Origin of the sequence: Mycoplasmopsis adleri (assembly GCF_045276205.1) — a bacterium.
Classification (GTDB): domain Bacteria; phylum Bacillota_I; class Bacilli_A; order Mycoplasmatales; family Metamycoplasmataceae; genus Mycoplasmopsis; species Mycoplasmopsis adleri.
Map to the genome: position 1 here is coordinate 980,414 of NZ_CP174162.1, position 57,671 is coordinate 1,038,084.

51 protein-coding genes and 1 tRNA gene (2 of these 52 running past the window's edge) are annotated in these 57,671 nt (G+C 25.7%); 28 read left to right on the plus strand and 24 right to left on the minus strand.

What is annotated here, in order from left to right:
• From proS to def, 5 genes are all read right to left on the minus strand, one after another.
• Positions 1 to 980 carry the 5' portion of a proline--tRNA ligase gene (proS, locus tag ACJA22_RS04135; protein WP_406616994.1) on the minus strand. It extends 457 nt beyond the left edge of the window, so 980 of the gene's 1,437 nt are visible here — the first part of the coding sequence; the start codon lies at positions 978 to 980; the stop codon falls past the left edge of the window.
• A 505-nt stretch (positions 981 to 1,485) separates the two neighbouring features.
• Positions 1,486 to 4,071 carry a DNA topoisomerase IV subunit A gene (gene parC / locus ACJA22_RS04140; protein ID WP_406616995.1) on the minus strand — a complete coding sequence of 862 codons (2,586 nt, stop codon included), beginning with the start codon at positions 4,069 to 4,071 and terminating at the stop codon, positions 1,486 to 1,488.
• Positions 4,072 to 4,083: 12 nt separating this feature from the next.
• Positions 4,084 to 6,006, minus strand: coding sequence for a DNA topoisomerase IV subunit B (parE, locus tag ACJA22_RS04145; protein ID WP_406616996.1), 1,923 nt, complete (start codon positions 6,004 to 6,006; stop codon positions 4,084 to 4,086).
• Positions 6,007 to 6,129: 123 nt separating this feature from the next.
• A complete protein-coding gene (locus ACJA22_RS04150) occupies positions 6,130 to 7,362 on the minus strand; it encodes a hypothetical protein (RefSeq protein ID WP_406616998.1) in 1,233 nt (410 codons plus the stop codon).
• Between the two features lie 27 nt (positions 7,363 to 7,389).
• Positions 7,390 to 7,941 (minus strand): peptide deformylase, encoded by a 552-nt coding sequence (gene def / locus ACJA22_RS04155; RefSeq protein ID WP_406616999.1) that lies wholly within the window; start codon positions 7,939 to 7,941, stop codon positions 7,390 to 7,392.
• A gap of 46 nt (positions 7,942 to 7,987) precedes the next feature.
• Between def and rsmD the strand changes: the two genes are divergently transcribed.
• Positions 7,988 to 8,536, plus strand: a complete 549-nt coding sequence (gene rsmD / locus ACJA22_RS04160) for a 16S rRNA (guanine(966)-N(2))-methyltransferase RsmD (protein WP_406617576.1) — start codon at positions 7,988 to 7,990, stop codon at positions 8,534 to 8,536.
• A 126-nt stretch (positions 8,537 to 8,662) separates the two neighbouring features.
• On the opposite strand, the gene ACJA22_RS04165 is transcribed toward rsmD, so the two are convergent.
• The 12 genes from ACJA22_RS04165 to dnaX form a co-directional block, all read right to left on the minus strand.
• A complete protein-coding gene (locus tag ACJA22_RS04165; protein ID WP_406617000.1) occupies positions 8,663 to 9,649 on the minus strand; it encodes a hypothetical protein in 987 nt (328 codons plus the stop codon).
• A gap of 596 nt (positions 9,650 to 10,245) precedes the next feature.
• Positions 10,246 to 10,893 (minus strand): hypothetical protein, encoded by a 648-nt coding sequence (locus tag ACJA22_RS04170; protein WP_406617001.1) that lies wholly within the window; start codon positions 10,891 to 10,893, stop codon positions 10,246 to 10,248.
• A gap of 25 nt (positions 10,894 to 10,918) precedes the next feature.
• The gene (locus ACJA22_RS04175; RefSeq protein WP_406617002.1) at positions 10,919 to 11,242 is read right to left on the minus strand and encodes a hypothetical protein; all 324 of its coding nucleotides are present in this window, start codon (positions 11,240 to 11,242) and stop codon (positions 10,919 to 10,921) included.
• Positions 11,243 to 11,244: 2 nt separating this feature from the next.
• Positions 11,245 to 11,703: a hypothetical protein gene (locus ACJA22_RS04180; RefSeq protein ID WP_406617003.1), complete on the minus strand. Its 459-nt coding sequence runs from the start codon at positions 11,701 to 11,703 to the stop codon at positions 11,245 to 11,247.
• Entirely contained in the window at positions 11,693 to 12,229 is a 537-nt protein-coding gene (locus ACJA22_RS04185; protein WP_406617005.1) for an Eco57I restriction-modification methylase domain-containing protein, read from the minus strand. Before ACJA22_RS04185 ends, ACJA22_RS04180 begins: the two co-directional genes overlap by 11 nt.
• A gap of 843 nt (positions 12,230 to 13,072) precedes the next feature.
• Complete coding sequence (locus ACJA22_RS04190; protein ID WP_406617006.1) at positions 13,073 to 14,725, minus strand: ribonuclease J; 1,653 nt, start codon at positions 14,723 to 14,725, stop codon at positions 13,073 to 13,075.
• A gap of 63 nt (positions 14,726 to 14,788) precedes the next feature.
• A complete protein-coding gene (rsmI, locus tag ACJA22_RS04195) occupies positions 14,789 to 15,502 on the minus strand; it encodes a 16S rRNA (cytidine(1402)-2'-O)-methyltransferase (protein WP_406617007.1) in 714 nt (237 codons plus the stop codon).
• Positions 15,495 to 16,400 (minus strand): DNA polymerase III subunit delta', encoded by a 906-nt coding sequence (locus tag ACJA22_RS04200; RefSeq protein ID WP_406617008.1) that lies wholly within the window; start codon positions 16,398 to 16,400, stop codon positions 15,495 to 15,497. The genes rsmI and ACJA22_RS04200 overlap by 8 nt, the downstream gene beginning before the upstream one ends.
• Before the next feature lie 3 nt (positions 16,401 to 16,403).
• Positions 16,404 to 17,051: a dTMP kinase gene (tmk, locus tag ACJA22_RS04205; RefSeq protein ID WP_406617009.1), complete on the minus strand. Its 648-nt coding sequence runs from the start codon at positions 17,049 to 17,051 to the stop codon at positions 16,404 to 16,406.
• Positions 17,052 to 17,066: 15 nt separating this feature from the next.
• Positions 17,067 to 17,645, minus strand: a complete 579-nt coding sequence (locus ACJA22_RS04210) for a toprim domain-containing protein (protein ID WP_406617010.1) — start codon at positions 17,643 to 17,645, stop codon at positions 17,067 to 17,069.
• 1 nt (position 17,646) lies between these two features.
• Entirely contained in the window at positions 17,647 to 17,934 is a 288-nt protein-coding gene (locus tag ACJA22_RS04215) for a YbaB/EbfC family nucleoid-associated protein (RefSeq protein WP_406617011.1), read from the minus strand.
• A gap of 14 nt (positions 17,935 to 17,948) precedes the next feature.
• Complete coding sequence (dnaX, locus tag ACJA22_RS04220; RefSeq protein WP_406617012.1) at positions 17,949 to 19,820, minus strand: DNA polymerase III subunit gamma/tau; 1,872 nt, start codon at positions 19,818 to 19,820, stop codon at positions 17,949 to 17,951.
• A gap of 657 nt (positions 19,821 to 20,477) precedes the next feature.
• On the opposite strand from dnaX, the gene ACJA22_RS04225 reads away from it, so the two are divergent.
• From ACJA22_RS04225 to ACJA22_RS04235, 3 genes are all read left to right on the plus strand, one after another.
• Positions 20,478 to 20,939 carry an MAG0920 family protein gene (locus tag ACJA22_RS04225; protein ID WP_406617013.1) on the plus strand — a complete coding sequence of 154 codons (462 nt, stop codon included), beginning with the start codon at positions 20,478 to 20,480 and terminating at the stop codon, positions 20,937 to 20,939.
• 365 nt (positions 20,940 to 21,304) lie between these two features.
• Positions 21,305 to 21,577 (plus strand): 30S ribosomal protein S20, encoded by a 273-nt coding sequence (rpsT, locus tag ACJA22_RS04230; RefSeq protein WP_406617014.1) that lies wholly within the window; start codon positions 21,305 to 21,307, stop codon positions 21,575 to 21,577.
• Positions 21,578 to 21,656: 79 nt separating this feature from the next.
• Positions 21,657 to 22,070: a hypothetical protein gene (locus ACJA22_RS04235; RefSeq protein ID WP_406617015.1), complete on the plus strand. Its 414-nt coding sequence runs from the start codon at positions 21,657 to 21,659 to the stop codon at positions 22,068 to 22,070.
• A gap of 462 nt (positions 22,071 to 22,532) precedes the next feature.
• Here ACJA22_RS04235 and ACJA22_RS04240 read toward each other — a convergent pair whose 3' ends face one another.
• A complete protein-coding gene (locus tag ACJA22_RS04240; protein ID WP_406617016.1) occupies positions 22,533 to 23,141 on the minus strand; it encodes a hypothetical protein in 609 nt (202 codons plus the stop codon).
• 83 nt (positions 23,142 to 23,224) lie between these two features.
• Here ACJA22_RS04240 and ACJA22_RS04245 point away from each other — a divergent pair, with 83 nt between their 5' ends.
• The 3 genes from ACJA22_RS04245 to hinT are packed head-to-tail and all read left to right on the plus strand — an operon-like array spanning position 23,225 to position 27,050.
• Positions 23,225 to 25,303, plus strand: a complete 2,079-nt coding sequence (locus tag ACJA22_RS04245; protein ID WP_406617017.1) for a HinT-interacting membrane complex protein P80 — start codon at positions 23,225 to 23,227, stop codon at positions 25,301 to 25,303.
• 8 nt (positions 25,304 to 25,311) lie between these two features.
• Positions 25,312 to 26,715: a HinT-interacting membrane complex lipoprotein P60 gene (locus ACJA22_RS04250; RefSeq protein ID WP_406617018.1), complete on the plus strand. Its 1,404-nt coding sequence runs from the start codon at positions 25,312 to 25,314 to the stop codon at positions 26,713 to 26,715.
• Positions 26,715 to 27,050: a histidine triad protein HinT gene (gene hinT / locus ACJA22_RS04255; RefSeq protein WP_406617019.1), complete on the plus strand. Its 336-nt coding sequence runs from the start codon at positions 26,715 to 26,717 to the stop codon at positions 27,048 to 27,050. The genes ACJA22_RS04250 and hinT overlap by 1 nt, the downstream gene beginning before the upstream one ends.
• A 519-nt stretch (positions 27,051 to 27,569) precedes the next feature.
• Here the strand turns inward: hinT and ACJA22_RS04260 are convergent.
• Entirely contained in the window at positions 27,570 to 27,767 is a 198-nt protein-coding gene (locus ACJA22_RS04260) for a hypothetical protein (protein WP_406617020.1), read from the minus strand.
• Positions 27,768 to 28,384: 617 nt separating this feature from the next.
• Here ACJA22_RS04260 and ACJA22_RS04265 point away from each other — a divergent pair.
• Positions 28,385 to 29,308 carry a hypothetical protein gene (locus tag ACJA22_RS04265; protein WP_406617021.1) on the plus strand — a complete coding sequence of 308 codons (924 nt, stop codon included), beginning with the start codon at positions 28,385 to 28,387 and terminating at the stop codon, positions 29,306 to 29,308.
• Positions 29,309 to 29,510: 202 nt separating this feature from the next.
• Here ACJA22_RS04265 and ACJA22_RS04270 read toward each other — a convergent pair whose 3' ends face one another.
• Positions 29,511 to 30,284, minus strand: a complete 774-nt coding sequence (locus tag ACJA22_RS04270) for an IS30 family transposase (RefSeq protein ID WP_406617577.1) — start codon at positions 30,282 to 30,284, stop codon at positions 29,511 to 29,513.
• A 239-nt stretch (positions 30,285 to 30,523) separates the two neighbouring features.
• Here ACJA22_RS04270 and ACJA22_RS04275 point away from each other — a divergent pair, with 239 nt between their 5' ends.
• The 19 genes from ACJA22_RS04275 to ACJA22_RS04365 all read left to right on the plus strand — a co-directional run bounded on the left by ACJA22_RS04275 (position 30,524) and on the right by ACJA22_RS04365 (position 50,904).
• Complete coding sequence (locus tag ACJA22_RS04275; protein WP_406617022.1) at positions 30,524 to 31,318, plus strand: MAGa4850 family ICE element protein; 795 nt, start codon at positions 30,524 to 30,526, stop codon at positions 31,316 to 31,318.
• Between the two features lie 34 nt (positions 31,319 to 31,352).
• Positions 31,353 to 31,428 (plus strand) — tRNA-Asp (locus ACJA22_RS04280).
• Positions 31,429 to 31,648: 220 nt separating this feature from the next.
• Positions 31,649 to 32,890 (plus strand): hypothetical protein, encoded by a 1,242-nt coding sequence (locus ACJA22_RS04285; RefSeq protein ID WP_406617023.1) that lies wholly within the window; start codon positions 31,649 to 31,651, stop codon positions 32,888 to 32,890.
• Between the two features lie 8 nt (positions 32,891 to 32,898).
• Positions 32,899 to 35,181, plus strand: coding sequence for a type IV secretory system conjugative DNA transfer family protein (locus tag ACJA22_RS04290; protein WP_406617024.1), 2,283 nt, complete (start codon positions 32,899 to 32,901; stop codon positions 35,179 to 35,181).
• Between the two features lie 21 nt (positions 35,182 to 35,202).
• Positions 35,203 to 35,421 (plus strand): nuclease PIN, encoded by a 219-nt coding sequence (locus tag ACJA22_RS04295; RefSeq protein ID WP_406617025.1) that lies wholly within the window; start codon positions 35,203 to 35,205, stop codon positions 35,419 to 35,421.
• A complete protein-coding gene (locus ACJA22_RS04300) occupies positions 35,421 to 36,119 on the plus strand; it encodes an Mbov_0392 family ICE element protein (protein WP_406617026.1) in 699 nt (232 codons plus the stop codon). The genes ACJA22_RS04295 and ACJA22_RS04300 overlap by 1 nt, the downstream gene beginning before the upstream one ends.
• 9 nt (positions 36,120 to 36,128) lie before the next feature.
• Positions 36,129 to 36,344: a hypothetical protein gene (locus ACJA22_RS04305; protein WP_254735168.1), complete on the plus strand. Its 216-nt coding sequence runs from the start codon at positions 36,129 to 36,131 to the stop codon at positions 36,342 to 36,344.
• A 294-nt stretch (positions 36,345 to 36,638) separates the two neighbouring features.
• Positions 36,639 to 38,276 (plus strand): CDS14 family ICE transfer lipoprotein, encoded by a 1,638-nt coding sequence (locus tag ACJA22_RS04310; RefSeq protein WP_406617027.1) that lies wholly within the window; start codon positions 36,639 to 36,641, stop codon positions 38,274 to 38,276.
• 203 nt (positions 38,277 to 38,479) lie between these two features.
• Entirely contained in the window at positions 38,480 to 38,836 is a 357-nt protein-coding gene (locus tag ACJA22_RS04315; RefSeq protein ID WP_406617028.1) for an Mbov_0395 family pilin-like conjugal transfer protein, read from the plus strand.
• A 1-nt stretch (position 38,837) separates the two neighbouring features.
• Positions 38,838 to 40,004, plus strand: coding sequence for an Mbov_0396 family ICE element transmembrane protein (locus tag ACJA22_RS04320; protein ID WP_406617029.1), 1,167 nt, complete (start codon positions 38,838 to 38,840; stop codon positions 40,002 to 40,004).
• A gap of 13 nt (positions 40,005 to 40,017) precedes the next feature.
• A complete protein-coding gene (locus tag ACJA22_RS04325) occupies positions 40,018 to 42,459 on the plus strand; it encodes an Mbov_0397 family ICE element conjugal transfer ATPase (RefSeq protein ID WP_406617031.1) in 2,442 nt (813 codons plus the stop codon).
• On the plus strand, positions 42,452 to 42,787 hold the full coding sequence (locus ACJA22_RS04330; protein ID WP_406617032.1) for a hypothetical protein: 336 nt from the start codon (positions 42,452 to 42,454) through the stop codon (positions 42,785 to 42,787). The genes ACJA22_RS04325 and ACJA22_RS04330 overlap by 8 nt, the downstream gene beginning before the upstream one ends.
• A 64-nt stretch (positions 42,788 to 42,851) precedes the next feature.
• Complete coding sequence (locus ACJA22_RS04335) at positions 42,852 to 43,658, plus strand: Mbov_0398 family ICE element protein (protein WP_406617033.1); 807 nt, start codon at positions 42,852 to 42,854, stop codon at positions 43,656 to 43,658.
• 77 nt (positions 43,659 to 43,735) lie between these two features.
• Positions 43,736 to 43,924 carry a hypothetical protein gene (locus tag ACJA22_RS04340; protein ID WP_406617034.1) on the plus strand — a complete coding sequence of 63 codons (189 nt, stop codon included), beginning with the start codon at positions 43,736 to 43,738 and terminating at the stop codon, positions 43,922 to 43,924.
• A gap of 129 nt (positions 43,925 to 44,053) precedes the next feature.
• The gene (locus ACJA22_RS04345; RefSeq protein ID WP_406617035.1) at positions 44,054 to 44,443 is read left to right on the plus strand and encodes a single-stranded DNA-binding protein; all 390 of its coding nucleotides are present in this window, start codon (positions 44,054 to 44,056) and stop codon (positions 44,441 to 44,443) included.
• Positions 44,400 to 45,998: a hypothetical protein gene (locus tag ACJA22_RS04350; RefSeq protein WP_406617036.1), complete on the plus strand. Its 1,599-nt coding sequence runs from the start codon at positions 44,400 to 44,402 to the stop codon at positions 45,996 to 45,998. Before ACJA22_RS04345 ends, ACJA22_RS04350 begins: the two co-directional genes overlap by 44 nt.
• A complete protein-coding gene (locus tag ACJA22_RS04355) occupies positions 45,938 to 48,718 on the plus strand; it encodes an Mbov_0399 family ICE element protein (RefSeq protein ID WP_406617578.1) in 2,781 nt (926 codons plus the stop codon). The genes ACJA22_RS04350 and ACJA22_RS04355 overlap by 61 nt, the downstream gene beginning before the upstream one ends.
• Positions 48,719 to 48,894: 176 nt before the next feature.
• Positions 48,895 to 49,689 (plus strand): Mbov_0400 family ICE element protein, encoded by a 795-nt coding sequence (locus tag ACJA22_RS04360; protein WP_406617037.1) that lies wholly within the window; start codon positions 48,895 to 48,897, stop codon positions 49,687 to 49,689.
• Between the two features lie 48 nt (positions 49,690 to 49,737).
• The gene (locus ACJA22_RS04365; RefSeq protein ID WP_406617038.1) at positions 49,738 to 50,904 is read left to right on the plus strand and encodes an Mbov_0401 family ICE element transposase-like protein; all 1,167 of its coding nucleotides are present in this window, start codon (positions 49,738 to 49,740) and stop codon (positions 50,902 to 50,904) included.
• 417 nt (positions 50,905 to 51,321) lie between these two features.
• On the opposite strand, the gene ACJA22_RS04370 is transcribed toward ACJA22_RS04365, so the two are convergent.
• Positions 51,322 to 51,726, minus strand: a complete 405-nt coding sequence (locus tag ACJA22_RS04370) for a hypothetical protein (RefSeq protein WP_406617040.1) — start codon at positions 51,724 to 51,726, stop codon at positions 51,322 to 51,324.
• Between the two features lie 212 nt (positions 51,727 to 51,938).
• Between ACJA22_RS04370 and ACJA22_RS04375 the strand changes: the two genes are divergently transcribed.
• Positions 51,939 to 54,833: a hypothetical protein gene (locus ACJA22_RS04375; protein WP_406617041.1), complete on the plus strand. Its 2,895-nt coding sequence runs from the start codon at positions 51,939 to 51,941 to the stop codon at positions 54,831 to 54,833.
• 240 nt (positions 54,834 to 55,073) lie between these two features.
• Here the strand turns inward: ACJA22_RS04375 and ACJA22_RS04380 are convergent, their stop codons facing one another.
• The 3 genes from ACJA22_RS04380 to ACJA22_RS04390 form a co-directional block, all read right to left on the minus strand.
• Complete coding sequence (locus ACJA22_RS04380; RefSeq protein ID WP_406617042.1) at positions 55,074 to 56,726, minus strand: IS1634 family transposase; 1,653 nt, start codon at positions 56,724 to 56,726, stop codon at positions 55,074 to 55,076.
• 143 nt (positions 56,727 to 56,869) lie between these two features.
• Entirely contained in the window at positions 56,870 to 57,544 is a 675-nt protein-coding gene (locus ACJA22_RS04385; RefSeq protein WP_406617043.1) for a deoxynucleoside kinase, read from the minus strand.
• 2 nt (positions 57,545 to 57,546) lie between these two features.
• Positions 57,547 to 57,671, minus strand: partial view of a deoxynucleoside kinase gene (locus ACJA22_RS04390; RefSeq protein WP_406617044.1) — the 3' portion only. Its footprint extends 538 nt past the window's final position; the window shows 125 of its 663 coding nt (coding positions 539–663); its start codon lies beyond the right edge, outside the window — the gene reads right to left on this strand; the stop codon is at positions 57,547 to 57,549.

Consider the following 57,671-nt stretch of genomic DNA (forward strand, 5'->3'; position numbering starts at 1 on the left):
TTATCTGAAGCATCAAGTCTTACTCTAAATTTTCTACCTAATTGTTTTTGAAGTTCAACGCAAAATTCATGAACTTTTGGATCTTTATTCGCAAAAAGCTCAAGAATATCGATTTGGTTAGGTGCTACGCGAGGTGGGATAATAATACCTCTGTTATCACCGTGAGTCATAATTAGTGCACCAATCAGTCTAGTAGTAACACCTCATGATGTTTGATAAACATAATCTTTTTGGTTATTTTCGTTAACAAAAGTGATTTCGTAAGTTTTTGAGAAGTTTTGAGCTAAGTAGTGACTTGTACCAGCTTGTAAAGCTCTACCATCTTTCATCATGGCTTCAATTGTGTATGTTGAACAAGCACCAGCAAATTTTTCATAAGGAGTTTTCTTACCAATAATAGTAGGGATAGCTAAATAATTCTTTAAAAACCTTGCATAAGTTGCAATCATTAATTTTGTAAATTTTCTAGCTTCAAGAGGATCTTTGTGGCATGTGTGACCTTCTTGTCATAAGAATTCTCTACTTCTTAAAAATGGGTTTGTTGTTTTTTCTCATCTTACAACATTAGCTCATTGGTTATAAATAACTGGTAAGTCCTTGTGAGATTCAATCATTGATTTAAATAAATCAGCAAATAAAACTTCACTTGTTGGTCTAACATAAATTGTTTCATCTAATGTTTTGTCACCTACCTTGGTGATTGTTGCTAATTCAGGATTAAAGCCAGCGACATGTTCTTTTTCTTTTGCAAATAATCTATCTGGAATAAAGAGTGGTAAATATACATTTTGAATACCTATTTCTCTGAAAACTTCATTCAAATTTTTTTGAATTAATTCTCATATTCCATAAGAATTTGGTTTAAAAATCATGGTACCTTTTACTGGTCCATAAGCCATTAATTCACCTTGCTTAACTACATCAGTATATCACTTAGCAAAATCCTGTTCTAGTGGTGTTATTTTTTCTAATTCTTTCATATCTTTATTATTATATATTAATGTCTAAAAATAAAAAATAAGTTAAAAAAATATTTAAAAATGAACGTTTTTTGCACTTTTTGATTTTTTCAGAGGTTTTTGGGGGTTTTTAAAAATAAATATTTTTGATGTAAATTAATGACTGAAATATCTGTTAGATTGTGTTAAAAATGAGTGATTTTGATGCTGTTTTTAACTTATTTTTAGTAATTTTATTAATATAGTGCTTTTTATGACAAATTCTAGAAAATATTAAGCATTTTTATGTATGTTCTTAATGTTCTTTTAAAGAATAAATATTTTGTTTTTAAAGAATTTTTGGATATCAAAAACATAATTTTAGAATTGCTGCTTTACTATTAAAATATCTGTAATTTCTCATTTTCTAATTTTCCATATTTGGCTATAAAACAAAAGAATTCTACAAATATATAGGTTTAATATTGATTGAGTTTTAATTTATCAAAACAAAAAAATAACACCTTTTTGTGAGTGTTATCTTTCATTATTTCTTGTTAATTAAATCATCATATTTAGCAAGTAAAGCATCTACATCTAAATCGAGAACATTGATTGTTTCTTCGGCTTTTTCAAAAATTGCTTCTTCTTTTTCAGAAACTTCAGAATAGGTAATTTTTGGAGACATGTTTTTATCACTAACTTGATAGATTCTTAATGAAGTATTAACTGCGTTAGGAACTTTAATTTTTGAAAATCCTTCATCATTTTTTGTGATTGGATAATTTGCAACTTTATCAAGAATAATTTCGTTTTGATCATTCGTTACAAAGATATCAGTTTGTGGTAAAACAGGATCACAATCTGATACAAGTATTTGTTTAGTTTTTAATTGTGGGAATAATGGTTTACCTAAATTCTTCTTAGATACTTTATTAATATTTGCAACTGCGATTCTTTTGATTAAATTACCGTTTGCTAATAATGCGATAGTTTCATTTGGTTCAACTAAAGCAAAAGACATAATTTCATCAATTGGAGGCATAAAACATGATTTTGTACCGTTTGATTTAGTCCCATAAATTTGAACTTCATTTTCTGAATATAATGAAGCCATACCTCTTTTTGTTACGAGAAGAACATCTTTATAACCATTTGATAATTTAGCACCAACTAATTCATCACCTTCTCTTAATTTCATTGCAACAAATGTTTTGCTTGTTCTAGATACTTCAAAGTCTTTAAGAACAACCCTTTTACCTTGACCTTGTTTACTGAAAAGACAAACATAGTTAAGTAAGTTAAAGTCAGTAACTTCAATAACTCCAACTACTTCTTCGCCTGAAGCTAGTTCAACAAATTCACTTAAATGACTTCCAAAATCTTTTCATTTCGAATCAGCAATTTTATAAACTGGAAGCACTGCATAATTACCTAAATTAGTGAACAATAACATGGTATTCAATGTGTTTGTTCTACTGAAAAACATGATTTTGTCTTGTTCTTTTAATCCGAAAGAAATGAAGTCATTTGAATCAACAACTCTTATTGATAAACGTTTTAAATAGCCAAATTTACTTACTGATAAAAATACTTCTTCCTCTTTAATTAAGTCGATTTCGTTAATTGACACTTTATATTGTTCATCTAAAATTTGGGTTCTTCTTTCACGCCCAAACATCTTTTTGATATCTTGTAAAGTTTCAATTAAGTACTTATTAAATTCTTCTTCATCGCTTAATAATAATTCACAATGATTAATAAGTTTTTCTAAATCACCTTTTTCAATTAAGAAGGCTTCTTTATCAGTTTTGCTTAATTTATAAAGTCTTAATTCAGCAATTGCTGTAGCTTGATTAATTGTAAATCCAAACACAGACATTAAGTTCTCAATAACACCTTGTTTTGAGTTTTCACTCTTACGAATTACTGCAATAACTTGGTCTGTTATTTCAGCGACCTTTAAGAAACCTTCAACAATTTCTAAACGAGCTTTATATTTAACTAAATCATATTGAAGTGTTGCTCTTTTTACATCTTTAACATGTGATAAGTAAGCATCTAAAAGTTGTGAGAGATTTAAAACTTTTGGTGTGTTATCTTGAATTACAACATTATTGTAGTTGTAATAAATTTGCATTTGGGTTTTTGATAAAAGATAATTTACAATAACTTCTTCATTTGCATCTTTAGCAAGTGTAATTAAAATGCTAATACCATTTCTATCTGATTGATCTTTAACTTCTAATAAGCCATTAACTTCTTCAGATTCAATAATTAAATCAATTTCACGAACTAAATCACTTTTTACAACACCATAAGGTATTTCACTAATTTCAATAAATTTATTTTTATTATCTTCAAATGTTTTGTATTTTGAAACTAATGTTAATTTACCTTTTCCTCTTTCAAATGCTTCTTGAATACCTTCAGTTCCATAGATTACACCACCAGTTGGAAAATCTGGTCCTTTAACAATTTTAAAAAGTCTTGAAAGTTGAATATCGGGGTTTTTAATTTTAGCGATTGTAGCATCCAAAACTTCATTTAAATTATGTGGAGGCATATTAGTTGCAAAACCACTAGCGATACCAACAGCCCCATTAATAAGCAAGTTTGGAATAATTGATGGCAATACTACTGGTTCTTTTTCCGAGTCATCAAAGTTAGGAGCAAACTTAACTGTATTCTTTTTAATATCGCCAATTATGTATTCTGAAATTTCAGATAAACGAACTTCAGTATAACGCATAGCAGCAGCTGGGTCATCATCAATCGAACCAACATTACCATGCATTTCTAAAAGTGTATGACCCATTTTTCAGTCTTGTGCCATACGCACCATAGCTTCATAAATTGATGAATCACCGTGTGGGTGATATTTACCAATAACATCACCAACAACACGTGCTGATTTTTTAAATGGTTTAGTGTGTTGTAAACCTAAATCAAACATAGAATATAAAATTCTTCTTTGAACTGGTTTAAGCCCATCACGAACATCAGGCAATGCCCGTTGTTGAATAATATATTTTGAATAACGACTAAATCTATCAGACATTATAGAGTCAAGATTTTCTTGAATAATTTTTGATAATAAGTCGTCTAATTTATTTTGATTATTCTTATTCATAAAATCCTTTCTCTATTTTTTGCTGATATCAAAATCATCTTCTAAGGTAAAGTCAACGTTTTTGTTAATTCAGTCTTTTCTTAATTCAATGTTTTCACCCATTAAAGTTGAAACTCTTCTTTCTGCTAAAGCAGCATCTTCGATCTTAACTTGAATTAGGGTTCTGGTTTCAGGATTCATGGTTGTTTCTCATAATTGATCAGCATTCATTTCACCTAAACCTTTATAACGTTGCACTTCAGCACCTTTATATTTATTAGCTAATAATTCTCTTAATTCTTCTTCATCTCAAGCATAAACAATTTCCTTTTTTGCCTTATTTGAAGTCAATTTGAACAAAGGAGGGAGGGCAATATAAACATTACCATTTTCAATTAACTTACGCATATGTCTAAAGAAGAAGGTTAATAATAATATTTGAATATGAGCACCATCGGTATCGGCATCTGTCATAATAATTACTTTGCCATATTGAGCTTTTGATAAATCAAAATCATTACCAATACCAGCACCAATTGTATTAATTATGGTTGCAATTTCTTCATTTTTAAGAATTTCAAAAAGTCTTGATTTTTCAGTGTTAATTACTTTACCACGTAATGGAAGAATAGCTTGATATCTTCTATCTCTGCCTGATTTTGCGCTACCACCAGCTGAGTCCCCTTCGACTAAGAATAGTTCTTTTTCTTTTGGATTTTTAGATTGAGCTGGAGTTAATTTACCACTTAAAATTTGTTTTTCTTTTAAAGCTGATTTAGTTTTACGAGCTTCTTGACGAGCTTTTCTAGCAGCTTCTCTTGAATCTGAAGCTTTCTTAATTTTTTCTAAAATCTTTTTAGCTAATGGTTTGTTTTCAGTAATTCATAATTTTAAATGTTTAGAAACAATTTCTTCAACTACACCTTTCGCTTCTGGAGTTCCTAATTTATCTTTTGTTTGACTAACAAATTCAAGATATTTTTCAGGAATTTTAACTGATAAAATGATTGTCAAACCTTCACGGATATCTTCACCATCAAAAGTATTTTTACCTTTTAACATTTTTTCATCTAAAGCAAAATCGTTGAATGTTTTAGTTAAAGCAGACTTAAGTCCAACTTCATGTGTACCACCATCTTTAGTTTTAACATTATTAACGAAAGATAAAATTGTTTCATTATAGCTATCTGTAAATTGAAAACCACATTCCACTTCAATATCACGTTTTGTTTCTTTAAAAGTTACAATATTCCCAATTGGAGTTTTAGTTTCATTAATAAAATGAACAAAGGCTTCAAGACCATTTTCATGAATAAATTGTTCTCTTTTGCCATTAATTTCATCGATTAATGTGATTGATAAACCGCCAATTAAGAAACTACTTTCTCTTAAACGTTCAGCAATAATTTCAAAACTTAATTTAGCTCTTTTGAAAATTTCATAGTTAGGTCAGAATCTAACAGTTGTTCCTCTTTTGTTAGTTGTTCCAATTTCTTTTGTTCTTTCTACAATGTTGTCACCATTTTCAAAAATTGTTTCATAGATCTTTTTATCACGGTAAACAGTACAAATTAATTTATTACTTAAGGCATTAACAACTGATGAACCCACACCATGTAAACCACCAGAAGTTTTATAAGCGCCTTCATTAAATTTACCACCAGCATGAAGTTCTGTGAAAACTAATTCAACAGCACTTTTACCACTAGGTGTCATACCAACTGGAATACCACGACCATTATCAGAAACAATAACTGAACCATCTTTATTTAAAACAACTATAATCTCGTTTGCATAACCTGCTAAAGCCTCATCAATTGAGTTATCAACTATTTCTCAAACTAAGTGATGAAGTCCATTAACATCAGTTGATCCGATGTACATACCAGGACGTTTTCGAACGGCTTCAAGACCTTTTAGTTGTTGTATACTACTTGCATCATAAATATTATTCATAATTGTAATTATATATTAAATTCAATATATGATAATGATTAGATGAAAAATTTACTAGATAATTTATGCTTTGTATTTTTCTTAAACAACTATAAAATAGGATAAAAATAAAAATAACAGCCATTATTTTTCGACTGTTATACATGCTGAAATAATTTTGTTTAAAACAACGTTAGTTTTATCAATTATTATTTTTTTCTTATCTTCACTTATATTATCCATTTGTTTAAGTTCATAGTCAATTGCTTCTACAATAATTTGTATAGCACTTTGTAAATAAGCATCAGATTTTAATTTTAACTGTTGCTCAGGCTTAATATTAACATCAATTAAATTAGCATTTTGAATAATAGAATCAGGTACATCATTGATGTAATTTACTAAGTTTTTGATTTCGGTTGAGTAATATAATGAATACAATTTTAAAATGATATTAAAGATGTCAAATGACTCTTTAGTTGTTCGGAAAAGAACAATTATGTTTCTAACATTTTCAACTAATTTATTTAAATTTTTAGCTTGGTATGTCTTATTTTCTACATCTTCTTTTGATAAACCATCAAGTGAAAAATAGAACATAATGTCATATTTGGGGCTAGTACCTTTAAAAATATTTAGGTCAATATTCTTGTTGTAAGTTACATATTGATTAGTTTCACGATTTACAACAATGTAATTTTTTGGGTTAACAAATTCTCTGAAATAATCAGAAATATCATCATTATAATTGGTTTTATTATCATCGCCTTTTAAGACATTCACACCAAGTTTTGCTGATGCAATTAAACCCGGAGTATAAAGCGAAGCACCTTTTGCTTTATTAAAACTAATTCATTCTAGCATTTTATCATTAGCATTAATAACACGGTTTTGGGTTGTAACAACTCCAGAAACATTAGCAACTAATATTGAACATGGGATAACTCCAACAGTGCCTATAACTGCACCAATTGAGCGATAACCAACTGTACTGATATGATTTTCTTTTCTTCTTTTAATTGGTTTATGAAGAACATTATGCAAAATCAAAATTAAGATTCCGCCAATAATTAAGAAAGGAATTTGAATTGCTAGCATCATTAAACCCATAAGAAACGGTTTAAGTTCTTCAACTGATCTAATTACTTCTTCTTTGTGCTCAAACTTAACATTTTTTATGATACTGCTTGCCAAAACAGGTGATAAAGCAAAGCCTATTAGTCATCCACCTACTCCAAAGCTTGCTGTTATAATTCCACCATATATACCACGCCTAATACCGCTAATAATGGCTGAACTAATTACAATAATTACTAAAACTATTGGAATAATCATCGACCATGGATTAAAAGCAAATTTTTGTCATTGTTCTATCATTTTATTTCTCTTTGTTACCTTTTATTTTTAAACTATAATTGCGTCTTTTTTAATTCAAGGATCATTTTTATTTATATAGTCAATAAATAATTTACCTTGTAAATGATCCAATTCATGTTGAGCAACAATTGCTGGATAGCCAGTAAAATCAAATCTCTTTCATTTCTTTTCAAAATATGAGTAAGCTTCAAAGACTATCCTATTTTTACGATAAACGTATCCCTCTTGATTTGGAATGTTATCGCCAACACTTAAGCAACCTTCACCTTCTTGGATAGCTACAAGTTTTTCGCTTGTGGCAATCACTTTAGGATTAATGAAGACATCTCTGACGTGTTTACTTTCAGGTCCAACATCTGAATTTATGTAAAACATGTTTTTTAAAATACCATATTGAACGGCAGCTACACCGACACCTGGTCTAAATTTTGAACCTGGTTTTTGACTATCATCAATATGATAAATCATTCTTTTAGCTAAATCCTCATCTTCTTTCGTCAAAGGAATAGGAACATCTTTTGATTTTTCTCTTAATACTTTATCAGGTAAGAATACTAATTTAACATTATATTTTTTCATATCGTAATTATATAATAAATAATATAATGATTAACAAAGAGGGATGATGTTACGAATAATTTCAGGAAAATATAGACATAGACAAATAGATCAACCTAACACAACAAACACAAGACCTACAATGGATAGAGTTAGAGAAGCTATTTTTTCATCAATTCATTTTCAAATTGAAGGCAAAATTGTGCTCGATTTATTTGCCGGAAGTGGTTCTTTTGGCATTGAAGCTATTAGCAATGGAGCTATGAAAAGCGTGCTAGTTGATAATAATGGAGATGCAATTAACACAATTAAAAATAATCTAAGCAAGCTAGAAATTCATAATGCTGAAGTATTCCAAAAGAATGCAATTGACTTTTTAACTAATATGACTGGCAGAGAATTTAATTTTATTTTTGTTGATCCGCCTTATGCTGAATATGATTTATTAAATCAAAGTTTAAACCTTATTTTACAAAATGGTTTTTTAGCAAAATATGGACAAATCATTGTTGAGACAGATAACCCGGATAAAATCATTTTGCCTAAAGGTTTAACCTATGCTAAAGAGAAAAAATACGGTCAAGTTTATGTTTTATTTATTGACCATATTAGATAGCAATAATTTTATAATAATGCTGTTTTATAGATTTATAGAGCAAAGCATTATTATTTTTTTATTGTACTTTTTAATAAAAACTCAATATAAAAAAGCACCAATAAATGATGCTTTGATACGATAAAATTATTTCAATAGATTGCTTGATTTTTCCATCATGCTTGTTACTAAGTAAGCATGATTTAAAAGGATAGCTGAAACATTTGGTGCTTTTGAAGCTTCAAAAAGTTTTGAAGATGTTTTAACTCAAATGTACATTTTCTTGGTTTCAAACATGTAATTAATACCAAAGTTTTTTGATGATAATGAATATTCTTTATAGAAATTGAATAAATCTTTTTTGGTTTCATCTTTAATTACATTAGCGGTTGCATAAAGTTCCATTTCTTCATCAACTTTAACAAATTGATTTGTTTCTTTTTTGCTTAATTGACTTCCTAGTTCACCTTGATAGAAAGCATAGAAACTTTGTTCTAAATCATTTGTGATTTCACCTTTAAAGAATAATGAGTATTCAGGTTTATCAGAACCTTCTTTTGTAACAGCAACTTCTCTAACAACTCATTTGTCATTTGTGTCCATATCTTTAAAAATATATGATTTACTTGTTTCTTCAAATTGGAGATTTTCTTCGTTTTCATAAAGATTTTTAACATACTTTTCTAAATCATAAATTGAATCATGATCAGATTTTTCGGTTTCAGTTGGGTCATTTACAAAATCAATATTAAAAGTTTTAAAAATATCAGGTAAAACTTTATGATAATCAATTTGTTTGTATGCTTCTTGTTTTACAAGTGATTTTTGCCCAATGTGTAAAGAGTATAAATATGAACCGACTAATAATAGCACAAGCATAGTTCCAAAAAGAGTTCAGTTAATTGGATTTACAACATTTGATGGAATTGTCTTGATTGAGTAAAGTATACTTAAAACAATAATACATACTGGAACTAATGATAATAAAACAAGCGATGAAACGAAAAATGCAAAGGCTTTTTTAGCAACTGGTAACTTTTTTTCTTTCATTAAATTTTTGTAATATTCTTTTGATTCTGCATCAAGATTTTTTTGAATAGCAGTGTATTCATCTGGATTAATAATTGCTTTCATGCAACCTCCTAAATATTTATTGATAATATTATAATTTTAACATTTAATATAAATATTATAATAATATTTTCAAACTACTAAGTTTTTGTATTATCTTATTTTATAGTTGTTTTAGTCAAAATACTTACTAGAAAAATCAATATGTTTATAATATAAAACTTCAAAATTGCATTAATTAAATGCATTAAAAATAAATAATGATCAATGAATAATTGTGTTTCCCACTTAGTAGCATAAAACGATTATTCCCGCTTAAGTATAAAAATTTGACAGTGATTCCAATTTTAAAAGTCCTAATATTCCACGGTTAAAAACCTTTCCCACTTAGTAGCATAATTTGGTTTGTTCCCACTTAAGTATAAAAATTTGAAAGCGAATTCCAATTTTAAAAGCCTTAATATTCCACAGTTAAAAACCTTTCCCACTTAGTAACATAAATTGAATCATTCCCACTTAAGTATAAAAATTTAATAGGTTGATATCTATAACTTAAAGGAAAAATAAAAAAACAGGAATATAGTTTTCCTGACTTATAAGTGTTGCCAAAATAAAGACCCAATATACTTAATAATATTCATAAGCTTAGAAAATAATTACTATCTGTTTCTTATATAGTCTAGAATGAGTTGAGAAAATCCATTGTTATTTAAGAAAAAGTTTTGAGGATTCATTTTTAAACTATCAATTAATGAAGTATGTTGTATTTTAGATTTTTCATTTTGTTGATTTAGTTTTCTAAAAACATTGCCTTGTAAACATGATACATAATGAACTTTTGGATTTATTTCTGAATGACTTATAAAGCGAATAATTTCATTAATTCCCGCGTTTTGTGTTCCACCTGAACCATTTGTTAATTTATGCTCAACTATAAATATTTCATCGCCAATTTTGATTAATAAATCTGGATTTTTATTTTCTCTTTCTTTTCTAAATTGAAATCTTATATTTTTATCTTTTAATATTTTGTCAAAAAGTTCTTTATCGCCTTTATCTGGCAATATATACATGAATTTATAATTATTAAATTCGTTTAATGAATTTGCTTTAATAAATGAATATGGTTCTAGAACGTTCAAAATTTGTTTAATTCCCGTTTTCCCTTTTCTTTTATTGGTTGCTAAATCAGCGTTTATTTGTAATGCTTGATTACTATAACCATGATAACAATAAATTGAATGTCTATTTTCAATGTAAAGTTGAACAATTCTTTTAAATAATTCTCTCTTGGTGTTTAGATTCATAGATTTTGAATCATTTATATAAGCATTATATGAATAATTTAGAACTTGAAAATAAACACAAAAAAGGAGAATAATTAATTCTATTAGTGGTTTCAACTAAATTTATTATTTTATCAATAACAGTATTTAATATTTTTTCGTTTTTTATGTAACTGCCTGATAAAGTCTTATAAGTTGCTATTAATTCAATTAATTGATCATTAGCATCCATTAATTCAGTCGCTGGCGAATTTATGTTTTCGCTTATGACTAGCACACCCATAGGATTTTTATCATTAATAATGTCTTCATAATTATTAGACAACTGACTGGTTAAAAAATAATACATATTATTTTTGTTATTGTACATTATTACCTCATCGTTTCGTTGTATGCTTTTTCCATAATTGCTCTTGCAAGTTTGAAATCTAATCTTCTTCTACGAGATCCATTTTTATCATTTCCTTTGAATGGGGTTAATAATAAATCATAAGATTTTTCTCTTATTTCTTTAAGTAATTTATTACATTCATTTATGAAAAAGATACGCTTTTCATCTGGTATCTCTAGATCGATTAATGAATAATGTCTTGATGATTCTTTGATTTTATTTTGTCAGTCATATTTAATGTTTTCTTTAAAATTAAACTCAATAACATCTTTAGTATTAGCTAAATCAATTGCTCTAAAACCTAATCAACCTTTTGTGTCGTTAAATGTTATGCTTATTTTCTTTGTTGATTCTAGTTTTACTTTATTAATGTTGTCTAATGTTCCTATAAAACTGTCGTTTTTGTAAATTAGAATATCTTTTTCTTTTTTAAATAACATTATCAAAGCAGACAACACAAACGGGGTTTTCGGTATCTTCAAAAGGATTTTCTTCCAATATTGTTATAGAATGGATTCTATCTTTTTGCTTGTATGATGAATTTAAAAATGATTCAGGAATAATAGCAACAACAAATTGTTGCGCTTCTAGCATTCTATCTAAAGCAATGAGATAAACATCATCATATATAGAATTCTTAAAATAATTAGATAAATCTATTTTCTTTTTTGAAGCAGATTGTTTAGCAATATATGGAGGATTTGTAATTATTATTGCATCATCAATATGTGGAATGAAGTTTAGTGAGTCATTTAATTCTCAGGTTAAAGAAGGATCAATATCTAATCCTTTAACTTTTTTGATATTTGAAATTGATTGAACAACATTTAATAAGTCGCCTCCACCAGCGAATGGATCGTAAGCAATTGAACAATTTGACTTTTTAATAAAATCAATAATTTGAGGCTTTAATCATATTGAGTCTTTAGTAAAAAATTGACCTAACTTAACTTTTTTGTTATTCATAAAACCTCCCATTATTCATTGTCCTTATTACTTAATATAATAATTATATTATTATAATGAACTAATTTGGCATAAACATTGCTAAAGTCTCATTTTTGAAACTCTTAATTAAAATTTTTGTGATTTGTTGAATTAAACCTTTCCCACTTAGTAGCATAATTTGGGTTGTTCCCACTTAAGTATAAAAATTTGATATTCGATTCCAATTTTAAAAGTCCTAATTTTTACAGTTAAAAACCTTTCCCACTTAGTAGCATAAAACAAAACGTTCTCACTTAAGTATAAAAAATTTGATAACGGATTCCATTTTAAAAGCCCTAATAATGAATGCAGTTTTTGTGTCCAAAAACCTTTCCCACTTAGTAGCATAAATTTGATCATTCCCACTTAAGTATAAAAATTTGATGACGAATTCCGATTTTAAAAGTCCTAATTTTTACAGTTAAAAACCTTTCCCACTTAGTAGCATAAATTGAATCATTCCCGCCTAAGTATAAAAATTTGAGAGGGAATTCCAATTTTAAAAGTCCTAATAATGAATGCAATTTTTACACTCGAAACCTTTCCCACTTAGTAGTATAAATTTAATCATTCCCACTTAAGTATAAAAATTTGACAGTGGATTCCAATTCTAAAAGTCCTAATTTTTACAGTTAAAAACCTTTCCCACTTAGTAGCATAAATTTAATCATTCCCACTTAAGTATAAAAATTCTGTTCAAAAACTTTATTACTAATTAGCAGTAAATTTATTACTCCTTAAATTACTATTCAACCTATAAAACAGCCCAATATGTTAAAAAGAGCATAAAAAATATGCTAATAACTAGCATAAATTTTATGATTATACTTGAACAAATGAAACTACAACAATCGGTTCCTTATTATATGATTTGAAGATTTTCTTACGAACTACTTGACGACATTGATTTTGAAGATCTTTAATTCCATCGAAGGTTTTTGATTCGATTAAATTAATAATCGTTGACTTAATTAAATTAGTAGCTTCTTTCTTTTCATCTTTATCAATTGAACCTACATAATTAACTTGCATTGATCCGATAAAACTTTTTGTTTTTGAATTATATCTAGCAATAATTAAAACAACACCTTCACGACCTAAAACTTCACGTTCATTAATAACTTCAGTGCTAATATCGCCAACACCAAAACCATCAATAATTACATCACCAATTTCTTTTACTTTGCCTTTATATGAAACAACTTTGCCATCAATTAAATGAACAACTTGTCCATTTTGAAGAACAAATATATTCTTTGGATTAACTGTTGATTCATTTCCTATATATTTTGAAGCATCCAAAAGGTATCTATATAAACCTTGAGCTGGAATAATATATTCTGGTTTTAAAATGTTAACTAATTTAACTAAATCTTCTCTAGCTGGTCTATGACGATATAATTCACTATTTGTAGCTTCAACAATTTTAGGTGTAATTCTAGCAATTTCATCTAAAGCAACTGCTTCTAAACTTTCTAATCCATTAATAGCAGGAGCTATCATAATTACTGTATCAGTAGGTTGTAATTTTAAATAAACGTCTTTGTTGTCTGTTATTCTTAAGAATCTAGCATGTAATCTTTCAGTAGTTCCAGTTACTAAAACAACTGCGTTTTTAGTTTTGTTAGCATATTGGTAATCAATAATTTGAGGTAATTTTAAATCAGGTTTAGCAAGCTTAATGATTTCAAGAACTTGACCATATGTTTTACCATAAGCAATAACTGGTCTTTTAGTTATATAAGCATATTGAAGAATTTGGCTAATTGCGTACATTTCTTCATCATAAGCTCCAACAATAATTCTTTGATCTGGCTTAGCAGTCATAAATGCTTCTTCAACTTGTCTTGGAAGTTGAATTTTATCAATAGCTCTACCATTATAGTTAGCTCTTCCTGAATCAACTACTAGCATTTTAACTTTACGTTTAGCAAATCTTGTTTTAGCTAATTCAGCAAAATCTAAATTACCATAAATTCCTAAATTACCTTCAACAAAGTTGAACATAAACACATAATCACCTTCTGGTGTTATAAAATCTAAACCAATATGACCTGGCATTGATCCAGCTAATTCAATTGGTTCAACAAATATAGGACCTACTTTAGTTGGTTGATCTAAAATGTTAATTTTAATTTTGGTTTCATTAAGTTTGTATTTACTTAATCTGTCTGCTACCAAAATTTTGTTAAATTTAGATGTGTAAATTGGAATATTAGGTAATTTCATAAGCAATCATGGAAGTGAACTAAATGATTCATTCTTAACATCGGTTATAAAAATACCAACAATTTTGTCTTTATGTTTAACTAAATAATCAAAATTTGGAATTAATGTATCAATACCATTATTTGAGTTGATAGGGATTTTTGTACCTGAGTTGATGATATAAATTTTTTCATCATATTCAAATACATAGCAGTTTTTACCGTTTTCGTCTAAACCACCTAATGCAAAAATATTAACATTACTCATTGTTTCTCCTTGAATATTATTATTAATAGAATATTTAATGATTATTGTTGGTTATATTATATATTAGTTCGCTTCTTTTGCATACTTATTAATCTTAATATTTTTTTCTTTATTAATTTTTACTACTAAAGTGTATTCACCTTTTTTGCTAGTTTCATTTAATTGATTGATGATTTCTTGTGGTGTTCCATAATAATGGCTTTCATGCATTTTGGTTAGTTCTCTAGCTAAAAACAAGGTTGCTTTATTGCCTCAAACTGCTTCAATATCATTAATTAGCAAGTCAAATTTATGCGGAGCCACATAAAAAATATGTGCGTTTTCATTATCCAAAGCTTCAATTTGTTTTCTTCTTTGTCCAGACTTTTCTTTTGGGAAGCCATGGAAAATAAAGGTGCTAGCTAAACCACTTAAGGCGAAAGCACTAATTGCTGCATTAACTCCTGGAATGAGTTCAATTTCAATATTATTATTACGAGCTTCTTTTACTAAATCAAAACCAGGATCACTAACTAAAGGCATACCGGCATCACTAACTAATGCTAGGTTTCAGTCATTTTTAATAATTAAATCAATCATACCTTTTGCGCTAGCTTTTTCATTAATTTTGTTGTAAGCATAAAGCTTTTTATTAATTTGAAAATGTTCTAATAATTTAGCAGTTACTCTTGTGTCTTCACAAGCAATTGCATCAACTATTTTTAAAGTATTTAGAGCTCTTAAAGTGATATCATCAAAATTACCAATTGGGGTTCCTACTATATATAATTTACTCATAACACTCCATAATTCTTACTAGCATTTTTTCAGTTTGTAAAAAGTAATTTTGATATGTATCAATACTGCTTAAATAGTCGGAAATAGCTATAAAACAATCTTTTATGTCAATTTTTGAGCCCTTAACCTTTTCAACAACTTTACTTATTTTAGCTTCTGGAATAGGGATATCAACAATACTTAAATACAAAAGAAATCTTAAGGCTTTAATTAAGAAAATCATTTTGTTTTTTGAATCTTTTTTGGTAAATTTAACCAAATATAAATAAAGTAAATAACGATTATTAAGGCTTTGTTGAAGAGCACTAGCAAGGTTTAAAACTAATTCATAATCAATGTCTTCTCTATACTTTTCAAACTCATTTTCATCAACAAAAATGTTGCTATAAAATCAAGCAGTTTTTTTGTCTAACTCATAATCATGAATTAATAATTCTTCTAAATCATTATTAGAAGGAGCAGTAATATTTATCACAATTGAACGTGATTTAATGGTACCTAATACTTTGTTTTTATTTGAAGTAGTTAAAATAAAACAAGTGTTGTCGCTTGGTTCTTCAATACTTTTGAGCAATGCATTTAAAGTTTCTTTTCTAGCAAATTCAATGTTTTTTAAAATAATAAATTTAGTTTCATTTAAATTAAAAGCAGAAAGTGTACTACTTTCTAATACTTCTACAATTTTTTCTTTTGCTAGATCATTTTCAAAAAATAGAACAGTAGGAGGAAGTTCTTCCGCTTTAAGAGTTTTTAACTCTGTATTATTTGTTTTATTAATGATGTATAGGATTGAATCATCAATATTTACTTTTGCTTCTGCATTTAATAAATAGCAGTGGCTTAATTTGTTTTGCTTTAAAGAATTATCAATAATCGTTTTAAGATTCTTATTTACCATTTGTTAAATCTTTTCCCAAAAAGCTTTAAATTTAGGATGTTTTAGAAGTTTTTCATAAACTTCGTTCAATACATCATCAATACTTTGTCATCCATTAACAACAATGAAACGATCAGGATCTTGTTTAATTAATTCTTTATAGCCGTTTATAACTTTTTTGTGAAATTCGATGCTTTCACTATCTAATCTATCAGGTACTACTCTTACAACATTTCTACGATATTCACTTTGTTCTTCAGTAATATCTAAATAAATAGTAATATCTGGATAAGTTTTATCAATTACTAGTTCTGTGATTTTTTTAACAAAATCAATTCCTAAATCTCGAGCATAACCTTGATAAGCATAGAAGCTATCAATATATCTATCACATACCACTAGTTTATTTTCTTTTAAGGCTGGTCAAATAATTCTTTCCAAGTGAATTCTACGACTAGCTGTATAAAGTAAGGCTTCAGACATAGCTGAAATGTTTGAACTTTTATCTAAAATAATTTCTCTAATCCTTTCAGCTTCTCTAATGTCTTTCCCACCAGGTTCTCTGGTTGAGATATACTGTAAATGTGGTTTTTGATTAAGTAGTTTAAGAATAAGCTCAACTATTAGGGTTGATTTTCCACTACCATCTGGTCCTTCAAAAGTTATAAACATATTAAATCCTACTTCCTATTTTGTTCTATTTTCTATTGATTGTTTAATTGTGTAAGAGTCTAAATATTCAATATTAGCACCCATTGGTAAACCAATTGCCGCTCTTGAAACTTTGAAATTATTTTCTTTTAATAATTTGCTTAAATGTTCATTTGTCATTGAACCTTCAAGAGTTGGACTGAGTACTAATACTACTTCATCAACTTTCTTTTCTTTAGCAAATTTAATTAAATTTGGATAGTTATAATCATCCTTTTTATCTATATCTAATAAATATGGAAGGATGTAAAAATAACCATCATAAAAATTCATATCAAAAATTTTCTTAGCGTTTTGAACACTTTCAACAACCATTAAAATGTTTCAAACATTGTCTCTATCACAGTTCAAACATTTTCCGTTTTCAACTATAAAACAACATTTTGGGCAAAATGTTATGTTATTTTTAAGGTCATTAATTTTACTAATTATTTCATCTGAAAATTCACGAGGTTGATTGAGTAAAAAGTTTGAAATCCTGTCAGCTTGTTTTTTGCTAACGCCTGGAATTTTGTTCAAAGTTTTATTCAATTCATCGATAGTTTTAATTTCCATGTTAGAAACCTAAACCTGGAATATTTGGCATTAATGCTTTTTGTTTTTCATCAATATCGTCAAACAATTCATTTAAAGCCAATTGTAAAATATCTTGTAAAATTTCAGGATCTTCTGGGTCTAATAAATCGTTGTCTTCAATTGTAATAGAAACAATTTGCTTGCTACCTTTAGCAACAATTGTTACACCGTGTTTTGTTATTGTAAATTCTTGTTCTAAAAATACTGCTGTTTTGTCTTCAAGTTCTTGTTGAAGTTTTTGCATTTTTCTAATCATATTTTGATCCATGTTCTATCTCCTTGTTATTTTGTTTCCCCATTAAGTAAATCAAATAATTGTTGGGTTGCATTTTTTTCTTTTTCAATTTTGACAGGCTCTAAAACAAAATCTTTGTTCAAAACGTTTGCACTTTGAGTACCATCTTCTAACCTTTTGGCTAAGCCATTAGCTAATTTCTTAAAATAGTCTGTTTCAAGAAGCACTAAGTTTTTGTATGAGCCAAAGTAATCTGATAAAAATTTTTGAACATTGCCTTTATTTTCATTGTTTTGTAAATAGTTAAGGGCGCCTAAGTCTCTTGATGTAAAAAGAATAAAATTTGTATTAGCTGCTTTAATTGTACAAGCTGATAATGCTTCAATTAATCCTTTATAATCTTCTTTTGGTGCAGCCTTAAGATAATTAAGTGAACTCTTGTATGAATTAATAACTCCTAAATCTGAACGAAGCAATAATTGAATTATAGTGTCATCTGAATATTTAGGAACAAATGATGTCATTTTCTTATATTTATTATCATATGGTTCAACTAAAGTAATTAATTTTGATGGTGTTTGTTCATCATCATCCATTAATTCAATTTCTCTTGAGTCGATTAAAACATCTTCATCTAGCACTATTGCTGAGTCAAATTCCCCTGTTAATATGCTGTTTTCGATTGTTTCATTAATAACATTATCAACGTTAGCTTCAAAAACTGCTTGTTTAGTTTCATTTATAATGTTGTTTAATTTTGTTTCACCAGTTGAAACTTGTTTTTTATCTTCAGGCATTGCGACCTCCTTTGTATCTATGTTGATTTGTAACTGAACCTTTGGTTGAGTTTCTTCAACACTGTTTGCTATTTTTATTAAAAATAGTTCAATTAATTGAAAAGCATTTTCTGTATAGTATAAATCTTTTTCTAGCTTGTAAAGTTGTTCATAAACTTTTAAAGCGTAATCAATATTAATTCTTAATAAGTTGATTTCATCAACTGAAAGCATTTCAATTGATTTGATGTCTTTGGTTTTATTGTAAATTAAGTAATCTTTAACTAAATCAATTAAGCCATTTACAAATTGTCTATAATCAATTCCAGCATTTTTTAAATTTGTGAATAATACTAAAGCTTCTTTAGTTTTGCCTTCATAAAGGAAGTTAATTAAATTAATTAAACTTTCATTAGAAGTAATTCCGAATGAATACATAACATCTTCAAGTTTTAATTCACCATTACCATAGGCATTAGCTTGATCCACAATTGAAAGTGCATCACGCATTCCTCCAGTTGCTAATCTAGCAATATAACCTAAAGTTGCTTCTTCATATTTAATATTTTCTTTTTGTAAAACTTCTCTAAGTTGTTGAATTAAAACTCCTGTTGAAATTTTTCTAAAATTAAATCTTTGAACTCTAGATAAAATAGTGGTTGGGATTTTTTGAGGATCCGTTGTTGCTAGAATAAATACAGCATGTGCAGGTGGTTCTTCTAATGTTTTTAAAAGAGCATTGAAAGCGCCTTTTGAAAGCATATGAACTTCATCGATAATGTATACTTTGTAATTTCCCATAGCTGGTAAATGCTGAATTTTTTCTCTTAATTCTCTTATTGAATCAACCCCATTATTTGAAGCAGCATCCATTTCAATTATGTCAATATTGTTATTAATTTGTTCTTCACACATCTTACATAAATGAGAAAAGTCATCTGCATTATGGTAGCAATTTATTAGACTTGCAAAAATTTTAGCAACTGAAGTTTTACCAACTCCACGAGGTCCGCTGAATAAATAAGCATGACTTATTTTGCGACTATTAATAATGTTTTTTAGCGTTTGAACGATATGATCCTGACCCTTAACATCATCAAAAGATTTCGGGCGATATTTCCGATATAAGGCTTTATACGACATCACTTCTCCTTATTATTTTTATTGATTATTATTTATACTATATATTTAATATTATTACATAAATATTTAATATTAAAATTAAATAATAGAATATATTATAAGAATGTGGTAAATACCATTTTTTAAGTTAAAAAATTATAAAAAATTAAAATTTATTTTATTTAAAAATTTACGAAAGCATTTATAAAACAGTGTTATTAGTAAATTTTATATTTTTTAATTTATGTTTTTAAATTAAAAAAGGAATTTTGATTTTTTAGATTTAAAAACTTGCTGATTTTATGTATGCTTTTTGAGCTTAAAAATGTTCCAAAATTAAGCCTTATTTTTGGTTATAAAAGTGCTTAATTATAGGGTTTTGTATTCACCAAAAAGTTATTATTTATAGTAAAATTATTTTGAAGGAATTTTATGGAATTTGGAACTTTTTTTCTTGGATTATTTATTTTACTTGCTACGCATACTTTAGCAATTATTTTCGTCGCAAGTAGCCGATCAAAACATTTTATTTCAAAAATATATTACGCTCGAACATATGTAATTAACAATCAATTAAAAGTAAGAAATATATTTTTTAATAAGCTTCTGAAAACATATCAAGTCTTTGTTCGGTATATAGCAATATTGTTATTTTTCAATCTTTCATTATATGTGTTGATGTCTTTATCGGCAGCAATCGATCCTAATACTGGAAAACTGCTTAATCCATTTAGATCAAAATTATTTATTATCTTTTTCGCAATTAATATCTTATTCTCAATTGCTGATTTTACGGGTCTAGCTTGAATCATTCTAACTAAAAGAAAAATCAAAGAATGAATTAAATTTAATAATTCAACTAAAGCAAAAGTACATTTCGAATCTTTATTAAATTTCAAAGAAACCAAAATTGTTTATGAACAAGTTGACCCAATTGCAAAAAACTATTTATTCCAATATGATAAGCTCTCTTTCAATAATACAATGGACTATTTAAAAGAAAAGAACCTCTCTAACTATATTTATTACTGATTAATCCAAGATTTTTCACATTTAAAAATTAATAATAAACAAGCTAACATCAATATGTTCTTATTTGCATATTCTAAATATGTTCGTAGTAATGATGATGATTATTAAAAAAATCAAAATTAAATTTATAAGTTTGTACGTTTAGTATTATTCGAAATTATTAAAATTTCGTAATTTGCAATTACTAAATGTTGCTAAATTTCTAAAAAAGTTTACTTTTATGACACTTTTGAGCCTTTTGTGTCATTTTTTTATATAAAAAGATAAGAATATAATAATTTATAACCATTTTGCTAAGCAAGAAATCAAACAATTTCAGCATTCTAAATTAATGTTTTTTCTGTTTTGTTTTTGTTTTTAGCGAGCTAAAACATCAAAAAACATAAAAATTTATTAAAAATTTATCTTTTTGTTATAATAAAAAGGATTTTTAAGTTAGCAAAAACTAACATATTTAAAAAGGGAGGCTTATTATGGCAAACATTAAATCAAAAATGAAGAGTATTGTTAAGCAAGAAGAATTCAGATTAAGAAATAATGCTATGAAAACACGTGTTAGAAAAGCAATTCGTGAAGCACGTGAAGCAGTTTTAGCTAAAGATCCTAAAGCATCTGAATTAGTTGCTAAAGCACACTCATTAATTGCTACAGCTGTTCAAAAAGGTACTTTCCACCCAAACAAAGGTGCTAGAAAATCAGCTCGTTTAGATAAATTTGTTAATGAACAAAAAGCAAAAACAGAATAATAAGCTTTCATTGTCTTATTATGATCGATAAACACCAAGCGTGTTTATTTTTTTATTCTTTATTTTATATAATATTAATATGTCGAAAAAATCTACCTCATTTAATACTGCAAAAGGATTAATAATTACTTCTTTAATAGCAAAATTAATCTCTTATATCGGTTGAATTTTATTAATAGTTGGTCTAGTCAAAAATAAAACAGATTTTGTAACATCTGGCGGTACAATAGCTTCAAGTACACTTATTGTTTATTGCTGATTACCTATTTTTTACTTAAAGCCACCTTGTTCAAATCGTTCAAAATGATTTACTGTAGCTGGAATTTTAGTACCAGGATTATTTGCTTATGGCAGTTATTTGGTCTGACTAGATTATGACGCAGCCGCTCTAAACGAAGAAAATTCGGAAGATTTTGAATCGTCAGAAATTGCAGAAATTGACGAAAAAAGTCCTAATAATGACGAAAATTTGGAAAAAAAGGACCAAAATTAGGCAAAAAGCACGAAAAACATAAAAAATATGCATTTTTTTAACTTTTTTTATTAAATACCTCTAAAAATGTGTTAAAATGATAAATGCCTAAGAAAGAGAATTACTTAGGCAAGAAAAATTCAATCATTTTTTTTATTAAATCGTTTTTTATTTTTATTAGATTATTCATTTTTTTATTAAATCGTTTTTATAACTTCAATGTACAATCGATATTTGGTCGTTATTTATATCGTTCGTATTTTTATCATAATCGTTGTATTTTAAATTAGAACAACTCGTTTATTTAAACTTTTTAATTTTCGAAAAGCACAATAATAATAGTGTGCTTTTTCTTTTTGCTTTTTTGTTGTTGATCTTGAGTTCTAAAATTTCAAATATTTATAAAATAGCTTCGTGGCCGTTTAAAAAAGAAATTAAAAAAAGTACAAACTTGATTTTTGCACTTTTCTACTGTTTTATAGGCTAATTCAACTTTTTATTATTATTTAAAGCTAAGTTTTCAAATTCTTTAAACATAGGGATTTTAATACCATTTAAATCAACTGTAAGACAATTATTATAGTTTAAATTTAAAAATATTCTGAAATCATTAATATTTGAACCTAAAACAATAAATCTGGTATATCTTTTTTGAGATAATGATGATACTAATTCACTAAGTAAAATGGGCTCCGTATTTTTACCGATTAATTTGTAAAAAAGGCTTTTTCTCCCATTTCCTCAATATAAAATACGTTTATATTTTTTAAATTTATATCAGCTCTTGTATAGCTCTTTATCGGTTCCTACAATAATATCAAGAAAGATCTTAATGCCACCAGATACATAATAAGGACTGAGATTTTTTTCGTCATTGTTCTCAGGTAAGATGAATGAATTAGGGAAGTTGCTTGAGAGCTTAAAAAAGTCTTCATGCCATAAAGCTAATCTAACTTCTTCGGTTTTTAACTCTTTTTGTTTATCTTTCAATATTAAAAAACTTTTTCACCCAAATGAAAAAGGAATTTTTTCTTTCTTTAAGATATCAAGCAACTCTATAAGAGGTGCACTTTTAAACGTATTTGCTAACATAGTATTACTATTATTATAATTTAAATTTTTATATATAATATAAGATATTATTTTTAATAACTAATTTAAATGAAGGAGTCATTATGGGAAAGAAAAAAGAAACATTTTTCGAGCGTTTAGTTAAGAAAAATGCAGAACAAGAAAACCAAAATGTCAAAGCAACAAAACCAAAAAATAAAAGATGAAAAATAATTTTAACTTCATCTATTTTAATTGTTGCAATTGGAACAGGTATTACAGTTCCTCTTGTTATTAACTCAGTTAAAAAGAACTATTTGGATCCATATGCTAAAACAGATAATTTAATCAATACTGATTATGACGGAAGCAAATTAAACGTTAATGTTGGTGAATTTGAATCAATTTACAAAAACCAAACAAATAACGATGTTGAAGCTAAATTAAATGAAATTGATAAAGTAATCTTATTCTATCTTTATGATAAAGAACAAAAAGCTTCTGAAGAATATCAAAAAATTTGAAATGAAACCAAAAATGCTGATGCACAAGATGTTAAAACATTCCGTTTAAGCACAATTGATGAATTAACTACTAAATTCAAGAATGAAATTTTAGATGTTCAAAACAACATGAAGCAACAATATGGAACTGAAAACTGAGAAACTGAATTTAATAAATATCTTTATACAACATTTAATAAAGCAAAAAGTATTGATGAAGCAGTAGATTACAGAGTTTTCCAATCAATTAAGAGCGACGCATTACGTCGTTATAGATTAACTTCAGGTAACAAAAAAGAAGAAATTGATAGAAAATTCAAAGATGGTAAAGCCGCTTTCCCATGATGAAATGGTAAAGAAGGCACAGCTTATTGAAAAGTTGACAATGATGATTTAGCTGTTACAACAGAAAGTTATGTATTTGAAGATAGCTATAAATTACCTACACCATTTATCAAAAACTTCGTTGAAGAAGATAAACCTGTTGTAATTAGTGAATTTGTGTTCCCTGGTATTGCTCCTAGCGATGCTAAAGGTAAATGAACAATTAATAAAGATATATTCTTTAGATATTTATTCTATGCTAAAACAGAAACATTTAATATTCCTAAAGATGGAAATCCAAAATCTACTATCGAACTTGTTAAAGAATCATTTAAACCATTTGATTATTACATTAAATTAATAGTTGATGAAAAACCTTCGAATGGCGTTTACATCATTAACAAAGAAGCATCTGCTTATAGTTCAATTCTTAGCTTACTTTCAAACGATCCAGCTAATGTTAAATCAAACTGAGGAACTTCTGGCGTTTCAACAATTTCTGAAATTTTAGATAGTAATAACTTAAATACATTCTTAGCCATGAACCCTGAAATTATGGGAGCAAACTCAATTAAAGAAATTGATTTATTTGGTAAATTAGAAGAAATCAAACAAAATGTTGCTAAAGCTGCTGGCTTAGAAACTAAAGACATTGATTCAAATGAAAAAGCTAACAAATTCAATACTGACATTTGAAATTATGTTAAAAAAGACGTTAACGAAACCACAAAAGCTGGTTTAATTGAAGAAAAATTCAACGACTTAGTTGTTAAACCAATTTCAGAATTATTTACACCTGAAGATAAAAAATTAAACCTTGTTTACAAAATTAAAGGCTTAAATGATGTTTATGGTATTTTTACAAATGACGGATTCAAGATGATGTATCTTCAAAACTCAACAAAGACACCTATTACTAGTGAATCTGTAATTAGTATGATTAAAAATGACTTCATTATCAAAAAGAAATTCGATAAACAAACTGGCGTTCAATACAATGCTCTTTCAAAAATTAACAAAACAATTTCAAGAGATCAATACATTGTTGAAATGCTTGAAGATCCAGCCTTTTTAGACTACCTTAAAAAGCAAAAGAACCCATTAGCTGTAGTTAAAAATGGCGATTCAGAAAACTATGATGATGCTTGAATTGACAAGCTTAAGAAATATGCGAATAAGGCTTTAAAATACTCAAAACAATCAAAATTTGTTTCATTAACAACAGGAGCAAAAAACTGACTTGAAGGCAAAGCAAAATCAGAATTTGTCAACGGTTTTGAAATTAAAGAAGGCAAAACCTACTTCAAAGGCAACAATACTAAAACAGCATTCAATACTCTTGTAGAATACATGAAAAATAAATACTTTAATAAATAGGAGGGACAATGAAAAAACTTAGATTATTAGGCTTAGGCTCAGTTATTGCCGCTGGTGCAATGAGTGCTTTAAGTGTTAGTTGTAAGAAAAACGAAATTGAAACTCCTGCAAGAATTGATCAATTTAACTTTTTAAGTAGTCAAGAAAGAGTTAAAGATTTAGAACAAATTTGAAAAACTTTTGCCTTATCAAATGTATATAAATTAAACCAAAAAGGTGAATTTAATGAAGCTGCTTTAAACAAAAAATTCGACGATACATTCAATGATGCTTCTAGCCAACTTTATAAAGATTCATGAGAAGCTTTCTTAATTTATGCTAATAGCAAACTTGAAAATAATTCAAACTATTGAATTAATCAATTTAGTGACTGAAACAAAAATAACCTTTTCGATGATAAAGAAGTTGAATGAATTGAAGAAGGTATGATTACTGAAGATTTATTCAAAACAATTTGAAAAGTAAATAAAACTGGTATTAGAGAAGAAATTAATAACATGTTATTAGTAAAAGCTTACTTTGCTATTTCAAGTTTAAATGAACTTAAAAAGATAACAAAAGAAGCTACAAACAAAGAATTCCAATATTACTTCGATGGTAATGATGTTAAATATGATTTAGATCACTACTACTTAAATCAATATGCTATGAACAATAAATACATTCAACTTTGAAGTTTAGAAGAAACCAAAAGCGATGATTTAGGTGGTAATGAAATCTTCTTAGGTAATACTGGTCAAAGCATTACTAATGTTGAAAGTTATAATGCTTTCTTCGAAAAATTTGGTGAACAAAAAAATACCAAAATGGCTAATTGACAGGCTTTAACAACACCTGACTTAACCAAAATTGACCTATCACTTTCAGGCTTTAAAGGTTTCCAAAAAGACAACACATCTTTCAACCTTAACTGAAATGAAAAAGATATGTTAGAAAGAAAAGATGATAGAGCCTTATACGGTGTATACTCACCAATTCAAAATACATTATTTAATTTTAATGAAATTCAAACAAGCGGTCAAAGTGTTTCAGTGTTTAATGAAACATCACACAAACTTGAAGTTGCTTATGTAAACCAAATTGTTCCAATTGGCGGCAAAGATAAAATTAAAGTTGCTAAAGATAAAGAAGTATTCAACAAAGAAAAAAGTAAATGAACTGCTGAAGATCAAAAAGAAGTTTCAGTATTATCATTGAAAAACACTATTTACAAAGACCATTTAGATAGATTAAGCTTTATGTTCTATTTAAAAGATTCAAGTAAATTATTAGAATTAGCAATTGGTTCATTTGCTCATCTCGGTATTAAATTAACAATCAACAAAAACATTCCACAAGTTTATGATTTAGTTAAAGATAAAATTTGAGTAAATGCAGACAAAAAAGATGCTGCAACAACTCCTGAAAAATAATGAATGATATTTTCTTAAAAATTATTAATCATGAACTTGATGCGAAATTCATTTATGAAGATGATAAATGCGTAGCATTTTACGATAAATTTCCACTTCAACCAGGACACTTTTTAGTGGTTCCTAAAGAAAGAAGTAAGAACATTACTGAAGCAGATGATGCTACAGCTGCACACTTAATTAATGTTGCTCGTAAATTAGCAAAAAAAGAAATTTTAGATAAAGGTATTCCTGCTTTTAAAATTTTAATTAATACTGGTAAAGAAGCAGATCAAACTATTTTTCATACTCATATTCACGTTATTCCTTATACTGATAACGTTGAAGACAAATAAACTAACATACTAAATTAAGAGAGAAAATCAAAGGTTTTCTTTCCTTTTTTTGTTGCCTGAATTCATTGCTATAATACCATTTCAATTGCTTATATTTAGCATATGAAACGATTGTGATATTGATATTAAAATTAAGGAATCAAGTTGTATTATTGGGCTTTTGTAAGGTTAAAAATGCAAGAAAAAATGCCCTTAATTGTCTAAATTAAGAGCCAATATTTTTTTATTATTTGTGCTTGAAAACTTGATTATAATTTTGACTAAAAGAACTATAAAACAGCCTAAAAAAGAATTTTATAACAATTAAGCTTATTAAACCAGAAAAGTCAGTTTAAATTGAAAATGTTGTGACTATTTACATATAGTTTATCAATATGTTTTGCATATTCTATATTGATAATTTAATAATGTTTTGTGTTTGTCTTTTACCTTTTTGTTGGTTACCCTATAAACACTTAATCTATATATTATCTATCTTTTTGATACTAGTCGTTTTGATCTTCTTTTTCTCTTTTTTGTTTAGCTTTTTTTAAGCTCTACTTCTTTGATAGCATTTGCAATATCTTCTTCTTTTATATTGTATTGCTTCTTGATTAGTTCAAAGATTTCAATAGTCATTTCAGCTTCATTTTTTCTATAAGTTTCAAGATCAGCTTTTCTAGGTCTGCCACATCTTCTATGTAAAACGATATCTTTATTGTCTTTAGATGAATTCATATTTATATTATAAATTGAAAGCAGAAGATTTAATAATTGATATTTCTTTATTTCTTTGAAATAAAAAGACACTTCCTTGCGAAAATGTCTATAAATTTTCTCCTAGTTTAGTAGAGGCTAGCTATATTGATTATATTTATATTAATTGGACAATAAAAATGATTATTGTTATCTTTAATTGTTATGTGATATCAAAATCTAGGTCTTGGTTACTTTTCCATTACTAATTTCATTTCCTTAAATATTGGTAGATTTTTAGATGCTTTTAATAAAGCTTCAATAACTTCATCTTCGTTAGTTATTGAGTTAATTCATCCATCGTTTTTAGAGCTTGTTAATTTTAGTTTTTAGATCTTTAATCCATATATCAAATTAGTTAAAACTAAGTCATAATCTTTTAGCGTATATTTCATAATTCTCCTATAAAACAGTATGATATTGTAATTTTCTAACTTGAAATCATATATATAAATCGTATTAATAATTGCCAAGCATTTTATTATCATCATAATAAATTAATATAAAGACAAAATATTCAAAAAATGCCCTTTATCTATGATTAAATAAAAACTGAAGAAAGTAATAAAATTTATTTATAAATAAATTAGAAGGTAAATATGAAAAAAAGTAAAAAGTTTATATTATTATCACCAATAATTAGTGTTGTCTTATTTGTTCCTTTAATTTCTACAAAATGTTCTTCCACAACTAATGAAAATGTTGTAGAAGATAATAAAGAAATTAATAAATTGCTCAATGATTATCTTAATAAGTTAAATGAATTTAAACTCAAATGTGATAAATTAAAAGATAAGTCAATATATAGTGAGATATATTCAAAATATATCAACATTTATAATTCTTTAGTTAATGAATCAAGAGAAAATTGGACTATAAATGATTACGAAACTAAATATAATAATGTAAATCAGTTTATGATAAGTTTAGATAATGATGTGCAACATATTAACGAAACTAAAGACATGGAACTTAATGAAGCTAAAAATAAATATAGTAATTTAAAAGTTGAATTACTAAATAAAGTTAATGAACACTCTTCTAATATTTATTCTTCTTTAATTTCTAAAGAAGTTATTAAACAAATTAATTCTATAGCTTCAGCAGTTGATAACTCCGATAATAAAGATGAATATGTTAAAGCTTATAATCAACTTCTTGAATTAAAAACACAGTTTGAAAAAGACTTAAACATTATTCAACAATATAGTTCTGAATATCAAAAAGCAAAACAATTAATTGAAACTTATTTTGGCGATCCTAAATATCTTGAACTAAAGAATAATCAAACAAAAGAATTAGAAAAGATTAATAATTTTGATTATTCTGCTATCTCTAATTTTCAAACTGCTATAAGTAAACTTGATACATTTATGAAACAATTAGAATCAATTAAAAATGATTTCGATAAACAAATTGTTGTGAAACTATACAATCAATATTTAGCATTAAAAAATGATGTTATTAGTCAAATCAATTCTCTTTTTGGAGAAACAAAATATAAAGATTTAAAAGATATATAAATTCCAATTTTAAAAGTCCTAATTTTGCGTAAAATCAAAAATGTTACAAAAATTATAAATTATTACCAAGAAAAGCTTTAAAATCCTAAAAAAATTTAAACGAAAATACCAAGTTTTGTAAAAAACTTGAGTTTTTTGCTTACTTTTTTCCAAAAAAGTAAGTGCCTTTTTGTCAAACTTTTTAGCACATAAAAAGTTTGGATTAGAAGCGAATGCTTCTCTTGTAATTATTTATAAAATCCATAACAGGAGTCAAATCTTGACCGTAGTAAGGGTCTATAGACTTGCCTTTTTTAAAATACCGTCTTAATAACCTGTGGCAGTTTTCGATAGAGCCTTTTTCTCCCGAACAATATGGGTGACATTTATATATTTGCTTAATACCTGGCACTTCATCTAGTTTCGCATTTTCACTACCATTATCTATGGTTAGCGAATCTATTGTCAAGTTATATTTTTGCATTAGGTATATCAGCCCATCTCTAACACCAGTGCTAGTCCGCCGTACCATATGAAAATAGAAGCGTCTAGTCTTTCTATTAATTAGCGTTACGAAACAACATTGATCAGTTTTTGAACCAATAACAGTATCTAATTCATAATCATTATCTCTAAGTCTTTCATTGATTTCTGTGCTGCGTTGATCAATGCTAACTCCAATCTTTTTAAGCTTTCGACTGTCTCTTTTTGGGGGTCGTTTTTGTTTAATTCCTTTGGTGGATAAATTGACCAAAATGCCTATTTCAAGGTCTTTAAAGACTCTTTGTGATATCAAATTATATACCATAGATTTTGAAGGTTTATAGCTGTTTGGATACTTTTCTTCAAATCTTCTTAATATTTCGTTAGCGCTTAGCTTAGGCGTTCTTTTTGCTAAATCTTTATTATTTCTATTTTGGGTATAATCATCAAAAAGCTCTGTTCAAAAATTTCTAAAATCTTGATATTGTTCTATTTTCTTTTTTGAATATGCTATTCTTTTACTTTTATCAAAATTAGCAGGAAGTGTTTAAAAATGTAGGGTTGAACCTTTAAGAAAAAAGGAAAAGCAAGATCGTAAGGTCTTGTTTTTTTATCGTTTTGTTAGTTAAAAAAATTAGTTAGTTAAAAGAATAAAAAAACGAGGGAAGAACCCCCTCGAAGAACACTAAATATATTATACAAGAAATGTTCTTCCTTCGTTTAAAAAATTTTTAATTTGTTAGGAGACATTTTATGGGTAAATTTAGTGAACTTCATTTATTAGAACAAGAAGCTAGATTAAACAATGATTATAGTGAACTGGATAAATTTTGAAGAGAACAGAAATGAAAGGAAAATTATGATAAAAAAATCTATGACAAGTTAGATGAAAAATTGATTGAGGTGATACTAAAATCAAAAATAGTTATTGGTGAAAGTTATTATCAAAAGCTAAAAACAAATAAGGTATTACTTGAAATATTTATAGTGCTAAAAACATTAGGCAAAAAAGGAATTAAAACTTCTGATTTGATAGCTTTCGGTTTTAAAAAAACAAGTATCAAAAATGCTATTAAAAAACTACTTAATTTAGGAATTTTAGATTCAAAAATTTATAAAGAATTTAGATTGTTAAAATTAAGAAAAAAAGTCCTTAAAAAACCTAAAGAAAGTTTTTGAATTTTGAAGAAAAAAGATACTTGAAAAATCTTTTTGCTTTATGGTTTAGATGCAGCTATTATGTATGTGATTAATAGCTTCAAAAGTAAGGTTTATAAGTGAGATAAAAAATTGCATTCAGTCCCTACAAGACGAAGGGTAATTTTGCAGAATGCTTACTATAAAAATTTAAACATTTCGGATACAAAAATTTACTTATTGAATAAAATGATTTGTAATTATTTTTTAGTTCGTTATAGAGAAATGTTTGGAATTATTCATAAACGAAAAACTAAATTTATAACGGTTAAAAGTAAGAAAGAAAAACTTATTCATAAATTTATTGGTTATGAATTTAAAACTTTACGTTATTTGTTAATGCAAATTTAATTAGATTTAAAACTTTTTTAAAACGGTAATAAATGATTTAGTAGTAGAGTGGTTAATACGCTTCCCTGTCACGGAAGAGATCGCGGGTTCAATTCCTGTCTAAATCGCCATATGGATTAAGTTCAAAAAAAATTGCTGTTTTAAAAACTAATTGAATTTTATGTTTTGATAATGATTTTGGCACTATGTGTCTATTTTAGTTTTAAGTTGATGAAAAAAATAATAAATTTGTAATTAAGTAATGTTGTTAAGGACAAAATTATTAATTTAAATTATTAACGGTAATAAATATTTATTACCGTGAATCATTGCATATGATGGGGGAAAGTAGTGTTTAAAGTAGAAACAAAGTTTAATTTCATAACTCCTAATACTTCATACAAAACAGGATTAGGAAACGAACATAATTTTAAAAACTGAGTTAACTCTGGAATGGTAGTTGAATATATTACTAGAAAAGATAAATGCGTTGTTTTTAATAATGATGAAAATAACTATGATGCTATGAATTTAATGATGAACAAAGAAGAAAAAATTGCTTGATATCGTTCACATTTAAAAATTAATCAAAATAGCGAACAATCTGGTCTTTATAACTTATTAGACACTGAACCCAATGATGTAGAACTTGGAAAAGTTAAAAATGATTTAAAAAATTTGAAAGGTAATTTTTGAGAATTAATTGTTAATCCTGGTGATTTGGGACTTGATAATAATATTTTATGTAAAGATAAATGACATGAAGTATTACAAGAAAACTTTAAGCGATTTTTAAAAGCTAATAACTTTGATATAGATAATGTTAATGTTTATTATTCAATCCATGGAAATACTAATTATCCTCATGTGCATATGTTTTGATATGAAAAAGAACCTAAGCATAAAAGAGCAAAATTAGACTTAAATTCTATAAATGTATTCGGATATAAAGTTGGTTTGTCAATTAAATATGATGAAGATTATCAAAAGATAAATGAACTTACTAAAGAAATTTGAGATACTAGAAAACAAATTACAGAAACTATAAGTAAACATTTTCAAAATAATATTAAAACTGATAATAACAAAAATTTATATGGTGAATTTATTAAAGCATCTAAAAATATTCTCGATGAAATAAATAATAAAAAGAATATTTCATATATGCGTTTATCTGATGAAAACAAAGAAAACATTGAAATTATTAAGAAATTTTTACTAAATTCTGATAATGATTACTCTAAGCTGTTTAATTCATATCAAAAGCAAATTGAAAATTTAAACAAATTGGATATAGAAGATAAATTTCTTAAAGAACGAATTAATAAAATTATTGAAAAAGAAATGGACGATTTTCAAAAACAAGTTGGAAACAAAATTATTAAATCATTATTAAAGGCTTATGAAGAAACTAATAAAAAAGCCTTTAGCAATATTAAAGGTTTTGGAAATTTTTTTAGATCGTTTATGAATATATTTGGTTTAAACCGTTCTGAACTTGCATTAAGAAATTTAGCAGAAAGAGAATTCTTAGCTAAAGATATGAAAGAACTAGAAATGATAGAAGATGTATATCGTAGTAGATTACATTAGAGGTAATTATGGATGATGAAAGAATTTCAAAAGGTAAAATAGTTGGAAAAACATTGCTTTCTATTATAGCTAGTGTATTTTTGTTCTTTGTTTTTGCTTTTATTATTAATATTTTGATAGGCAAAAACAAAAGTCCAACAAATTATCAATTGTTTTGAAAATCTACAGTTAATGTAATGAAAACAAAAACTAATATTTTTATTTACACTGGTATAGGAATTGTGATTTTTACTTTTGGTTTTATTTTTTGGCCTCAAATTAAATCATTAGGTAAAAAAATATCAAACTATTTATTGGGTGCCAAAGCTAGCCAAAATTGACTATGAAATTATCGATTAAATGAAGGTTCTAAAAGTAAATACAATAAATTATTTAGAAAAATGATTACTAATAAAACTGAAGCTAATTGATTATTTACTTTTAGTAAAAGTCAAAAATATTGATATATAAATGATAAAGATGATAATGCAATAGTTAATGGTCCGCCTGGCTCTGGTAAAACACATAGAGTAATTTTGCCTAATATAGAATTTATGGCTCAGCTTGATTATTATAAAAAACCTCATTTGATTATTAGTGATCCTAAAAAAGAAATTATTAAGTTTACAGGTAAACTTTTAGAAGAAAATAATTACAAAATTTATACAATTGATTTTAGTGAACCAAAATTATCTTTAAAGTGAAATCCATTATCTTATGCCTGAGATTTAGTTAAAAATGATAATAAATTTAAAGATTTAACTATGGAAGATAGAATCAATAAAGCTTTAGAAGTAATTAATAATGTTATTGAAAGTCTTAATTGAGGTAAGGCTACGAATGGTAATATGTGAATTAGCCAAGGCAAAAAATCTTTAATTGTTATCGCTAACTTTCTTTTATTTTTAGCACTTGATGATAAAAATTTAATTCATAAGGATAACTTTAATTTTGAAACTATTGCTTCTTTATTAAATACTTCTCATTGAGAAAATGATAAGAAAATTTCTAGTTGAATTCTTTATGCTAAAAAACGTGCTCTTGTTGATAATGATTATTATTGAAAGAAAATTTATAACAATATTGAAGATTTATCTAAAACTCCTAAAGAAACTTTTGGTGGCATATTAGCCGAAGCACAAAGTGTTTTAAACGTTTTTAATAATGATGAAAATTTAAAAATGATTTTAAGAGATACTGATAGTTTTGATTTAGTCAATATTGCTTCTGATACGAAACCTTTTGCTATATTTATACATTATCCAGATCATAAACCTACTTCTCATTTTTTAGTCAGCATGTTAGTAGAACAAATTTATCAAGCTTTGATTGAAACTGCTAATAAAACGGATACACTCAAATTAGATAGAAAAGCATTCTTTTTACTTGATGAATTTGGAAATTTACCAGTAGTTGTAAATTTTGATAATAAATTAACTATTTGTCGTTCTAGAAATATATTTTTTATGTTAGTTGTTCAAGATTACAATCAAATTAAAAAATATAACATTTATGGAGAGGGAACAGCACAAGTTATTAAAAATAGTTGTCAAGTAGTATATTTTTTAGCTTCTAATGATGAACAAACACTTAATGATATTTCAAAAGCTTTAGGAACTAAAGAAGTTGTTGCTAAAAGTTATACTTCTTCAAATACAAATAATAATTCTAGTTCTACTGAGAGTGAAAAATCTAAACCTGTAATGGAAGTAGCAGAATTAAAATCTAAAAAACCAGATGATTTAATAATTATTAAAAATGGATATAAGCCAATTTTAATTAAAACTTTATTAGCTTATAAATATTTTTCTAATGATAACTATGTATATACAAAAAATGAAAGTAAATTAATTAGAAATGCAGATTTTGAATTATTTGATATTCGTAGCTTAGAAAAAATAATTCGAATTAATGCAGCTGAAGAAAAACAAAATAATCAAAATAAACAAATTGATACCAATAATAATGAAAATAATGGTTTAACTGAAGCACAAAAAATTAAACGTATGAAAATAGTTTTTGGTAAGTTAAAACTTTGATATGAATATCAGAATACTAAAAATGATCATATGCGAACCTTAATTCCTCATAAGAAAAATATACTTAAAGGTAAATTAGATCGAATATTTTCTGAAATGTGAGATCAATATGTTAATGATGATTTAGAAAATGATTTGATTAATATTCTTTGAGCTGAAGCTAAAGAAAAACAAATTCCTAATTATCATGACTTAGATGCAGATACTTTAATTGATTTATTACATCCAGATCAAAAATTACAAATTAATAAAAATGATAAGACTAAGACATAGTTTTATCAGAAAGGAAAAATTATGCAAGAAATTAAAAACAATAAATTTGATGAAACTTTATTAAGTGAAGAATCAAAACAAAAATTAGATCAAGATTTAAAACAAAATGGGATTAAAAGCATTTATTTAAAACCTTATTTAGACACTTTAAAAAAACTTGATCCTATTAAATTTGAAGATAATCAAAAAATAAGTATTCAAGAATTAAAAGATGCTTTAAGAAATAAAGGAGATAAATAATGATTAATTTTAAATATGATGATATTTCTTATTTAACTCAATATGCCGATTTATTAGAAAATGACCAAGATGTTTTAAATCAATTTAATTACTGATTAAAGGTAATTAATGATAATGAATTACAAAATCATTATAAAAATGAAGTTATTAAGATTAATAACAATATGCCAAATGTGCATGATGATATAAATCAAAAAATATGTTGAAATTTACTTGGCGGTGATACTAATATTGAAAATTTAAAACAATATAACGTATTGTTAAAAACACTTGGAAATGAAGATGTATGAAATCAAAGTGATCAAAACTTAAAATATGGTATGAGTGATTTTATGTCAGAAAATAATTACGCTTTAAAAGAAGATATGCTAGAAATCATTGATCAAGATTTTAAAGAAAATGGAATAAATAGCCAATATATTTATTCATTTAATTCATCTAGTGCCTTAAATAATGAATATGGAGATTATGTATATATTGATCCATATTTACATATGCATAATAAAGATATTAAGGATATTGAAGAAGAATACATTGAAAATTTAGCTTCTTTAAAATTAGATGAAATCATTGATTTAAATAATAAAGAAAGTATTGATGCAAATAATAATGAATATCAAATAACTTTTTTTGGTTTTTTCAATAGTGATAATGAAGAATCAAAAGAAGAAACCAATGCTAATTCATTAAAAAGATAAGAGGTATTTATGGCTAAATGATTTTATCGTTTGAGAGGAAGTAATACTACTGGTAAGAATGCAAAAAGTTTCCCTTGTGGTTCAGCTTATCAATATGATAAAGCTATGGAAATAGCAAAAGAAGTCATTGATAAGAAACAATATAAAGAAGTTCAAATTGAACGTATTCAAATTATCAAAATTGTTAGAAACGAAGGTGATAAAGGAGGTGATAAGAATTACTAAGCAAATCAAAATGCTTTTACCTTTTTGATTAACTTGGAAAAGTTTTATCTGATATTTTATTTTCTTAATTATTATTTGATTATTTTGCGGAATGTATGTTTTTGGAGCAAAAATATCAGTAGAAAAAAGATATGAAGCATTAAACAATTTAATATTGCTTTATATATTATATGTGCAATATTACTAAGTAGCCTTATTTATCCTTATATTTGAGTTAGAAAAAGGCGAAAATTCATTAAATCTATTAGTTAGTATTATAATTTTAGTGTATTAAATTTTAAATAAGGAAAAAATATGAAAAAAAATAAAATTTGATTAGGTTTTGGTTCTGCTTTAACTATTTCGATTTTACCATTAACTACTATGAGTTGTGATTGGTGAAATAAGACTTTTAACCCAAATAATAAAGTAGAAAATCCTAAATTTCCTAATCCTAATAAACCTAATGGAAATAATCCTGATGAAGATAATAAACCTCTTAAAAAAGATGGCTATGTCTTATATAAATCTACTAATGAAAATTATTTAAAGAAAAATAATAATTATTATTTTAAAGAATTAACTTATAAACCTGTTAAATTAACTAATGAAGTTTATAACAATCAGGGATGAAAAAATTATCGTCCTAGAATGTGAATGGCATTAAAAGAAGCGGATAATTTACTTGCTAAATTTCAGGCTTTAGGAGTTTATTTAACTGATAAAGAATATACTAATGATTTTGAAAGTGCCGTAGGCATTTGAAATATTATTAGAACTTTTGCTAATAGTGATGCTACAAAGCACGGAATTAGTGAAGGCGGGCATTTTGAAGCTAGAGATGATGAGACAAAATATGAAGCACTAATGCGGTTTTTAAATGAAATGGATGATTATTTAAATCCATCTATGGCATTTAATAGCCTTTATCGTAGTGAAGATTATTTTAATTACAAAGTAATTCCAGAAATTCAAAATGATAAGAACTGATTAAAAACTAAGCTTATTTATTCTGCTTCTACTGAAATGCCTTCTTCTTATATTAGAAATAATTATTTAAATTCTTTATTAGAAAAAATTAAAAAAGATGGTAAAGATCCTTTTGTTTTTAATTTATTAAAGCAATATACTTACGCTATGGAAAATGGGTGAAATGAAGCAAATGATGCTAGAAATTGATTTATAGCTCCTTATTCTTTTGGTTCTAATGAGTTTATAAATAATAAATTTCCTAATGAACAATTTAATATGTATACCCATAAAAAGGGATTAGATGAAACTGATAATAACCAATCTTATAATAACTATAATCCTGTGGCTTTTTCTTTTCATCAAATGAGTAGATTTTATTTATCAGAAAGATTAAATTTTGAAGTTTATAAAAATTTAATTAAATGATTTAAGGCTTTTAATAGATTAAATCCAGAAAATAAAAATAAATGAAGTGAAATTGAAGATAAATCTAAATTAGAAAATGCTTCAATTAATTTAGTAAAAACATTAATCAAATATTTAGATTGGCATCATTTATTGCTTGGCGAATTTGAAGATCCTAGTGATAAAAAAAATACCTTAGCTGATTTATTTGCTATGAAAGCATTTGATGATAATAAAATTGATTTTGAATATACTTATAGATTTGCTTATGAATTTTTATATGAAAAATTAGTTCCTACAATGATTGCTAATGATTGAGTGATGCCACATGAATTTAATAGTTTTGAAAAAGATATGTTAGATACTAATTCAAAAGATTCTTATATTTATGATTACATCTTTAAATATTTAAATGTTATTTTTAAAGATAAATTCCCTGATATAAACTTATTAGAAAAACGTAAAACTTATTTAAACATTACAAATAAAGATTTTTGAAAACAAAAATTTTTAGATAATGTTTTAAAACACTGAAATTATCAATTTAAAATAAATGTTAAAACCAATGAATTTTAACATAGTGCACGTGTGCGTATATTAATATCACGCGGGCAAACAAAAACAAAACTAACTAACTAATAGAAAAAACTAACAATTTTAACGAATTGTTTATTTCTATTAGTTTTTTTATTACTTTAAAACTTTATTGTGTTAGCACGCGTAAGCACGTGTGCATATATTAATAGGCACATGCTCGAACGTGCGCATGAAAGGAAAATATGAAAATCAATGATAAAAGTTTTAGTTTTTTAGGAGATTTTAGCGAAACAGTAATGAGAGGTATTTTTATTGCCTTAATTCCTGTAGCTATTATCGTTTTAATTGGGATGATACTTTGAGCCAGAAGCCAAAATGCCGCTACAAAGAATCCTAATGAAAGAAAACAAAATAATTTAAAGGTATGAGGTGCTTTATCTGCACTTATTATCATTATTGTTATGTGACCATTAATTGAACTTATTAAATCTAATGTTAAAAAACCTAGTGGTTCTGGAGCAGCACAAAGTTCTTTAATCAATCAAGTAATACAAAATGCTTTAATGCTTAAATTACCTAAACTAAATTTAATGGTATAAGATGAAATTAATACAAGCAATAATAAATCCAATTATTAATGCTGTTTCTGCTCCAATTAGATTAGCAATATTTGCACCATTAGCAACAATTGGATTGATTGGTTTTACTTTATTTAGTTTAATATTCATTTTATTTAAATTGTTTAGTTTAAATCTTAATAATTACTTAATGTTTAATTTAGTTCCAGGCCAAAGCTATAGTCAATTTGCTACAGCTAGACCTTGATATCAATTTTTAATTATTAGTTTTATTCTTTGACTTATTAATTTTTTCTTTTTCATTTTTAGATATGCTAAAGAAACAAATGGAGCCAAAGCTAAAGAAATATATGTTAGTGCTTTAAAGGCTACGGTAGGAGGCATTTTAACACTTATATTATTTCAAGTGATTATTTTATTTATTAATATTTTATTCATTGAAATAACTAAAGCTATTTTTAATGGAGCTACTAATTCTTCTTTAGGTTTTGATAATATAGCAAATAATATTATTAGAAATATGATTCCATCAAAAGGATTTAATCCTAAACATTATACAGATCCTTTTATTGGTGGGATATTCCCTAATCTTTATTGGGTGTATACATTTCCTCTTTGATGAGATATACACGCTAATATTGTGGGGTATGCTTTTTCTACTGGTATTTCTATTGCTCTTGTAGGAATATTAATTTCTATACCTTTAATTTTTGTTATGTTTGATATTGTTTCAAGAGTTTTTATTAACTGATTATTATTTATTTCTTTTCCATTTATTCCGGCTTTTGGAATTAATGATGGTGGAAAGAAAATGAGAATATGAAAAGAAAAATATTTTGGTAATTTATTAGCTTGTTCAGTTTATGGATTGGGGCTTATGATGTTAGGTGCTTTTATTGGTTTATCTAACACGTTTATAAATTCACAAATAAATAATATTTTAGGTTCATTTTCTATTGTTGCTAGTGGTTATCAAGCTATATTTACTTTAATTTCTATAGTTATTTTAGTATTAGGTTCTTGTTTTGCATTCAAAAAATTATCAGAAATAGCAATTGCATTTATAGGTAGCGAAGTAAGTGGTGGTCAAAGCGCTAAGGCTGGTATGAATATAGCTAAAATGGGAGCTAAGGCAGCAAAAGCTAAGGCTACTGGTGGAGCAAGTTTAATTACTTCCGCCCTTAAATAAATAAGGAGATAATATGACACAATTACAGCCGAGTAGAATAAAAAATCGAAGTAGTAAAGTTTGAAAGAAATTTAAAACTAGAGATGTTATTGAATTTACCGTTATTCTTATATCTTCGTTTTTTATTAGTTTTGGTTTAAGTAAATTAGTAAATGTTAGATTAATCTTTTTTGCCTTTTGAGTTCCTACTTTTATTTTAGGTTTAATACTTATTTTGCCTAATCGTAAAAATAACTGTAAAGTTTATATTCTCATATGAAGAATGTTTGTATTTTGAACGACACCAAAACATTATTCTAAAAATAAGGATAAAAATATGCGTGAAAGCATTGATTTAAATCCTTATTCTTGTTTAGTTAATGAATATACTATTAAAAATAAAAACGCTAAAATTAGTTTTTATAATCCTAAAAATGATAGAGAAAATTATTTATCTGTTTTTAAACTTAATGGAATTAATATTTGAAACGAAGATGAATTTACTCGTGATTCTTTCATTGATGCTTTTGCTAAAAGTTTAAATAATGTTCCTTATAAAATTTCGTTTGTTAAGCTTGAAGAAAAAGTTAATTATGATGAAAATATAAAATATATTCAAACAAAAGAAAATAAATTACATAATGATTCATTTTGGAATGACTATTACAAATTAAACAAAAATGATTTTTCTAAATTAAACACAGAAGCTTTACAAAATAATTACTATTTAATTGTTAATGGTGATTCTTTATCTGGATTAAGTGAAGCATTAGAAATTATTATTGATAAATTTAATGATAATGGGATTGGTTTGGAAAGATTAGAAAAAGTTAAATTACTAAACTTTTTATCTAAACTAAATATGTTTAATATTGATAATTTACAAATTGAAAGTTATTGTAATGAATTAGAAGCTAAATATAATAATGAAAATTCTTTGGATGAATTATTTATTTATGATAAAGTCATTATTAAAAATGATCATTTAATGATAAATAATGAACTAGTAAAAGTTAGCTGTTTAAATACTTTACCATTTGAATTAAATGATAAATGAATAAAAATATTGTTTTCTATTCAAGGAACTTGTGTATGAAATAATTTCCCTCTATCTGATGATTTTGCTAATAAAAAATTAGATAAATCAATTCTCGCTTCTATTGACACTACTAATGCAGTAGGAAGTCCTGTTTCTAATATGGTCGGGTCTATTGACGAACAAGCTACAACTGAAATGGCTTTGCAAGTAAATAGAGACGATTACAAACTTTTTGATAGTAATTTCTTTTTTGTGATTAAAGATCAAGATATAGCCAATTTAAATAATAAATATCGAATTGCTAAAAATATAGCAAGCAAAAAGAATATTACACTTAATGATTTGAGATATCGTCAATTATTAGCTTGATCTGAAGTATGTAATTATCCATTTGAAAGATTAGACCAAGAATATTATCAAATTACTTCGATTAACTTAGCTTTAGGTTGACCTTTTGAAAGTGAAACCCATAATGATAACAATAATTTATTATTAGGTTTTACAGAGAACACTAGAACACCTATTAGTTTTAGATTATTTGATATGTATCATTCAAATCGAACTAATTTTAATATGTTTGTTAACGGAACTAGTGGTATGGGCAAAACTACTTTTACTAAAAAATTATTAACTTCTATTTTAGCTGCTAATAATAAAGTTGTAGTTATTGACCCACAAGGTGAATATACTGATATAGCTACAAAATTAAATGGACAAATTATCGATTTAGGAGCAGGTAAAAATACTATTATTAATCCTTTACAAGTTAGAAATACTTTAAAAGATTCAATTAAAAATGATGTAGTTTCTTTAATTAATAATCATTTATCTTGATTAGAAAGTTTTTTTAAAACACTTTTAAATTTAGAATCTCATCGTTGAATTTTGCTTCAAAATGTAATTAAAGATTTCTATAAAGAAAATAAAATATATGAACTTAATGATATTGAGCATTTAAAGGCTTCTAAATGGCCTACAATGAGTGAGTTGATAAAATATATGTCTAAATACAAAACTAATCATTTAAATAACCCTATGGCTAAAAAGGCTATTTTAGATGAATTAGTAGAGAACTTAACTTTTTCATTTGAAAATGATGGAAGATATCAAGATTTATTTAATGGACATTCTAATATTAAGCTTGATAATGATTTTGTAGTGTTTAATACACAAAATCTTATTAATGGTGCTGATAATACAGGTGCAAAATTAGGAACAATGTGTTTATTAAATTTTGTTAGCGAAATTGTTTTTAATAATTGAATGAATAATGAAATATTAAAACGAGAATATATTGCTAAAAATAATATTCACTTAATGAATGCTAAACAAATTGAAGATACTATTAAATTTTGTGCTGTTATAGTAGATGAAGCACATTTATACGTTGATCCTGATAATCCTTCGATTTTAAAATATATGGTTTCAAATGACTAAAACAGTTCGGAAATTTAATGCAGGTATGATTTTTACTACTCAAAATCCAGGTGATTTTACCATTACTAGTTCTACAGTCGAAGATGCTTCTAGAATTATTCAAAACTCTCAATATTCAGTATTTTTTGGGCTTAAAGATACTGATATAGAAAAAGTTCAAACTTTATTTAAAAATTCTAATCAATTATTAAATAGTGAAATTAGATATTTGACTAATCATAAAAAAGGAAGATGTTTGTTTAATATTAGTTCAAATAAACGTATTAGAGTAAATATTTATTATAACCAAATTGAACAAGAGATGTTTTTTACTTATGCATCAGACTAGCACGCGTAGGCACGTGTGCATATATTAATAGGCACACGTTCGAACGTGCGCATGAAAGGAAATTATGAAAAAGAAAAATAAAATTAGTGATAAAACTATCGAAACATTATTACCATCAAAAGAAAGATTGCAAGAACTCGAAAAAGAAAAGGAAGTTAATGATTTCATTGATGGTATTAATTTAAGTGGAGATAACCAAATAGATAATATTATGAATTCTTTAAACACAGAAGAAGCTAAAGAAAAAGAAATGACTAAAAAAGAAAAATTGAGAGATAAAACACAAAGTGCTTATGATGCTCAATTTTCCGGTCGTTTTACTGAAGCTGAAGATGTAGGAATGTTTTACCGCTGAAAAAAAGAAATTGAAAAGAATGGCAAAACAGTTTATAAAGAAATAAATAATATTATTCGGAGCTATTTATTAGCAAATGAGAAAAAAGAAATAATGCGTGAATGGAAACATGATTTATTTCAAGCTTTAAGAAAAGTAAGTTGGTCAGCTTTAAGTCCATATCAATTACAAATAAATCGAAGATTTAGAAGTATGGATATTGAATTGTCGATTATTAACTTAAAGCTTAATATGATTATTAACGCTTTATTTAAGAGCAATGATGAATTAGAAAAAGAAATAGATAATCCTAGTTCTGAAATACTTACTGAATCTAAATTCTTTGAAAAAACAATTAGAGGTGCGGTAAATAAACTATCTCAAGATTGAACTAAAAAAATAGCTAAGAAAATTCAAAATGGCGAACGTGCTTGAAATGATTTTTTAGCTAGTTTAAGTGAAAATGAATTTGATGATATTTTGGAAGAAATAGGAGCTACTAATTCTACTGCTCAAGAACAAATTGAAGAAAAATAAGTTTAGCACGCGTAGACACGTGTGCATATATTAATAGGCACACGCTCGAGCGTGTGCAAGACAAAAAAGGATTTATTATGACTTATGATTTTGAATATTCTTTATTTTGTGATTATTGTGGTGAAGAAGAATGTGAAACTAAAATAACTTGTTATTACAAAAATAAGGAGGATCAATTTTTTTATGTAAGAGATTGTGATCCTATTTCATTTAGAAATAAAAAAATACCATTAAAAATTAGAAAGGTTTTAAACAATGATATATAAATGTTGCTTTTGCAAAAAACAAATTAATAATGAGCAATATTTTTTAGATACAAAAGAAGGTATTTTAAAATTTTGCTCTGCTGAATGTGAAACACATTATATAAAACTAAATTACTAAGGAGAAAAACTATGAATAAAGTTATATTAAGTGGTCGAGTAGTTAATGACGATTTTAAATTATTTGAATCAGAAAAAGGAGCGTCTTTAACTTTTAAAGTTGCTTTAATTGAAAAAAGTAAAAATACTAATTTCGTTGAAATTGTATGTTTTAACAAAATAGCTATGAATATTTCTAAGTATATTAAAAAAGGAGATTTATTAGAAATAGAAGGTAAGTTAAATAATTCTAAATATATTGACAAAAATGATGAAACAATTTACAAAACAGAGATAGTAGCAAAAAATATTACTTTCTCTGTAAAAGCTAAAAAGAATAAAAATTTAATTAATAATGAAATAGAAAATGAAGAAAATAATGACTTTAACGAATTTGGCTTTAAAACAATTCAAGATGAATAAAAATAAAAAATTATTAATAGTTGGAAGTTTAAGTTTAGTTTCAGCTTCTTTATTTTCTATAAGTAGTAGTGTTTCATATTCAAAAAGAGAAAGTACTACAAATAAAAACTTCAATAATTTAAACAATTACAAATTTTTATATAAATTTACTGAACAAAATTTAAAAATGGATTATAAAATAAGAACTTTAACAAAAACAGAAAATAAAACATTAAATTATTATGATGCAAAGATTAAAAAAAATGATTCTTGAGGCATAAATAGACATATAGCTGTTGGCAGAACAAAAGGATACTCAAATGGTTATTATACATCTAGCAATGAAATATTAAAACATCGCCCTTTTGTTGGTTTTTCAAATGCTGATAATCATTTAAATATGAATTTATCATACAAAACAGGAACATCAATGATTGATTATGAAAGTATGATAAATAAAGTTGATAAATGAGGTTGACTATATAAAAATGGTACATATTCAATTAAAGAAGACTATATGTCAGATACAAGTTTAGAAGATAATATTTTTAATTTAAATAAAAATTTATTTGATAACGGTTATTATTCCTTTTTAGAAAAAAAACATAGAATCAATTTTATTAATTCTAATTTTGATTCTGTGTTTAATGAAGCTATAAAACTTGATAACGGTAAGGGTTTTGAGTTTAAATATGCATTCAAAGATGGGCATTTTAATTGATATAATTATTATGTAGCTTATATGAAAAATTTTAATATCAGTTATGAAAAAGAAGCTTATTTAAAATATATAGATAATCGTTTTTATAATACAAATATTAAAACAAACCGAATTATAGATTTATTTAAAGAATTAAAAACTTTCTGTAATGAATCAAATATTAATAATGATATTGAGAATATATGCAATGGTAAAAAATGGATTGAAATTGAAAGTGATTCAATGGGCAACATTAATACAAAAATTGATACCTTAGTTTTTAAAAATGGAATTTCTAATATTGAAAAATTGAATATTTTATTCAACAAAATATTTACAAAAAAAATAAATAATTTCAATTTTGAATATAAATATGTGCCATTAATAAAACCTGATAATAAAATTGATATTTCAATTCAATTATTAAAAGTAATTGATGTTGCAAATTCAAATATGGATATGATTATTAATTTAAAAGATTTCGATGAAGATAAAGAACATAATAACTTAAAAAGAAGTTTAAAAGAAACTTTTAATTCTATTACAAATGATAAAGAAATTCTTTGACAACAAGCCTTTAGTTTTCTTTTTCAAATAACAAAAGAAAAACAAATAGTATTGAGAGAAAAAGAAACAGTCAAATTTGTAGAGAGTGATATATACAAAAAATATTCATCAGATTCACTGAAAGCTAAATTGCAAATTACAAAATCAAAAGTTCCAAACAACTACAAATTATCAGATTTAAATTCAAACACTAATTATTATGATGATAAGAAGGAAAGTGTTTTTTTAAGGAAGATGAACCAATTAAATTACCTGATAATGAAGATGATCCAGATAAAGATAAAGAATGATATGGCGGAAAATGATTAATTCATGGACCAATTGATATAAATTACCGGAGCTCAAAAAGTGAAAATGAGATTATAACTGTTAATGGTCAAAAAATAGATGTATTGAATTTAGAATTCAACAAAAAATTAATTGATAATAGAAAAAATATCAAAGATGATTCAAGAATAGGATTACAAGAAGGATTAGATAAAGATAAATTTAATAGTACTAATTCAGTAGCTAAAAATGAATATGTTATTGAAATTAAACAATTTGCGGTTGGAACTAACAATACAGGAGAGCCAATTAAAAGATATAAAGTTATTTATAAAATAGTTGAAAAACCAACAAATCAAATATTTAAATATTATGGATGAGATCCAGATAAAAATCCACATCAAAAAGAATTAATTACTAAATATATTTTAGATTCAAAAGGTGAAATAAAAAATGATAAAGATGGTAATCCTATAAAAAATCCTAAATATGATCCATTATTAGATCCAACAACAGGAACCAAAAAACAAATAATTTGAATTAATAATTCTTCATTATCTAAAAAAATTAAAGAAAAATTATCTTTTGTTTATCCTTGTTTGCCTAACGGAAATAAAATTTTAGATTATGGAATAATTGCAGAAGCTTCTGTTTTAGGAATGGGTGCTTTAAGAAATATATCAATTGATAAAGACATACAACAAGCTTCTGGAACAAAATATTGAAAGTGTAAAATTGGAGATTTTAGAATTAATAATGATCAAACTAAAACTTTAGAATGAACAAAAGAAAATGATATTCAATTAACAGAAATACCCTTAACTAATGGAACTTCAGAATTTAGTTATATGTCTGAGGAGGGACTATGAATTGTATTCACTGATATCGATTCTAGTATATCTAACGTACAATTAGTTTTAATTGATAAGAATAATAAACCAGAAAACTTTTTTACAGATGAAATAAGACATGCAAAAGATAATCACGGAATAGAATTAATTAATAAATTTAATAAATTTTGAAATTCTACAAATGCAATAAGTGAAGCTTTTTACAATTATTTATATTGAGAGGATAATATATCTAAAGAAGAAGCTCAAAAATTAAGCTATGAGTCTTTACTAGAAAAATATCAAAGATTTGTTACATGAAGTCAAAGATATGATCTGCCTGATATAATTCCTGCTGAAATACAAAATATTGATTTATTTAGTGATTCATTTATGAAATGAAATAAATTAAATAATTTAAATGGAAATACAAATACAGAGCGTATAGAAAAAACAATTATTGATTATATTGAATTTAATTTAAAACAATCTGCAAAACTTAGTGAATATTTTCCATATCAAAATGAGTGATGAAAAGTTAGTTCGAATAATTGATTTATAGAAGAATGAGCTGATCAAAATTCAAAAGCTAATTGATTAAAACAAGCGGCTGAGGTTTATATTTTTAATACTAAAGAACAAAAAGAATACAAAGGAATTAATTTTACTCTTAGAGGAAATGGCAAAATAGCAAACCAAAAAAGAAACTTTAATATTAGAAATGAAGCTTGACATAAATATGATAAAGAAATTGATTTATCAAAATTAGATATAAAAGATAGCTTTGAATTTAAATTAGATAAAAAAGAATTTGAACTGCCAAATAAAACAATAGATGAAGTTGATGCTGATTATAGAAAAGCAATTGAACAAAAAATTAAAGAACTAATTATTGAAGAATTAAATAACTATTATGTTAAACACAATATTGAAATGTGATTAGATAAAGATGTTGAATTACGTAATATTGAAGGAATTGTATCACAACTCATTAGAGGCAAAGCTTTAAATAAAGCAGTTGAAGCTGAGATAAAAGGTATTAATGCAAATTTATTAAATGTTAAAAAAATAAGTTTTAAAAATTTAGGTGATGGTGGAAAGTTTAATTTAAAAAATTTAAGCCATGTGTTTCTTGAAGATAAACTAATACTTAAAGAAACACAACCCAACCAAATAATTCAAAAGGTACAAAATTTTATAGAAGAAAAAGCTAAACAGCTTAATTTAAAATATGAACAGGATTATCAAATATATTGTATTGATATTGTAGCTTATTGGTATGAACTTGTGCAAGCTTATGATGATCCTAGAATTAATAAAAACCCAGAATTTAAAAAGCAGCTTTTAAAAAGCCTAAAATTCATTAATGACTATAAAACAATAGTTATCGATAATAATATAATTAATATTGAATTTGAACCAACAGACAAAATTTTAAAAAATAAACTTATTAAGTATTATGAAAAGATTAAAAATGAAATTAAAGATGATATTTTTAATAGAAATTTAAATCTTAATTTATTTGAAAAATGAGTTGTAATAATGCCAACAAAAAACACTGAAGGATTTGCGCAGCTTAAAGTATTTAATAAAGTTGAAAAAGATTATGATCCATCTATTGATGATCCATGAGTTAAACCAATAGAAAAGAAAAACAATCCAGATGATAAACAAAATAGGTTAAAATCTATTAGCAAAAAATGATGATTTCCTTTAGTTATGGTTATTAGTATTATTGGTTTATTAATAGGAGCAATATTCTTAACTAAAACTTTATTAAGAAAATATGGATGAAGTTTTGGTAAAAGAGCTAGACATAATAAAAATAAAAAATGTGAAAAAGCTATAGTTAAACGCAAACAATTTTTAAAAAAAGAGCATAACAAAAATCAAAAAGAACTAGAAAAAAAGAAAAATATACTTAAAAATTAAGAAAAATAAAAAAATATTTTTTTCTATGGTATTATAATTTTAATTAGCTTATGATGATTTGTATAAGTAATCGAACGGTAGATATGCTTATACATTATGAGAATCTACTTATACGACTTAAGCTGTAGTCCGTCTTAAAAAGAGGTTTAATGCCTCTTTTTTGTATAATTTTAATTATGTCTTTAGATTTATGAAAACCCCTAAAAATAAATAATCCAATATTAGAAGATATTTTTAATTTACCTATAGATGGAAAAGTATTATCTAATGGAAAAATACAAGTACATCCTTTAATTATTTTTGAAAGCAAAAAAGATAAAACTTATTATTGTATTCGTTTGCAAACTGCTACTCCTTCTACCATAAGAAATAATATTTGGGTAAATAATAAAACTTATCAAAAAGATTATTATTGAACAAACCATCAAGGAATTGCTATTACAAAAGATATTTTTATTGTTGATAAGGAATTATTGGAAAATAATATTGATGAAACTATATATCAAAATACATTATCGTTAAATAATCAAGATAAAAGTTTGATATTAAATGATTTGGAAAAACGTATTAATTCAATACCTCCTAATTTAAATATTTTAAAAATATCTAATAATTTAGAAAATAACTTAGTTTTATATACAAATAATAAACAAATAACTAATCAATTTTATTCTACTATTAGCCCTAACAATAAATTAATTGATCAAGAAGTAAAAGATTATTATTCTAAACATTTTGATAAAAATGAATTTCTTAACAATGTAAATACATCTAATATAGAACATACACAAGAAGCTTTAAAAGATATTAAATTATGTATCGATAAAGAACAAAATATAGCTAATGAATATTTCTTTCAATATGAATTAGATAAAGAATCTGGTAATTATTTTATTGTTAATCAAGAAGAGAATACTAATTCTAATGATGATATCGAAGATGAAGAAGAAACGAAAGGACGTTCACGTTAAAACTATAAAGCTAGTTTATTCTAGCTTTTTGTTTTAATTTTATTTATTATGACTACAGATTTATTTGTTAATGGTGTAAGTGAGAAAGATATTTTATCTACTGGACAAATGATAATAGAAAAATTAAATGATGAAGAAGAAATATTTCGAACCAAAACTAGATTGGAAAATGAAGAATATAAAGATTGAATTGTTTCGGATCGAAGAATTAAAACTATTATTATCGATGGCGAAATATATACTATCAATTTAACTCAATATTTAGATAAAAAAACAGGTAAAAAATTTACATATTATCATAATGAAATATTGAAATTAATGGGTAAGAAAAGATACTGATTAGGCAGTGTTTTAGTAGCTATAAAAACTCAAAATTTAAGACGTAGAAATAAGGAACAAAATGAAGCTTTAAAAAGCAAAATTCCTTATGATATTTATCATTATTATTTAAAAATAAAATACATAACTTTTATGGTTCAATACGATAAATTTTTAACTCAAAAATATCAAACAATTCAGATAGAAAATGATGATGCTTTTATACATTTAAATAATGGTAAATATCGAGTAAGAATGGTAGGAATTCATAATGGATATCAGGATAAAAATAATCATAAATTATTAAATAAAACGATTATTTTTCAATTTGATAAGAATGCTTTAGCTTATCAAAATATGGACTTTTTAACTAACAAAACTAAAGAAATAATAGATAAATTTTATACCTATAAAAATATAAATTTATCAGGTGATGGTGCTAGATGTATTACAAAATTTAGTCAAAATATTAAAGCTATTAGACACTATGATAAGTTTCATTTTCATAAAATTTTGTTCAATTGTCTTGGTTATAGCAAGAATAAAAATAAACAAAACAAAAATATTTTTGGAAAAGAATTTGGCAATCAATTTCCTTTATTTTTATGATTTTTGCAAAATAAAAAATATGATGAATTTGAAAATTTATTGAGAAAAAACATTGATTTTTTAAAGAAAAATAAAATATCAAAATTAAAAATTTGAGAAATAAAAAGCTTATTAAGACTGTGAAAAAATAATAAAAACTATCTTATAAATACCTATGAAAATGCTAATTATTTTGGTGGAAATGCTGAAACTTTTATTGGACATTACTTAAAAAAATATACAAAAAATGCATTTTCAAGACAAAATATTAATCTTTTAAAACTAAAAAATTCTATTAAATATTCCTAAAAATATAAACGTGATCTTCTTATAAAATCACGTTTTTTTATTGCCTTTTTATTTTGAGTTTGCACTTTTTGTAAAAAATTATATATAATTACATAGTAATTATATATAAAAGTTGTTAGTGCTAACAATTAGCAAGCACTTTTTTTAAAAAATCAAAAAGTGCAAACTGAAGTGCATGCAAAAATAATATATTATTACTTTGTAATAATATATTAAAAGGGAAAAACCGCACTACGGTAAGTAGTTTTAGTGGTTCTTCCCTTGCCCTATTCAAGGGTGCGCGCCCGCATACGCGCGCGTATATAGGCCACTTTTTGTGCTTGCACTAGTGCAAACTCAAAAAGAAATTTATATTATTTAATAAAATTTTGGTAGAATTATATTGATAAGAAAAATCACTTTATGATTTTGCTAACCCTACATTTTCCTACACATCCAATTAGCAACATTTATCATAAATTCATCAAGATCTAAATAACGAACTTTTTTAATTTTAGCATCACAACAATCACAGGTTTTTCTATCGCCTTTGCCTAAATATATTCCTTTTGAATATTTAAATAAAAACCTTTTAATCGCTTTAGTCGATATTTCAATATTTTGAGATATTTCTTTTAAAGATTGAAAATTTAGTAATCCATATATTATCTGAAACACTTCTGCAAAACCGATATGGTTTTTGTGTGTCGAGTAGTTTTTCGAGCGGCTTAAAATTTCAGAGTAATTCTTATCAACAGCGAAATGAATTTGTGAAGTTTGAATTTTGTTATGCACATTTTTACTTCTAACCAAAGTACAGAAAATTTTTTTATCGTTTTTCATATATAATTATGTTGTCCTTTCTTTTTATCATTTTTATTTTACCAAAAGGACAGAAAAATCCCGACATTTTCAAATGTTGGGACTTTTATTTCTGGAATGAATAAGATTTAAAAGATAAATATATCTCAAAAGTTAATGCTATTGAAGTTAATGAAAAGGACGAAAACAGCATTAAAACAGGCATAAAAGCATTAAATGATATTAAAGATGCAATGCTAAAAGATAAAGAACAATATGATAATAATCATATCGATGACCCTGTTCAAAGTGATCCTAATGATGCTAGAGTAGGTTATAAATCTACAACTCCAGATTGAACTAAAACAGTTGGTGAAGAACCTATTGGCGGATTTAAACATGTAATAGAACCAAATCCAAATAATGATTCTGATTTAAAAAATACATACAAAAGATCATATGATATTCATAATTTTGGAATTGGTACTGGTCGTTTAAGAGATGCTAAATTAGGTGTTGATTATACATATTTACCTGATGTTCCTAGAACATTTAAAAATAGAATTACTCTTCCAAGTACACAAAATAGAGATGTTCTTATTCGTTTCGGAAATGCTCCTTTACCTTGAGTTGAAGATAATGAAATAACAGATGATATGTTATACAACATGTTCACAATAATTGCACAAGATCAATTGTTTAATTTAACTTTTGGCGAAAGAATGATTGAAAGTAATCAACTTGCTAATGTTTATTCTAAATGACTTTCTACTAATATTATTAAATTCCCTTATATGCCGTTCTCACAGGCTTCATTAAGATTTAGATTAAAGCATGATAATACTCAAATTACTAATCCTAAAGGGGCTTCAGGAATAGATTATAAAGAGGGTGAATTAGATCCAGATAATAGAAATAGTGATAATAAACAATTTAATACACCTGAAACAATTGAAACTAAAAAATGATATGTAGCTTCTATAGTTGGTGGCATGTATGCAAGCGAATGATTAAAATTAAGTGCTGAACGTCAAAAGATGGAAAACTACTTTAAGTTCTTGGATCAAAATATTAGACCAGGAATGAAAGACTTAGATAAATTATTTGTTATTTATAAGTTTATTCTTAACTGAATTGCTTATGGTGGTAAGTCTAACGAATATGCATATATGAAGCATAATGGAGTTTGTGCTGATTATTCGAGTGCTTTAGCTTTAGCGCTTCAATATGTTGGTATTCGAACTATACCAATCATGGTAGGTTATCAAGCTAATGAATTGCATGAATTAGTTTGAGTAGAGCTTGATTTAGAGAATAATGGCCAAAAGAAATGATATGCATGTGACCCTACTTTTGGTGATGATGGTGGTAATGCTTCTATTGGTTCAAAAAGTGGTGGAAGTAGCGACACTAATTGACAATTAGATAGCTGATCAATTACTACAGGTAAAAATCTTTATGCTAATTCAAAAGGTATAAATAAGCAAAGATTATTATTTTCAATCTTTGGAAATAATATGTATGAACCTTATGCAGATTGAAAACAACAATACAATTACAATCGTTTATGATATTTAATTTGAACTGAACCTGGCAAAGATAATACTAATAAATATAGTAAAGGAAACTTCAATATTTATAATCATATTTTCTACTCTAGTGAAGAAAATAAAAAAGCTAAATACTCAAACGGAGTTTATGTTAATGGTTTTTGATACTATGTAACACATAGTAGTACACAAGGTTTTAGATTCAAAAGAACTAAATTAGAATATGATTATTTTAATGTTGAAGATGTCTCAGATACTTTACCTAAAAATATTAAAGATAAATTAATTAAAAAGGTTAAATCTAGCAACCCATTAATGTTCCAAATTAACGATTGTGCTTTTATTGTAGAGCCAAATGAATATTCACAAACTAAAAAAGTTTTAATTGTGCCTATTAATGAAAATGGCTTTAATTGAGATAAATCTAAAGAAGTTGAATTAACTGGTTCAAATAATAGAACAGTTCATGACTTTTCATTAAATTACAATGAAGATAAAATTATTTATTCTACTAATCCAATATGAGGAAGTGAATTACAAGAAATTCAATTGCCAAAAGATGTTATTGATTTATTTAATTTAACTTCAAAATCATATTTACAAAAAGGTGATGTTGAAATTTGAAAGAACTATTACACTTTATTAATTAATATGCTTAAAGTAGGTGATCTTAAAAACCAAATTAAGCAATCATTAAAAGATGAGACCTTAAGTAAATTTAATGAAATTTATGAAAACTCTAACAAAAATAATTATTATGAATCAATCGAAAAAATTAAGCAATTTTATGAAAATACTATAGCAAGTGTCTTTGTTAGTGATGAAACATTAATTACTTCAACGATTATTCCTAATGTTTATTATATTAATAAAGATTACTTTGATCAAAAAGATTCATCAGGTGAAACATTTAGCTTCCAGCTATGAAACTCACCTAATGAATTATTGAATTTAACATATGCTGGTTATAACTATTCAATTTACTATTCAAGCAGTAAAACAGCTTCATATGACAATTTTAAACTAGTCGTTTCAAACAAAAATGAACCAACTTTAACTAAAGCAGATTTAAATAAAGCGCACATTTATTCAAATGATTATGATGGATATTATTACATCAAAGCAACATCTCAAACTAATTCAAAACTGGAATATAAATCAAAAATATTTAATATTAAATTTGTTTCATCGAATGAAACTAAACCTAATAGTTTAGGTAAATTATCAGTTAGATTAAATTCAGCTCCTAGAAGAGATGTTATAACTAACTATAAAGAAGATAATAATAATTGATTTAATGAAGGTTTTTACTTATATACAGACGTACAATATGTAACAAATGAGTTAGAATTAGTGTTTATTAATGCTAAAACTAAAGAAATTAAAGTAATAGAAACATTTAGTGGTTCACTTCAAAGCCAACTCAAAACAACAATTAATGATTTAACAAATAATGAAAGCGGTATTTACGTAATTAGAACTAAAGATGCTTCAAATTCAAATACACTTTATTCAAATCCTGTATTTATCTTTAATAAAGAAGATGGTAATAACTTCGATTCTAAGCTATGATTAAACGCTATGAATTTACTTCAATAAATTAAAATTTAAGGATATATCATTTATTGTGATATATCTTTTTTGTGCATTTTGCAAGGAGGTATATTTAACAAATTAGCCTATAAAACAAGCAAATAATAAAAAGCACTCTTATTTAAGTGCTTCGATTCTTTTGCTTTTCGATCAATTGTATTTATCAATAATTTTAATTCCCGAGTTTCCAACTTTTACAATGTAATTTTTAACAACTCATCTGTTTGATGAGCTGTTTTTAATAATTTAAAATTTTAATTCATTTAAAATTCTTAAATATGTTTGATAATCTTGAATTGCTTGATTATTGTTGTCGTTAATAATATATTCTTCACTTTCAATTTTTCCGTCAATAATCTTGCATGTTTTGATTGTTTCTTTTATTACATCTTGTAATTTTTTGATTGTGATTTTTTCATCTACAACACCGAGTTCTTTCAAACCTTTGTTTAAATAATTAATAACAAAATTTAATAAAACAAGAGATAAGAAGCAAAGTACGAAATGACCTTCAATAGGCTTTTCACTTCATACATAAATAGGTCTTACAGCTAAAGCACTTTTTAAAGCTCTAAAGTTTGATTCTATTTGTCATTGTTTTGAATATAAATTCACAATTTCTTCAGGTGATAAATCAAATCTAGAGGTTTCATAAGCATAATATCCGTCAAACTTTTCATCTTCGATAATTTTGTCATAGTTAAGTTTGTAATAACCTTTACCACCAACTTTTTCGAAGAATTTAAACTTCTTTTGACCGAACATTACTTGATCATGAACTAGTCCGTCTTTATCTTGTCTTTTAATAAAATTATCGATTAAAATTTGTCTATCATTTTTATCTTTTAATGCTCTTTTTTTACTATATGTTACTACCAATCTTCTCTTGTGTCCGTTTGCTCTTCTATTCTTTCAAAACGAATAAAAAGTAGTTTCTTTATATTTAAAATTATTGTCTCCAAAATAGCCGGATTCATCTATTGCAAAGGTCTTTCGGTCATTTGAAGCCGCTTTTAATCTATAAGATAAAATGTAATCAATATCGTTATCTTCTAAGAATCTTATGTTTCTATTTGTACTCATTCCTCTATCAGCAATGAGTGTTACTTTGTTTAATTCATATTGTGATTTTATATTCAAAATAAAATTAATAAATGTTGATGCATCAGCAGTGTCCCCTTTGAATAATTTATAGTGAATTGGAATGCCGTTTTCATCTGTTGCTAAACCTAAAACAATTTGATCTTCTTTGAATTTTCCCTCTTTAGAATAACCTGGATATCTCAATCCTTCTCTTACAAAACTTTCAAAATATACCGTTGAAGAGTCGTATCAAATAATATCTATTTTTCTATTTTTATCTTTGATCAATGTATCGTTAACACTCTTTAAAATGTTATTTTTATTTTCAGCTAAATAGTCTAAAGTATTATAAAATGTCGTCTTTTCAACTTCTAAATTTATATTGAATTTGTCTTTATTTTTAAAGGATGAAAGCATGCTACCCGGATTTACAATTCTATTTGAAATCATATATTTTAATAAATCATTTAAATACTTGGATTTTGATACTTTAGCATCTTTAAAAGGATTTAATTTTTCTAAGAAACTGTATAACAAATCATATCCATAATTGAACTGTTTTGTTTCAATTTTAACCTTGCTTATATCTAACTCTAATTGTCTAATTATCATATTTCTATCTCAATCAGTATTGTAGTTTTGAGATAGTTTTTTAATTTTTTCTACTGGATCAGAACAATATTTTTCTCATTTTTCAACTGTACCGATACCGATAGATTTCTTATAACCTTTGCCAAATCCTCCTGAAAGTGCTAAAGATAAGTAAGTAGAGTTCTTATTTTTTCTTGAAATTAATAGTCATTTGTCTTTTTTCATATCTTTATTATACCACAAATTACAATGTAATTATGTAAAAAAATAACTTTTTTTTATTTATGTATAAATAACACTGAAAAAAGTAATAAAAAAGAGCTCCAACTTGGAAACTCAGGAAAACAAGCAAATAATAAAAAGCACTCTTATTTAAGTGCTTCGATTCTTTTGCTTTTCGATCAATTGTATTTATCAATAATTTTAATTGCTTCATCAGCTACTTCAGTGTCACTTTTATTATCACCGTTAATGATTACATAAGGAATTTTATACTTTTTAACTAGCTTTTCAAACAGAGACAAATATGCTTTGTGTAACTCTTGAAAATAACTTTCATTGAGATAAAAATTATCAATTTCAACTTGCCGACCTCTTTCAAAAATTCTATCTTTGAAAGTTTCTCAAGATATCTTAATATAAATCGATAAATCTGGAGCTGTATCTGTGTCATAAATAAAGTCAAACATCGCTTCAAAAGCTTCTAAATATTTTTTAGGTTTTTTATTCAAAGTAACTACTGCAAAAATGAAGTGTTCAAGAATAAAACGATCTAAAAATAAAAATCCGTTTTCGTGTGTATATTTTTTCAAAAACTTCTTTTCAGCTTTTTTGTTTAAATCGGTTAATGATTCAACAATAAATGATTGAAATGCGATGTCAATGTTAGGTTGTTTTTCATAGCATCATTTTAAAAAGTTATTAAAAACTGGATCATCATCACTAAATTCTTCAAGCATCATCGAGTTTTTGTAATGCTTGTTTAAGTTTTTAGTTAATGTGCTTTTACCTGAACCAATCATTCCACTAATAGCTATAATCATTTTTAACCTCTTTTATATGTTGAATAATAATTATCAATAATTTTAATAGCTTCTTCCAATACTTGTTTTTCATTTAAGTTATCTGTTTTAATTACAAAGTAATTCAAGTTGTATTTTTTAGCTTGTT